The organism is Leisingera caerulea DSM 24564, from assembly GCF_000473325.1.
Lineage (GTDB): Bacteria > Pseudomonadota > Alphaproteobacteria > Rhodobacterales > Rhodobacteraceae > Leisingera > Leisingera caerulea.
In genome coordinates, this window is record NZ_AXBI01000019.1 from 1 (window position 1) to 57671 (window position 57671).

Annotated in this window: 47 protein-coding genes and 1 pseudogene (1 of these 48 running past the window's edge); 28 read left to right on the forward strand and 20 right to left on the reverse strand. The window is 63.4% G+C overall.

Translation table 11 applies throughout. The features are described 5' to 3' along the window. The 3 genes from CAER_RS0102195 to CAER_RS0102205 all read right to left on the reverse strand — a co-directional run. The coding region (locus CAER_RS0102195; RefSeq protein WP_036796801.1) for a Na/Pi cotransporter family protein at nt 1-1385 on the reverse strand (1385 nt) is incomplete at its 3' end. Nucleotides 1386-1388: 3 nt separating this feature from the next. After that, nucleotides 1389-2162: an inositol monophosphatase family protein gene (locus CAER_RS0102200; protein WP_027233870.1), complete on the reverse strand. Its 774-nt coding sequence runs from the start codon at nt 2160-2162 to the stop codon at nt 1389-1391. 309 nt (nt 2163-2471) lie between these two features. Continuing rightward, the gene (locus CAER_RS0102205) at nt 2472-3269 is read right to left on the reverse strand and encodes a helix-turn-helix transcriptional regulator (protein ID WP_027233871.1); all 798 of its coding nucleotides are present in this window, start codon (nt 3267-3269) and stop codon (nt 2472-2474) included. 95 nt (nt 3270-3364) lie between these two features. Between CAER_RS0102205 and speB the strand changes: the two genes are divergently transcribed. Beyond that, the gene (gene speB / locus CAER_RS0102210; protein ID WP_027233872.1) at nt 3365-4336 is read left to right on the forward strand and encodes an agmatinase; all 972 of its coding nucleotides are present in this window, start codon (nt 3365-3367) and stop codon (nt 4334-4336) included. 24 nt (nt 4337-4360) lie between these two features. Beyond that, nucleotides 4361-5446, forward strand: coding sequence for an extracellular solute-binding protein (locus CAER_RS0102215; RefSeq protein WP_027233873.1), 1086 nt, complete (start codon nt 4361-4363; stop codon nt 5444-5446). 42 nt (nt 5447-5488) lie between these two features. On the opposite strand, the gene CAER_RS0102220 is transcribed toward CAER_RS0102215, so the two are convergent. Beyond that, the gene (locus CAER_RS0102220; RefSeq protein WP_027233874.1) at nt 5489-6130 is read right to left on the reverse strand and encodes a TetR family transcriptional regulator C-terminal domain-containing protein; all 642 of its coding nucleotides are present in this window, start codon (nt 6128-6130) and stop codon (nt 5489-5491) included. A gap of 249 nt (nt 6131-6379) precedes the next feature. On the opposite strand from CAER_RS0102220, the gene CAER_RS0102225 reads away from it, so the two are divergent. From CAER_RS0102225 to CAER_RS0102255, 7 genes are all read left to right on the forward strand, one after another. Further along, complete coding sequence (locus CAER_RS0102225; RefSeq protein ID WP_027233875.1) at nt 6380-7243, forward strand: ABC transporter permease; 864 nt, start codon at nt 6380-6382, stop codon at nt 7241-7243. Between the two features lie 44 nt (nt 7244-7287). Next, nucleotides 7288-8091: an ABC transporter permease gene (locus tag CAER_RS0102230; protein ID WP_084299361.1), complete on the forward strand. Its 804-nt coding sequence runs from the start codon at nt 7288-7290 to the stop codon at nt 8089-8091. A gap of 14 nt (nt 8092-8105) precedes the next feature. Beyond that, a complete protein-coding gene (locus CAER_RS27240) occupies nt 8106-9206 on the forward strand; it encodes an ABC transporter ATP-binding protein (RefSeq protein ID WP_051357650.1) in 1101 nt (366 codons plus the stop codon). Nucleotides 9207-9225: 19 nt separating this feature from the next. Then, the gene (locus tag CAER_RS0102240) at nt 9226-10296 is read left to right on the forward strand and encodes an extracellular solute-binding protein (RefSeq protein ID WP_027233877.1); all 1071 of its coding nucleotides are present in this window, start codon (nt 9226-9228) and stop codon (nt 10294-10296) included. A 71-nt stretch (nt 10297-10367) separates the two neighbouring features. After that, complete coding sequence (locus CAER_RS0102245) at nt 10368-12443, forward strand: oxidoreductase (protein ID WP_084299353.1); 2076 nt, start codon at nt 10368-10370, stop codon at nt 12441-12443. Then, complete coding sequence (locus CAER_RS0102250; RefSeq protein ID WP_027233879.1) at nt 12443-13642, forward strand: aromatic ring-hydroxylating oxygenase subunit alpha; 1200 nt, start codon at nt 12443-12445, stop codon at nt 13640-13642. Before CAER_RS0102245 ends, CAER_RS0102250 begins: the two co-directional genes overlap by 1 nt. Before the next feature lie 71 nt (nt 13643-13713). Next, nucleotides 13714-15285: a trimethylamine methyltransferase family protein gene (locus CAER_RS0102255; protein WP_027233880.1), complete on the forward strand. Its 1572-nt coding sequence runs from the start codon at nt 13714-13716 to the stop codon at nt 15283-15285. 15 nt (nt 15286-15300) lie between these two features. Here the strand turns inward: CAER_RS0102255 and CAER_RS0102260 are convergent, their stop codons facing one another. Together CAER_RS0102260 and CAER_RS0102265 are read right to left on the reverse strand one after the other, a co-directional pair. After that, complete coding sequence (locus CAER_RS0102260; RefSeq protein ID WP_027233881.1) at nt 15301-16509, reverse strand: mandelate racemase/muconate lactonizing enzyme family protein; 1209 nt, start codon at nt 16507-16509, stop codon at nt 15301-15303. Between the two features lie 13 nt (nt 16510-16522). After that, the gene (locus CAER_RS0102265; RefSeq protein WP_027233882.1) at nt 16523-18181 is read right to left on the reverse strand and encodes a GMC family oxidoreductase; all 1659 of its coding nucleotides are present in this window, start codon (nt 18179-18181) and stop codon (nt 16523-16525) included. 105 nt (nt 18182-18286) lie between these two features. Between CAER_RS0102265 and CAER_RS0102270 the strand changes: the two genes are divergently transcribed. Further along, complete coding sequence (locus CAER_RS0102270) at nt 18287-19177, forward strand: LysR substrate-binding domain-containing protein (protein ID WP_027233883.1); 891 nt, start codon at nt 18287-18289, stop codon at nt 19175-19177. A gap of 52 nt (nt 19178-19229) precedes the next feature. Here the strand turns inward: CAER_RS0102270 and CAER_RS0102275 are convergent, their stop codons facing one another. The 3 genes from CAER_RS0102275 to CAER_RS0102285 form a co-directional block, all read right to left on the reverse strand. Next, nucleotides 19230-20345, reverse strand: a complete 1116-nt coding sequence (locus CAER_RS0102275; protein ID WP_027233884.1) for a cystathionine gamma-lyase — start codon at nt 20343-20345, stop codon at nt 19230-19232. A gap of 205 nt (nt 20346-20550) precedes the next feature. After that, nucleotides 20551-22242, reverse strand: a complete 1692-nt coding sequence (locus tag CAER_RS0102280) for a thiamine pyrophosphate-binding protein (RefSeq protein WP_027233885.1) — start codon at nt 22240-22242, stop codon at nt 20551-20553. A gap of 276 nt (nt 22243-22518) precedes the next feature. Beyond that, nucleotides 22519-23442 carry a LysR family transcriptional regulator gene (locus tag CAER_RS0102285; protein WP_027233886.1) on the reverse strand — a complete coding sequence of 308 codons (924 nt, stop codon included), beginning with the start codon at nt 23440-23442 and terminating at the stop codon, nt 22519-22521. Nucleotides 23443-23595: 153 nt separating this feature from the next. Here CAER_RS0102285 and CAER_RS0102290 point away from each other — a divergent pair, with 153 nt between their 5' ends. The 5 genes from CAER_RS0102290 (at nt 23596) to CAER_RS0102310 (ending at nt 30391) form a co-directional block, all read left to right on the forward strand. Then, a complete protein-coding gene (locus tag CAER_RS0102290) occupies nt 23596-24606 on the forward strand; it encodes a TAXI family TRAP transporter solute-binding subunit (protein ID WP_027233887.1) in 1011 nt (336 codons plus the stop codon). 121 nt (nt 24607-24727) lie between these two features. Continuing rightward, nucleotides 24728-26953 (forward strand): TRAP transporter permease, encoded by a 2226-nt coding sequence (locus tag CAER_RS0102295; RefSeq protein ID WP_027233888.1) that lies wholly within the window; start codon nt 24728-24730, stop codon nt 26951-26953. Then, complete coding sequence (locus CAER_RS0102300; RefSeq protein WP_027233889.1) at nt 26950-28215, forward strand: NAD(P)/FAD-dependent oxidoreductase; 1266 nt, start codon at nt 26950-26952, stop codon at nt 28213-28215. The genes CAER_RS0102295 and CAER_RS0102300 overlap by 4 nt, the downstream gene beginning before the upstream one ends. Then, nucleotides 28212-28940, forward strand: coding sequence for an aspartate/glutamate racemase family protein (locus CAER_RS0102305; protein ID WP_027233890.1), 729 nt, complete (start codon nt 28212-28214; stop codon nt 28938-28940). The genes CAER_RS0102300 and CAER_RS0102305 overlap by 4 nt, the downstream gene beginning before the upstream one ends. 197 nt (nt 28941-29137) lie before the next feature. Continuing rightward, nucleotides 29138-30391: an aminotransferase class V-fold PLP-dependent enzyme gene (locus tag CAER_RS0102310; protein WP_027233891.1), complete on the forward strand. Its 1254-nt coding sequence runs from the start codon at nt 29138-29140 to the stop codon at nt 30389-30391. 51 nt (nt 30392-30442) lie between these two features. Here the strand turns inward: CAER_RS0102310 and CAER_RS29125 are convergent. Further along, nucleotides 30443-31236 (reverse strand): annotated as a pseudogene (locus CAER_RS29125) (IS5 family transposase). Between the two features lie 276 nt (nt 31237-31512). Between CAER_RS29125 and CAER_RS0102320 the strand changes: the two are divergent. From CAER_RS0102320 to CAER_RS0102345, 6 genes are all read left to right on the forward strand, one after another. Beyond that, nucleotides 31513-32094, forward strand: coding sequence for a TetR/AcrR family transcriptional regulator (locus tag CAER_RS0102320; RefSeq protein ID WP_027233892.1), 582 nt, complete (start codon nt 31513-31515; stop codon nt 32092-32094). Between the two features lie 133 nt (nt 32095-32227). Continuing rightward, the gene (locus CAER_RS0102325; protein ID WP_051357651.1) at nt 32228-33121 is read left to right on the forward strand and encodes an NAD(P)-dependent oxidoreductase; all 894 of its coding nucleotides are present in this window, start codon (nt 32228-32230) and stop codon (nt 33119-33121) included. Nucleotides 33122-33178: 57 nt separating this feature from the next. Beyond that, nucleotides 33179-33928 carry a maleate cis-trans isomerase family protein gene (locus CAER_RS0102330; protein ID WP_027233894.1) on the forward strand — a complete coding sequence of 250 codons (750 nt, stop codon included), beginning with the start codon at nt 33179-33181 and terminating at the stop codon, nt 33926-33928. Nucleotides 33929-34057: 129 nt separating this feature from the next. Beyond that, entirely contained in the window at nt 34058-37999 is a 3942-nt protein-coding gene (locus CAER_RS27250; RefSeq protein ID WP_084299354.1) for a non-ribosomal peptide synthetase family protein, read from the forward strand. Nucleotides 38000-38003: 4 nt separating this feature from the next. Beyond that, nucleotides 38004-38237 carry a tautomerase family protein gene (locus tag CAER_RS0102340; RefSeq protein WP_027233895.1) on the forward strand — a complete coding sequence of 78 codons (234 nt, stop codon included), beginning with the start codon at nt 38004-38006 and terminating at the stop codon, nt 38235-38237. Between the two features lie 32 nt (nt 38238-38269). Continuing rightward, a complete protein-coding gene (locus CAER_RS0102345) occupies nt 38270-39508 on the forward strand; it encodes an MFS transporter (protein WP_027233896.1) in 1239 nt (412 codons plus the stop codon). A gap of 501 nt (nt 39509-40009) precedes the next feature. Here CAER_RS0102345 and CAER_RS0102350 read toward each other — a convergent pair. From CAER_RS0102350 to CAER_RS0102360, 3 genes are read right to left on the reverse strand one after another with little or no spacing between them, the layout of a single operon-like run. Beyond that, nucleotides 40010-41284 (reverse strand): APC family permease, encoded by a 1275-nt coding sequence (locus CAER_RS0102350; RefSeq protein WP_027233897.1) that lies wholly within the window; start codon nt 41282-41284, stop codon nt 40010-40012. Continuing rightward, on the reverse strand, nt 41281-41616 hold the full coding sequence (locus CAER_RS28710; protein ID WP_027233898.1) for a cupin domain-containing protein: 336 nt from the start codon (nt 41614-41616) through the stop codon (nt 41281-41283). The genes CAER_RS0102350 and CAER_RS28710 overlap by 4 nt, the downstream gene beginning before the upstream one ends. Then, a complete protein-coding gene (locus CAER_RS0102360) occupies nt 41613-42359 on the reverse strand; it encodes a YqcI/YcgG family protein (protein WP_027233899.1) in 747 nt (248 codons plus the stop codon). The genes CAER_RS28710 and CAER_RS0102360 overlap by 4 nt, the downstream gene beginning before the upstream one ends. Nucleotides 42360-42530: 171 nt before the next feature. Here CAER_RS0102360 and CAER_RS28715 point away from each other — a divergent pair, with 171 nt between their 5' ends. Beyond that, on the forward strand, nt 42531-43001 hold the full coding sequence (locus CAER_RS28715; protein ID WP_051357652.1) for an Lrp/AsnC family transcriptional regulator: 471 nt from the start codon (nt 42531-42533) through the stop codon (nt 42999-43001). 518 nt (nt 43002-43519) lie between these two features. Beyond that, the gene (locus CAER_RS0102370; RefSeq protein ID WP_027233900.1) at nt 43520-45937 is read left to right on the forward strand and encodes a GcvT family protein; all 2418 of its coding nucleotides are present in this window, start codon (nt 43520-43522) and stop codon (nt 45935-45937) included. Between the two features lie 131 nt (nt 45938-46068). On the opposite strand, the gene CAER_RS0102375 is transcribed toward CAER_RS0102370, so the two are convergent. From CAER_RS0102375 to CAER_RS27265, 3 genes are all read right to left on the reverse strand, one after another. Further along, the gene (locus CAER_RS0102375; RefSeq protein ID WP_027233901.1) at nt 46069-46455 is read right to left on the reverse strand and encodes a type II toxin-antitoxin system death-on-curing family toxin; all 387 of its coding nucleotides are present in this window, start codon (nt 46453-46455) and stop codon (nt 46069-46071) included. Further along, the gene (locus CAER_RS0102380) at nt 46452-46676 is read right to left on the reverse strand and encodes an AbrB/MazE/SpoVT family DNA-binding domain-containing protein (protein ID WP_027233902.1); all 225 of its coding nucleotides are present in this window, start codon (nt 46674-46676) and stop codon (nt 46452-46454) included. Before CAER_RS0102380 ends, CAER_RS0102375 begins: the two co-directional genes overlap by 4 nt. Nucleotides 46677-46757: 81 nt before the next feature. Beyond that, nucleotides 46758-47645 (reverse strand): LysR substrate-binding domain-containing protein, encoded by an 888-nt coding sequence (locus tag CAER_RS27265; protein WP_036796805.1) that lies wholly within the window; start codon nt 47643-47645, stop codon nt 46758-46760. A 210-nt stretch (nt 47646-47855) separates the two neighbouring features. On the opposite strand from CAER_RS27265, the gene CAER_RS0102390 reads away from it, so the two are divergent. After that, a complete protein-coding gene (locus CAER_RS0102390) occupies nt 47856-49208 on the forward strand; it encodes an MmgE/PrpD family protein (protein WP_027233903.1) in 1353 nt (450 codons plus the stop codon). Nucleotides 49209-49225: 17 nt separating this feature from the next. Then, nucleotides 49226-50764, forward strand: a complete 1539-nt coding sequence (locus CAER_RS0102395; RefSeq protein ID WP_027233904.1) for a trimethylamine methyltransferase family protein — start codon at nt 49226-49228, stop codon at nt 50762-50764. Between the two features lie 71 nt (nt 50765-50835). Here the strand turns inward: CAER_RS0102395 and CAER_RS0102400 are convergent, their stop codons facing one another. Further along, the gene (locus tag CAER_RS0102400; RefSeq protein ID WP_036796807.1) at nt 50836-52257 is read right to left on the reverse strand and encodes an aldehyde dehydrogenase family protein; all 1422 of its coding nucleotides are present in this window, start codon (nt 52255-52257) and stop codon (nt 50836-50838) included. 388 nt (nt 52258-52645) lie between these two features. On the opposite strand from CAER_RS0102400, the gene CAER_RS27270 reads away from it, so the two are divergent. Continuing rightward, nucleotides 52646-54073: an efflux transporter outer membrane subunit gene (locus CAER_RS27270; protein ID WP_036796809.1), complete on the forward strand. Its 1428-nt coding sequence runs from the start codon at nt 52646-52648 to the stop codon at nt 54071-54073. A gap of 84 nt (nt 54074-54157) precedes the next feature. On the opposite strand, the gene CAER_RS0102410 is transcribed toward CAER_RS27270, so the two are convergent. From CAER_RS0102410 to CAER_RS0102420, 3 genes are all read right to left on the reverse strand, one after another. Then, nucleotides 54158-54397 carry a (Na+)-NQR maturation NqrM gene (locus CAER_RS0102410; RefSeq protein ID WP_027233906.1) on the reverse strand — a complete coding sequence of 80 codons (240 nt, stop codon included), beginning with the start codon at nt 54395-54397 and terminating at the stop codon, nt 54158-54160. Between the two features lie 33 nt (nt 54398-54430). After that, complete coding sequence (locus tag CAER_RS0102415) at nt 54431-55465, reverse strand: FAD:protein FMN transferase (RefSeq protein WP_027233907.1); 1035 nt, start codon at nt 55463-55465, stop codon at nt 54431-54433. Nucleotides 55466-55532: 67 nt separating this feature from the next. Continuing rightward, nucleotides 55533-55721 carry a hypothetical protein gene (locus tag CAER_RS0102420; protein WP_027233908.1) on the reverse strand — a complete coding sequence of 63 codons (189 nt, stop codon included), beginning with the start codon at nt 55719-55721 and terminating at the stop codon, nt 55533-55535. 110 nt (nt 55722-55831) lie between these two features. Here CAER_RS0102420 and CAER_RS0102425 point away from each other — a divergent pair, with 110 nt between their 5' ends. Both CAER_RS0102425 and CAER_RS28720 read left to right on the forward strand, forming a co-directional pair. Continuing rightward, nucleotides 55832-56356, forward strand: a complete 525-nt coding sequence (locus CAER_RS0102425) for a CBS domain-containing protein (protein ID WP_027233909.1) — start codon at nt 55832-55834, stop codon at nt 56354-56356. Nucleotides 56357-56976: 620 nt separating this feature from the next. After that, a protein-coding gene (locus tag CAER_RS28720; protein WP_051357653.1) for a S8 family peptidase crosses the window boundary here: on the forward strand, nt 56977-57671 show its beginning. It continues 1075 nt past the right edge of the window; only the first 695 of its 1770 coding nucleotides appear in the window; its start codon is at nt 56977-56979; its stop codon lies off the right edge, out of view.

Consider the following 57671-nt stretch of genomic DNA (forward strand, 5'->3'; position numbering starts at 1 on the left):
TGCATATTGGCCAGGATCGCCTCATGCATGCGGGTGATCTCCAGCCAGCCGTCGCGGGAAAACCGCAGCTCCTTCTTGCGCATCTCGCCGGCCAGCACCGTCAGGCGGCGGGCCACCACATCGCCCGCGGTCTCCAGCCGGATGGCGTATTCCATCAGGCTGCGGGCGGTCTTCAGCTGCTCCTCGCTGAACGCCTCCTCCGGAACCGCCGCCACATACTGGCGGATGCCCGACAGGCAGGCGTTGACCTCTTCGTCCATCTGCTGCACCGCGCGGATCTGCTCCTTGCTGCCGCCCTCGTACAGCTCCAGCACCGGGCGGAACATGGCGCCCACCTGGTCGGCCATCCGCAGCAGCTCGCGCTTGAGGTTGGCCACGGCCTGCGCGGGCGAGCCGTAGCTGCCCTGCTCCAGCGCGCTGACCGGCCGCCCCGGCGGCTGCGCCCTGGGCGCCGCCGGGTCCGGGAACAGCCGCGCGAAGACACCGCCAAGCGGGGTGCAGAGCGGCAGCGCCAGCAGCAAAAGCGCGGCGTTGAAGGCGAGATGCGCGCTGACCAGCATCTGGCCGCCCTGCGGATCGCCGAGCCAGCCCACCCGCAGCGCCAGATTGGCGCCGAACAGGCACAGCACCGCCCAGGTGCCGCGCAGGGCCAGGTTGGCATAGGGAATGCGCCGCGCCCGCAGGTCCATGCCGCGGCTGAGCCAGACCGGAATGAAGGCGGAGCCGAAATTCGCCCCCAGAACCAGCGACAGCCCGGCGGCAAAGGGAAGGGCGCCGATCTGCACCAGGGTGACGCACATCAGGATCGCCGCGACGGAGGAATGCATCACAAAGGCCAGCGCGCCGCCCGCCAGAAAGGCGGTGACATAGTCGCGCGCGAGGTAGCCCGCGATGGCGGGCAGGAAGGCGCTGCCGCGGATCGGATCCATCGCCTCGCGCAGAAACCTGAGCGATATCAATATGAAGGCGACTCCCATCAGGATCCGCCCCAGCTGCCGCGCCTTTTTGGCCTCGGTCTTCACAAACAGGTAGCCGCCCGCCGCCAGCAGCACCGGCACCAGCCAGTCGAGCTTGAACGACAGGATCTGGATGATCAGCGCCGAGCCGAGATCGCCGCCCAGCACGATCGCCAGCCCGGTTGGAAAGGCGAGATAGCCGCTGGCGGCGAAGCCGGATGTGAGCAGCGCCACCGCGGCCGAGCTTTGCAGCACGATGGCGAGGATCAGCCCCATCAGGCCCGCCTGCAGATGGCTCTGCCGCCCGGTCAGCAGCCGCTGGAACGAGGCGCCATAGCTGCGCTCAATGCCGGTGCGCACCATCCGCACCGCATAAAGCAGCAGCATCGTCGCGCCCGCGAGGCTGATCAGAAATGTCAGTATCGCCATCCTTTACCCCGTGATCAGTGCCAGCATGCTGCGGTGCAGCTCTGGTGTGGCCGCCGAAATCACCCGGCCGTCAGACTCCAGTCCCAGCGGCGCACCGTCCCAATCGGTGATGACCCCGCCGGCGGCGCTGACCACTGCCGAAACCGGCAGGTAATCATAGGGCTGCAGGCCGAAATCAATCACCGCATCCACATGGCCTGCCGCCAGCAAGGCGTGCGGGTAGCAGTCATAGGCAAAGCGGCGGGTCTGGCCGGACCGCATCAGCCGCGAAAACAGCTGCGGGTGGCCGCTGTGAATCTTGTCGCCTTCGTTGACGTAGAGGACCGCCCGGTCCAGCCGGGTCTGGCCCGACACCCGGATCTGCGCCCCGTTCAGCCAGGCCCCCTGTCCCGGCAGGCCCAGAAAGGTCTCAGCCAGCGCGGGCATCCCGATCACCCCGAGTTGCGGCACGCCCGCTTGCAGATACCCGAGCAGAAAGCCGAACAGCGGATGGCCGGACAGAAAGGAGCGGGTGCCGTCGATCGGGTCGATGATCCACACATCCTCGCGGTCCCCGCCATCGAACCCATGCTCTTCGCCAAGAATTCCGTGATCGGGGAAGTGCTGCTGCAAATAGGCGCGCACCTGCGCCTCGATGGCCCTGTCGGCCTGAGTGACCGGGCTTTCATCCTCCTTGAACTCAACACCCAGCCGGCCGCGGAAAAAACTGCGGGCGGTTTCGGAGGCCATTTCAACGATCCGCAGGGCGTGATCGGCGTGATCCTGTGTCATCGGCATTGGTTCAGGCGCCCTCCCTGTGTGTTCTGCCCCGACAGCCGCGCGGCGGAGGGCTGGCCTGTCTGCTGCGGCACTTGCACCGGGGGCGGCGCCGGTCCCCGGGTTGTTTCTGTGCCGGACCGCGGCAGCCCCGAAACGGGCGCCGCAGATCCACGCTTGCCGGATAGATTTCGCGAAACTGTGGGCTTGGTCAACAAAAAAGTTGGGAAATGACCGAATGAAGGGCAATGGTTTCGCTAACTCGCACAGGTTTTCACCCGGCGGCGTGAACCTCTGACCGGTTCGAGGGGGTAAAAACCGCAAACGGGCCTACCCCGCCGCCAGATGCCGGGTGGCCATGGAAAACAGTTCAGCTTGCGAGGAGATCCCCAGCTTGGAATAGGCATGGTGCCGGTGCACTTTCACCGTGCCCTCGGCAATGCCCAGATATGCCGCGGCTGATGGTGTCGAGTGCCCTTGCAGGATCAGCTGCACCACCTCCCGCTCGCGCGGGCTGAGCACGCCGGCGCCAAAGGTGAGCATCCGGTCCTCCCAGCCTTGCTGCTGGACCCCTTGCGCCGCGGTTTCCGCCTGCCCCCACTGCCGCCGGACCGAGGCGGAGATCACCTCGAACACAGCGTTCAGCCGATCCGTGTCCGCAGCCTCGAACCGCTGCTGGCGGGCAAAGCGGGCCAGCGAGACGATGAACCAGCGCTCTGCCCCGTCTTGCACCAGCACGCCGATTTCGTCGCTGATGTTTATCTTGCGATAGAAGGCGCGGTAGTATTCCGAGCGGTAAAAGGCCTCTGGCGCCAAGTCCATCAGCCGGTAGGCGCCGGGTGCGCAGCCATTGCGGCAGGCTTGATACAGCGGGTCCAGCAGGTAGGGGCCGCTGGCGTAGAACTCCACCGTGATCGCCGCCTGCAGCTCATCCAGATCCTGATACAGCGAGACCGGCGGCAGCGCGCCGTCATACCGCGAGACGATCATCGAATCGAAGCTGCAGCATTGGCCAAGGATCTGCCGCAGCGCACCGGGGAAACGCTCGGTAGCAACCGTACCGGCCAGGGCCGCCATGGCTTCGGCCCAAAGGGCAGGCAGCGGAGAGAATGCGGTTCCTGTGCTCATCTATACCGAAAGTTATATATCCATTGCTCAGTTTACCGGCATAAGCACGGATTTCAAACTGGGGCCAAGCGTTTTCCAACCCTACGGAGCCCCAGATGACCGATACTTCCAGTGTGAATCCCGTGCAGGGCGACCTGGCCTTTACCCGCGAGAGCGACCGCGGGGTCATTGCCGAGGCCAGCTATGCCGGCGCGCTCAGCTTTATGCGCCGCCGCTATACCCGCGACCTGAGCGGTGCGGATGTGGCGGTGATGGGCGTGCCGTTCGACCTGTCGGTCTCCAGCCGCTCCGGCACCCGGCTGGGCCCGCGCGCAGTGCGCTCGGGGTCCAGCCATATCGCCTGGTCGGCGCCATGGCCCTGGCAAGCCGACCCTTATGAAGCGCTCCGGGTGGTCGACTACGGCGATTGCGAGTTCGATTACGGCTACCCGCACAAAGTGCCGGGGCAGATCGCCCAGGCGGCGCGGGATGTGCTGGCGACGGACACCGCGCTGTTGTCCATCGGCGGCGACCACTTCATCACCTATCCGCTGCTGAAGGCGCATGCGGAAAAGCACGGCCCCCTTAGCCTGATCCAGTTCGACGCCCATTCCGACACCTGGGCGGACGAGGAAGGCCGCATCGACCACGGCACCATGCTGTGGCACGCGATCCGCGAGGGGCTGGTGGATCCGGCACGCTCAGTCCAGGTCGGCATCCGCACTCACAACCCCGATCCGATGGGCATGAACATTATTGACGCAATCGAGGTGCAGAAGACAGGGCCGGAGGCGGTGGCAGAGAAGATCCGTTGCATCGTCGGCGATCACAAAACCTATGTCACTTTTGACATCGACGCGCTGGAGCCCGCCTCCGCCCCCGGCACCGGCACCCCGGTGATCGGCGGCCTCAGCCCCTACCAGGCGCAGGAGATCATCCGCGGGCTGACCGGCACCGATGTGATTGGTATGGACGTGGTTGAGGTCGCCCCGGCCTATGACATTTCCGAAATCACCGCCATCGCGGCGGCCACCATCGCCAACGATCTGCTCTGCCTTTACGCCGCCGGGGCCTCCGGCCAGCGCTGAGGCGCACACAACAGGGAGGAACACATGGTCAATTTTCAAACCATTTCCGCAACCGCGCTGGCTACTGTTCTGGCAGTGCCGGCAACCGCCGGGGAGCTCGCCATTTACAACTGGGCGGATTACTTCGGCGAAACCACCGTCTCCGGCTACGAGACTGCGACCGGCACCAGAGTCACGCTGGACTATTTCGACAGCAATGAGGTGCTGGAGACCAAGTTGCTGGCAAGCGGCTCTGGCTATGATGTGGTCTTCCCAGCGGCCTCCAACGCCGAACGCCAGCTGCAGGCCGGGGCGCTGCATCCGATCGACACGTCGCGGCTGGAAAACTATGGCAACCTGCGCCCGGAAATCCTGGCCTCGCTCGACAAGGTGCCGGGCGGGCGGAAGCTGGGCGTTCCCTATACCTGGGGCACCATCGGCATCGCCTACAACCCGGCGCTGGTGTCGCAGCGGCTGGGGGATTTGCCCGTCGACAGCTGGGAATTGCTGTTCAATCCGCAGTATGCCGCCAAGCTGAAGGACTGCGGCATCGGGATGCTGGACTCGCCGGTCGAAATGCTGTCGGTCACCCTGAACTTCCTCGGCGCAGACCCCTATTCGCAGGACCAGGCGGACATCACCCAGGCACAGGACCTGCTGGCGGGGGCAGCTCAGAGCATCCGCTATTTCAGCAATCAGAAGCCGTCCACCGATCTGCCGGCCGGGAACCTCTGCCTGGCGGTGATGTATTCCGGCGACGCGGGCATCGCCCAGGCGCGGGCGGCGGAAGCCGGAAAGGGTGTGGAGATTTTCTATTCCATTCCCAAGGAAGGCACCCTGATGTGGATCGACCTGATGGCGATTCCGGAAGATGCCGCCAACAAGGCAGAGGCCTATGAGTTCATCGACTACATGCTGCGGCCCGAGGTGATTGCCGAGGTCTCCAACACTGTTTTCTTTGCCAATGCAAATGCGGCAGCGGACCCGCATGTTTTGCCAGAGATCCTGTCCGATCCAGGCATCTACCCGGACGCGGCCACCCTTGCCCGCCTGTTCCCGGACAAAAGCCTGGGCGCCAAGGCGCTGCGCCAGCGCACCCGCGCCTGGACCAAGGTGAAGTCGGGGATCTGAAACACAGGGGCCTGCCGCCGGCCCCTGCGCCCCTTGCGGGTGCTATTTCGCGACGATGGCACCTTGCAGCGAAAAGTGTGCGGGGAACATCGCTGCCAGAAAACGGAAGATGATCCGCGCCGCTTCCTCCCTGTCGAACCGGTCGGGATGCAGCAGAAAGTCGGTCCACATCCCTTCCAGCAGCGCCAGCGTGCCATGGGTTGCATCCCGCGCTGCCGCCGGAGCGTCCGGGGTGGCCGCCTCCCGCACGATCCGGGAAAAGGCGTTGTGGACCATGCCCCGCAGCCGCCCGTCGCGGGTGTCCGAATGCTCGGCGATGGCCTTGCGGTTCCTGGACTCGCCGCGGAAGGCGTACCAGATGCTGACATTGCGGCGGTTCAGCACGCGCTCGCTGAGGTCGCCGCGCACGATCATCTCGATCCGTTCCTGCGGGCTGTCGCCTGCGGTTTGAAGCAGCGCCTCCAGCCCGTCGTAATATTCCTCCGACGAGTGGTGCGCCGCCGCCTGAACCAGGTTGTCCTTGCCGCCGAAATGCAGGTGGATCATGCCGCGCGACAGGCCCGCGCGCTGGATGATCTCGCTGACGGAGGTTTCCGAGATCCCCTTTTCCGCCACCGAATCCAGCACTGCCTCAATCAGCGCATGGCGGTTCTGTTCGCGGTTCTGTTCCCTTTTTCCGGTCATCCGGCCCCATTTATCCAAGCACTTGCGCAGAATAACCCTGCTGTTACGCGGGTCTGCCTGCTGCGGCAAGCTGTGGTGATTTGCCCATCTAGCCATATTGCGGGAAATTCTCCAAGCAAAATGGACGCTTGTACATTTTTTAAAGAAACCTGTTGACAGAACGCCCCGCCGGGCCGCAGATTTTGATGGACGATTGTCCATTTAAGGTGACAGCGCCACGCCCGCAGATCAAGCAAGCAACGGAGTCTCATGGCCGGATTTCTCAGAACCGAGGCTGGCAAAGGCCTGGCGCTCAGCGCTCCGGCATCGCTTTATGTGGGGCTGCTGGTGGCGGCGCCGCTTGGAATCCTGGTGGCCTACAGCTTCTGGACCCAGACTTATGTCGAGATCGACAGGACGCTGACCTGGGCCAACTACCTGGAGGCTGCCACTGACCCGCTGGTGCGCCATCTGATGCTGCGGTCCATCCTGATCGCCGGGGCGGTCACCGCGGCCACCGTGGCGCTGGCCTACCCGATTGCCTATTTCATCGCTTTCCGCACCCGCAAGAAAACCCTGTGGCTTTTGCTGATCACCATCCCGTTCTGGTCCAGCTACCTGCTGCGGGTGTTCAGCTGGAAGCTGATCCTGGGGTTTAACGGGGTAATGAATTCGGCACTGATCTCATTGGGGCTGATCAAAGAGCCGCTGACCTTCCTTCTGTATAACGAATTCGCCGTGGTGCTGACCCTGGCACACGCCTGGGCGCCCTTTGCGATCCTGCCGATCTATGTCTCGCTGCAGAAAATCGACCGCTCGCTGCTGGAAGCGGCGACCGATCTCGGCTGCTCCAAGCTGGAGCGGTTCATCCGTGTCACCCTGCCCCTCACGGTGCCGGGCATTATCGCGGCCAGCCTGATCATATTCATCCCAACCGTGGGCGACTATGTAACCCCGTCACTGGTCGGGGGCTCGCAAGGCAAAATGGTGGCGAACCTCATCCAGGTGCAGTTCGGCCCGGCCAACAACTGGCCGCTGGGGGCAACCCTGTCGCTGGTCGCCATGGCTTCGGTCGGCTTTGTTGCGGTTCTGTTCGTCATCCTGGCCACCGCTTTGGGGAGGAGGATCCGTTGAGCACTCCGGTGAGCGATCCGCTGAACAAACCCCTCACCGCGCCGTTGAGCAAACCGCTGCGCAAACCAGTCCGCTTTCCCTGGCTCCTGGCCTATGCCATTGGCTACCTGATCTTCCTGTATCTGCCGGTGCTGCTGCTGCCGCTGTTTTCTTTCAATGACGGCACCATCGTCGCCTTTCCGATGAAGGGCTTTACCCTCAAATGGTACGCCCAGCTGGGCGCGCAGGACACGCTGCTGCAAGCGATGGCCAACTCGCTGATCGTCGGCGCGGTGACCGCGCTGGTGGCCACCTCGCTGGGGCTGTTCGCCGCCCGCGCCTATGTGCGGTACCGGTTCAAGGGGCGCGAAGTGTCGGAGGGGCTGGTGATGCTGCCCTTGGTCATTCCCGGCATCATTGTGGCGTCTTCAATGCTGGTTTTGTTCATCTCTCTGGGGTTGAAGCCGTCGCTCACAACGGTGATCCTGGGTCATGTGTTTGTCGCCCTGCCCTTTGCGGTCTCGATCATGAAATCCGCCTTTGACGACTTCGACCAATCGCTGGAGGAAGCCGCTTTTGACCTTGGTGAAACCGTCATCGGCACCTTCCGCCGGGTGACCCTGCCGATTGTGGCGCCGGGGATCGTTGCCAGCCTGCTGGTCACATTCACCGTGTCCTTCGACGAATTCGTTCTGGCCTTCTTCCTGTCCGGCAACCAGCCCACCCTGCCGGTCTATATCTGGAGCCAGATCCGTTTCCCGGCCAAGCTGCCGAACACACTGGCGCTTGGCTCGCTCCTGTTGCTCGCCTCGGTGCTCCTGCTGCTGACCGCCGAATACTTCCGCCGCCGTTCCACCAAATCCGCCTGAGGAAGGACCCGCAGATGACAAGTCAGAACATCATCGAAATCTCCGGGGTGGAAAAACGCTTTGGCACCTTTGTGGCGGTGCGCGACCTGAACCTGGAGCTGAAAGAAGGCGAGTTCTTCTCCCTTCTCGGCCCGTCCGGCTGCGGCAAGACAACAGCTCTGCGGATGATTGCGGGTTTTCAGGACCATGACGCGGGCACCATCCGCATCGCGGGTCAGGAAATGGCGCATATTCCGGCCAACAAGCGCCCCACCAACATGGTGTTCCAGTCCTATGCGATCTTCCCGCACCTGAACGTCGGCGACAACGTGGCCTTTGGCCTGCGCAAGCTGAACCTGGGCAAGGCTGAGGTAAAGGAGCGTGTTGCCGAAGCGCTGGAGATGGTCGAGCTGGGCGGGCTGCAATCGCGCAAAGCGGATGAGCTGTCGGGCGGCCAGCGCCAGCGGGTGGCCCTGGCCCGCGCGCTGGTGATGCGGCCCAAGGTGCTCTTGCTGGATGAGCCTTTGTCAGCTCTGGACAAAAACCTGCGCGAGGCGATGCAGCTGGAAATGCGCCGGCTGCAGCAGAAGCTGGGCATAACTTTCGTGATGGTCACCCACGACCAGTATGAGGCGATGACCATGTCCGACCGCATCGGCGTGATGTTCGCCGGCAAGCTGGAGCAGGTCGACCGCCCCGAAGTGCTGTACTCCCGCCCCTGCAACCGCCGGGTCGCGTCCTTCATCGGCGGCATGAATTTCCTGGATGCGCGGCTGACCGCGGACAATGGCCAGTCAGTGAATGTCGACCTGCAGGGTTTTGGCCCGCTTACGATCGAGGTGAACCCCAACGCACTGGCCCGCAGCCCCGACCTGCTGGCGGGCATCCGCCCCGAACAGCTGGAAATCAGCGCCACTCAGCCGCCGGGCTATGACGCCTGCCTGCAAGGCAGCGTCAGCGACATCGCCTTCTACGGCGAGAGCGTCCACTACTACGTGCGCGCCGACGGGGTGGAGGAGCCGATCTCCGTGGCCGTTCCCAACTACTTCCACACGGTGGATCACAAGCGCGGCGACCGTGTCTGGCTGGGGGTGCAGAACGCCTCGGTCATCGACCTCGGCGCGCGGGAAGCATGAGAATAAAGGGAGGAAAACAATGAAACATTTTGCTTTGGGACTGACGGGGGCGCTGGCCGCCGCCACAGCCTTGACCGTCCCGACCGGCATCGCCCAGGCTGAGGCCGGCAGCCTGTCGGTCTTCGACTGGTCCGGCTACGAGGACCAGGGGTTTTACGGCGGCTACGTCGAGAAATACGGCGGTGCGCCCAGCTACACTTACTTCGGCAGTGTCGAGGAGGCCTTTACCAAGCTGCAATCGGGCTTTGCCGCCGATCTCGCCCATCCTTGCACCGATGCGTTGCGCAAATGGGTGGCCGCGGATCTGATCAAGCCGATCGACACCTCCAGGATCGACAACTGGGACAAGCTTTTGCCGCAGATCAAGGATGTCGACGGCGTCACCATCGACGGCCAGACCTACATGGTTCCGTTTGAGTGGGGCAACACCGGGCTGATCTACCGCACCGACCAGATCGCCGAAGAGGACGTCTCGCTGCAATTGCTGGCCGACCCCGCCTATCAGGGCAAGATCGCCATCCCCGACGCTGCCTCCTCGGCCTATGCGATGGCAGCGCTGGCCACCGGTGCCTCCAGCTATACCGATATGTCGGACGAAGAATTCCAGAAGGCGTCGGATTTCCTGCGCCGGATTCATCCCAACGTGCGGTTTTACTGGTCCGACGCGGGCCAGCTGGACCAGGCGATTGCCAGCGGTGAGGTGCTGCTGGGCTGGGGCTGGAACCAGTCGGAGCTGAACCTGATCTGGAACGAAACGCCGGCCAAGATGATGCGCGACGTGGACAAGGGCATTGCCACCTGGGTCTGCGGCTATGTGCATCTGAACTCCTCGACCCAGAGTGACGAGCAGGTCTATGACATGCTGAACGCGCTGAGCGCCGAGGACAGCGGCAAATACATCATCGAGAACTGGGGCTATGCCCATTCCAACGCCGAGGCCTTCAAATCCGCAGATCAGGAACTGATCAAGACCTATGGCTTTGCCGATGTGGACAGCTTCTTTGAAAACAGCCTGTTCTTCGACGCGGTCACGCCTGAGCTTGAAGGCCGGATGCTGAAGGAATTCGAACGCATCAAGGCCGGCTTCTGATCCTGACGCGGCGGGCCCCGCGGCCCGCCGCCACCCCTACCGACAATCTTAGAATAAAAGGATGTGCCAATATGCCAGGCGCAAATGGGTATTCCATTCTGTTTGAACCGGTGAAGATCGGTCCTGTCACCGCGCGGAACCGGTTTTACCAGGTGCCCCATTGCAACGGCATGGGGCATGTGCGCCCGCAGGCCGAGGCCGCCATGCGCGGCATGAAGGCCGAAGGCGGCTGGGCCGTGGTTTCCACCCAGGAGACCGAGATCCACCCGACCTCTGACCTGGGGCCGTATGCCGAAAACCGGCTGTGGGATGAGCACGACATTCCCGCCCTGCGGTTGATGACCGAGAAGGTGCACCAGCACGGCGCGCTGGCGGCAATCCAGCTGGCCCACAACGGCCACCACGCCACCAACCACCTGACCCGCGCGCCGGTGCTGGGACCCTGCGACGGGCCGATTGACACGGTCTTTCCCAAACAGGCCCGCGCCATGGACAAGGAGGACATCCGCAACCTGCGCCGCTGGCACCGCGCCGCCGCCCGCCGCGCCAAGGAGGCCGGGTTCGACATCGTCTATATCTATGCCGGCCATCAGATGACCCTGGCGCATCACTTCCTGCTGCCGCAATTCAATGGCCGCAGCGATGAGTACGGCGGCTCTTTGGAAAACCGCGTCCGCTTGACCCGCGAGCTCTTGGAGGAAACCCGCGAGGAACTGGACGGCCAGTGCGCCGTCGCCCTCCGGATTGCAGTCGACCAGATGAAGGGCGCGGACGGAATGCAGGCGCAGGAGGAAGGCCGCGCCGTGGTTGAGATGCTGGCCGAGCTTCCCGATCTCTGGGACGTCAACGTCGCCGATTGGAGCAATGACAGCCAGACCACCCGCTTCCAGCCGCAGGACGGCTTTCAGATTCCTTACGTCGATTTCGTCAAACAGGTGACCAACAAGCCGGTGGTCGGTGTCGGCCGCTTCACCTCGCCGGACCTGATGACCTCGCTGGTCAGCAAGGGCGTGCTGGACCTGATCGGCGCCGCCCGCCCCTCCATCGCCGACCCGTTCCTGCCGAAGAAAATCGAGGAAGGCCGCATCGAAGAGATCCGTGAATGCATCGGCTGCAACATCTGTGTGTCAGCTGACAATTTAGGCGTGCCGATCCGCTGCACACAGAATCCTACCATGGGCGAGGAATGGCGCCGCGGCTGGCACCCCGAGAAAATCGCCCCAAAGCGCAATGAAACCAATGCTTTGGTGATCGGCTCCGGTCCGGCGGGCCTGGAATGCGCGCTGCAGTTGTCAAACCGCGGCTATGACGTGACCCTCGCCGAGGCCGCGCCGGAATTCGGCGGCCGCGCCCTGCGCGAATCCCGCCTGTCCGGGCTGGCCGCCTGGAAACGGGTGGCCGACAACCGGCTGTGGCAGCTGCAGCAGCGCGCCAATGTGCAGATGTTCACCGACAGCCCGATAACCGCGGCCGAGGTCGCCGATTTGGAGATCCCCAATGTCTTTGCTGCCACCGGCAGCCGCTGGCTGCGCGACGGCAGCGGCCGCTCCAGCCACGCGCCGCTGCCGGTTGAGGGCCTGCCGGTCTTCACTCCGGACGACATCATGGCGGGCGAACTGCCCCCAGCCGACGGTCCGGTGCTGATCTATGACGACGACCAAGCCTACATCGCGGGGGTCATAGCGCACCATCTGGCCGCGGCCGGCCGCCAGGTGATCCTGGCCACCCCTGGCGCCGTGGTCTCAGCCTTTACTGAGCTGACGCTGGAACAGGCGCGGGTGCAGACCAGCCTGATCGAGGCCGGGGTGGAGATCATCCCGCTGCATCTGCTGCAATCAGCCGGTGCGGGTGGCGCCACCCTGGGCTGCGCCTACACCGGCCGTCCGCGCGCGGTCCCCTGCGCCAGCCTGCTGATGGTGACCGCCCGCCAGCGCGACGCGGCCCTTTATGAAGAGCTGAAGGCAAACCACGCGCACCGCTTCACCACGCTGGAGCTGATCGGCGATGCCGCATCCCCCGGGCTGATTGCCGATGCGGTCTATGCCGGCCACATGGCGGCGCGCAATTTCGAACGCGACCCGGCGGCGGCCGATGCGGACTGGTTCCGCCGCGAATTGATCTCTCTGAACGGTATGGGAGGCAGCTGATGCCCAAAGACGACCTGCAAGTGATGCGCGAGCTGATGGAGAGCCACCGCGAGGGCTTTGCGCTGGAGCGGCATTTCTATACCTCCCAAGCGGTTTACGACCACGACATCAAGATGTTCTGGAACCGCAACTGGATCTGGGTGGGCCACGTCAGCCAGATCGCGGAACCCGGAGACTATTTCCTGTTCGATTACGGCCCGGAATCGGTGATCGTGGTGCGCGACCGCGACGGAGACGTCCGCGCGCATCTGAACGTCTGCCGCCACCGCGGCTCCCGCGTCTGTCTGGAAAAAAAAGGCACCGCGCGGGTGTTCTCCTGCCCCTACCACGCCTGGACATTCGGCCTCGACGGACGGTTGCGCGGGGGCCGCGCCATGGGGCCGGATTTCGACCCCGCCGACTACGGGCTGTTCCCTGTGCAGGTGCAGATCTTTCAGGGGCTGATCTTCATCTGCGCCGATGAAAACCCGCCGCCGCTGGCCGAAAGCCTGGACCGCCTCGCGCCGCTGTCGGCACCGATGAGCCTGGAGAACCTGAAACTGGCGCATGAGGCCTCCTACCCGGTGCCCGCAAACTGGAAGCTGGCGCTGGAAAACTACTTGGAGTGCTACCACTGTGCGCCGTCGCATCAGGAGTTTTCCCGCAGCCATTCGCTCAAGGACCCGGCGGATGTGGAGAAATACGGCGCGGCCCTGCGCGAGCGCTCCGCTGCCATCGGCCTGCCGGTGGAGGAGCTGGACCTGACCGGTCCCAACGCACAGGCACCCGGCGCCGACGTCTACTGGCGCCGCTACCCGCTGTTTCCCGGCTACCAGACCGGCAGCAGGGACGGCGGGCCGCTGGCACCGCCGTTGGGTCAGCTCACCGGCCATGACGGCGGCGCCACCGATCTGGCCGTTGGCACACTGAATTACTTCCTGATCTATGCCGACCATCTGGTGGGCTACCGCTTTGTCCCGCGCGGTTTGCAGGAGACCGACATCCAGATTGCCTGGTACGTGCGCGGCGATGCCGAAGAAGGGCGCGACTATGATAAGGAAGCCCTCACATGGCTGTGGCATGTCACCTCGCTCGATGATGAACGCATCATCCGCCACAATCAGGAAGGCGTGAATTCGCACCGTTTTGCGCCCGGCCCGCTGTCCGAGATGGAATGGAGCCTGCCGGGCTTCTACCGCAGCTATTTCAGGATGCTCTGACCCGCCGCGGTCCAATTCTTTACTGCAGGCCGCCCCCGTGGCCCGCCCTGCCCTAACCCGGAGACCGCTATATGGTTGACGTCACCAAGACCCGGCCCCGCCGCCGCAGCGGCGGCCGCGATGCCCGCGCCGCGGCCCGCACGCAAGCCTCCGCCAGCCAGGCGATCTGGCCCGGCCTCTCCGGCGGCCGTTACCGGCCGCTGTCGGATGCGGACATGCAAAAGATCCACCACGCCGCGCTGACCATTCTGGAACGCACCGGCATCGGCGACCCGACAGAGGAACTGCTGGACCTGGTGCTGCCCAAGGGCGCCACCCTCAGCGTGCATGGCCGTCTTTGTTTCCCGCGCGCGCTGATGGAGGACCTGCTGGCCGGCGCGGCCAATGAGTTTTACGTTCACGCCCGCGGCAGCCGTGCGGGCAAGGACGACATGCACTGCACCAAGGACAAGGTCTATTACGCCAACTCCGGCACCGCGGTGACGACCTTTGACGCCGCCAGCCGCAGCTACCGCCCCTCCACCATCCGCGACGTCTATGACTTCACCCGGCTGGTGGACCGGCTCGACAACATCCATATGACAGGCGACACCGTGCTGGGCACCGACGTGCCGCAGGATTTCGAGCATGACATGTCGATGCTCTATTCCATCCTGGCAGGCAGCGAGAAGCCATCCTGCCTCACCTTTCGCGACCGGTCTCATATCAAGCCGGCGATTGAGATGTTTGATATTGCGTCGGGCGGTGAGGGCAAGTTCCTGCAAAAACCCTCGGTGATATTCGGCGGCTGTCCGATCGTGTCGCCGCTGCGGCTGGGGCGCGAAAACCTGGAGATCATGATCGACACCGCTAAGCTGGGCCTGACCTGCGACCTGGCGGTGCCGCCGCAGGCCGGTGCGACCTCCCCTGCGCCGCTGGCCGGCACGCTGGCGCAGGCGGTGGCTGAGACGCTTTCCTGCGTGGCCATCGTCAACCTGATCAACCCCGGCACGCCGGTTGTATTTGCCGCCTGGCCCTTCATCACCGATCTGCGCACCGGCTCCTTCACCGGCGGATCGGGCGAGCAGGCGCTGATCGGCGCTGCCGCGATCCAGATGGGCAATTTCTACAACCTGCCCAATTCTGTCGGCTGCGGCATGACCGATTCCAAGATACCCGATGCCCAGTACGGGTTGGAAAAGGCGCTGACATTCAGCCTTGCCGCCCATGCCGGCGCCAACCGTCTGTGCGAGTTCGGCGGCATGGTCGGCTCGCTGATGGGATGCTCGTTCGAGTCGATGGTGATCGACAACGAGGCCGCGGGCATGATCTCCCGCACCCTGCGCGGGATCGAGGTCAGCGACGAGACCCTCTCGGTCGATGTGATCCACGACTGTGCCACCGGCCCCGGCCATTTTCTCGGCAACACCCAGACGCTGCAGTATATGGAGACGGAATATGTCTACCCCGACCTGATGGACCGCGAATTGACGGACACTTGGGAAAAGGCGGGCAAGCAAACCATGTTCGACCGCGCCCGCGAGGTTTCGGACCGGATCCTGGGCGAGCATTTCCCGAACTACTTCGGCAGCAAGCTCGACGCCGAGGTCCGCGCCAAGTTCCCGGTCAAGCTGCCGCCGGAGGCCATGCGCCCCGGCAAGTAAAGCCGGGGCTCCCGCTTACTGAACCACTGGTTCCTGCGCCAGCTCCAGATGCAGCTCGCTGCCGGTATAGGGGCTGGCGGCGATGGCTTCATCATCCAGCTCCACCCCCAGACCCGGTTCCCTGGACGGGATCACATAGCCGTCTTCCCAAGTGATCTTGGATTTCAGGCAGGACATGTAGGGGCCTTGGAAGGTGCCGATGCTTTCGAGGATCAGGAAATTCGGGCTGCAGGCGGAGATCTGGATGTTCGCCGCCGCCACCACCGGCCCGCAATAAAGATGCGGCGCGATCTGCGCCTGCCGTGTCTCGGCCATGGATGCGATCTTCTTGGCCTCCAGCAGGCCGCCGACCCGCCCCAGGTCCATCTGCAGGATCGAGGCCGCCCCGGCCTCCAGCACCCGCGCGAATTCATGCTTGGTGCAAAGCCGCTCACCGGTTGAGATCGGCACCGACGTAAACCGCGCCACTTCAGCCATATCGGCGGGGTTCTCGGGCGTGGTGGGTTCCTCGAACCACAAGGGCTCATAGGGTTCCAACCGCCGCGCCATCCTTTTGGCGCCTGAAACGGTGAACTGCCCATGGGTGCCGAACAACAGGTCTGCGCGGGTTCCGACAGCCTCGCGGATGCGCTTCACGAACATCTCGCTGCGCTCCAGGTCCTCCAGCCGCGGCTGATGGCCGTCATAGATCGTATACGGCCCGGCGGGGTCGAATTTCACCGCGGTAAATCCCTGTTCCACCCGTTGCAGCGCCACCTCTGCCGCCATGTCCGGGTCGTTGTAGACGTTGGGCGTGTCCGGGTCCGGATACACATCGCCTTCCGGCGGATACAGATAGGTGTAGCTGCGCAGCCGCTCATGCACCTGGCCGCCCATCAGCTCGTAAACCGGCTTGCCCGCCGCCTTGCCGATGATGTCCCAGCAGGCCATTTCCAGACCGCTCAGCACCCCCATCACCGTCACATCGGGCCGCAGCGTGTAACCGGCACCGTAGGATTTCCGCCACAGCTTCTCGATATGATGCGGGTCACAGCCCGCAAACTGGCGGGCAAACATCTCTTGAGCCATGGCACAGCACAGATCGGGGCCGAAGGTCGCGTTGTAAATCTCCCCCACTCCGGTGATGCCGCAAGCGGTGGTGAGGCGCACAAAGATGAAATAGCGCCCGCCGTGGCGCGGTGGCGGATTGCCGAACACAAAGGTTTCGATGCTGTCGAGTTTCATCCGGTATTCCCTGTCATTCAGCCGCCAAGGGCCTGTTTTTATTGTCTTCAAGCACCAAATCCGCGGCCCGGGCCGCCAGCATCATGGTCGGCGCATTGGTGTTGCCGGAGGTAATGTTCGGAAATGCTGAGGCGTCAATCACCCGCAGGCCCGCCATGCCGTGCACCCGCAGCCGCGCATCCAGCACGGAGTCGCTGGCTTCACGGCCCATCCGGCAGGTGCAGGAGGCATGGAACACGCTGCCCGCGCGGTTGCGGAAGTTCTCCAGCAGCGCCGCGTCGTCCATCTCCAGAATGTCCGGCGCCCGCCGCTCCCGCGTGACGCGCTTGATGGCGGGGACCGCTGCCAGTGCCTGCAGCAAGCGGCTGGCGCGCACGGCAGTAGCCTTGTCTTCATCTGTCGCCAGCGAGTTCGGCTCGATCCGCGGCGGCTGCGCCGGGTCGGCGGATTGGATGGCGATCTGCCCCCGGCTGGTGGGCCGGCCCGGCTGCACGCACAGCAGGAAACCATTGTCCCGGTCAATCTGCGGCTTGCCCGAGGGACGCGTCGAATAAGAGGCCGGATTGCAATAGACCTGCACGTCCGGCAGCGCTGCACCTTGGGTGCGGACGAAACCGCTGCACTGGTTGACCGGAACGCTCAGCGGCCCCTTGCGGGCCAGCACATATTGCAACCCCGCCTTCATCTGCCCGGCGAAACTGCCCAGCCTGTCGTTCAGTGTCGCGGTATTGGCCCAGAAGAAATGCGACACCGCCAGATGATCCTGCAACCCCAGGCCGACCTGCGGCAAATCGTGTTTCACCGCGATCCCATGCCGCTGCAGCAGCGCCGCCGGCCCGATCCCCGACAGCTGCAGCAGCTGCGGAGAGTTCACCGCGCCCGCGCTCAGGATCACCTCCCGCGCTGCCGTGGCCAGCTGCGTCTGCCCCTTCACCCGGTACGCCACCCCGGTGGCACGCCCGCCCGCGGTCAGCACTTTCTCCACCAGCGCGCCGCTCACCACGGTCAGGTTGCCGCGCCGCATCGCGGGCCGCAGGAACGCATCCGCCGAGGACCAGCGCCGCCCGCCCTTCACCGTGCTGCGGACATACCCCATGCCCTCGCTGGGCAGCGTATTGGCTCCGGTATCAGCAGGGCCATTCATGTCCGGCAGGACCGGCCAGCCCATTTCCTGCCCCGCGGCCAGGAAGTTGCGGGTAAAGGGATGCATGCGCTCGCTCAGGTCGGTGACGCGCACCGGTCCGGTGCCGCGCAACCGGCGGCGGCCCTGCTGCCATTCGTCATTGCTCTCCAGCGCCTCATAGCCGCGGCGCACAGTCTCCCAGCCCCAGCCGGTGGCGCCTGCGGCCTCCCAATCGTCGAAATCACGCGGCAGCCCACGCACATAGGCCATCGCGTTGATCGAACTTGATCCGCCCAGCACCTTGCCCCGCGGCCAATAGCCCTCGCGCCCGTTCAGCCCCGGGTCCGCCGCCGCCGAATAGCGCCAGTTCACAGCCGGGTTGGAGAAAGTGAAGCCATAGCCGACCGGAACCTTGATCCAAAACCTCCGGTCCGTGCCCCCGGCCTCGATCAGCAGTACCTTATAACGGCCGTTTGCCGTCAGCTTGTCCGCCAGCACACAGCCTGCCGATCCGGCCCCAACGATAATGAAATCAAATGTTTGCGCCATGGCCAGCCCGAGTCCTTCGATCTCCCGCGACCTTGCACGGCGCCTTAGGTGCAAATCAAACAATGTGTTTTGCCCCTAAGGCTAAACTGTGCTTATAGCTAAGCCATGACCGATCTGCCCCATGTCACCTGGCTCAAAGCCTTCGAGGCCTCCGCACGGCTCAACAGCTTCTCCGCCGCGGCAGAGGAGCTGGGCCTGACCCCTGCCGCTGTCAGCCAGCAGATCCGGCTGCTGGAGAAACACCTGGACACCCGGCTGTTCCGGCGCCTGCCCCGCGGCGTTGCCCTGACAGACACCGGTCAGGCCTACGCCCAGCCGATCCGCAAATCCTTTGACGATATGCAGCGCGCCACCACCGGCCTGTTCAGCAAGAAACGCAAGCGTGTGGTGCGGCTGCGGGCAACGATCTCCTGCGCTGCCCTTGTGATCGCGCCGCAGCTGGCCCGGTTTCAGGCCGACCACCCCGACATCTTCGTACAGCTGTCCACCACGGTCTGGGCCAGCCGGTTCGACGAGGAGGCGCTGGACATCGACATCCGCTATGGCTCCGGCGACTGGCAGGAGGCGCAGATCCTGCACCTGGGCCACGAAAACGCCATTCCGGTCTGCAGCCCCGTCTATGCCAAGGCCCTTGGCGGGAGCCCCGCCATTGAGGACCTGGCACGCGCCGATGTCGTGCAGATCATCGGCTCCGAAACCGACTGGGGCCGCCTGGCCGACCTGCACGGGCTGACGCTGCAAGTGACCACCGACTGGCTCAAGGCCGATTCCTCTCTGCTCGCCTTGCAAACAGTGGCGGCGGGCCATGGGGTGACGATGGTGCTGGAAAGCTTTGCCCGGCAATACATTGAGCAGGGGCTGGTCATCGCCCCCACCGCGTTCAAACTGCCGAAACGCCGCTCGCACTACATGGTGATCAACGACCGTGCGGGCCAGCGGGAGGAGGTGAAGGCGGTGGCCGGCTGGCTCACCTCACTCTATCAGGCGCTGATCTGATGCGGATTCCCTGCCTGTCCCTGCAGGGACAGCGGCGGGACCTCTGGCGGCCCTAGGTCTGCAGCGCGTCCAGCGAAGCTGCCATCGCGCTCCACAACTCCTCCGCCGGTTCGGTGCCGACGGAAATCCGCACGAAGCCCGGCGCCACGGCATCGCCCCAACGGGCGCGGCGCTCGGCCGAGGTATGCACGCCGCCAAAGGAGGTCGCCGCCCGGATCAGCGGGCAATTGTTGATGAAGGCATCGGCCTGCCCTGCACTGTCCAGAGTAATCGAGATCAGGAAGCCGAACCGTGCCATCTGCTGCTTGGCCAGTTCATGCGAGGGATCGGATTTCAGCCCCGGAAACCGGATCTTTTGCACCAGCGGATGCGCGGCCAGCCGCTCCGCCAGCACCTCCGCGGTGTTGCACATCCGGTCGAAACGCACTTCCAGCGTCTCCAGACCGCGATGCGCCAGCCAGGCCTCCTGCGGGCCGGGGATGCCGCCGCCGATCATCCGCCAGTCCCGCGCCGCCTGCAGCACATCCTCGCTGCGCGTCGCCAAATGCCCCATCAGCACGTCGGAATGGCCGCCCGGTGCCTTGGTGTCGGAGGCGACAACCACATCCGCGCCGAGCTCCAGCGGGCGCTGGCCCAGCGGGGTCATGGTGGTGTTGTCAACGATCAGCAGCCCGCCTGCCGCATGAACCGCGTCCGAGACCGCGCGCAGGTCGCAGAGGTCCAGACCGGGATTCGACGGGGTCTCCGCAAAAACTACATCAAAGCCTTCAAATCCGCCCTCGGCAAAGCTGGCGGTGGGGCGCTGCTCAACCTCCACGCCAAGGTTCTGCAGAAAGCGCTCGCTAAGACGGCGGGTCACATAATAACCGTCGGACGGGATCAGGATCCGTGACCCGGCCTTGACCGTGGCAAACAGCGACGCCGTTATGGCCGCCATGCCAGAGGGGAAGGCCAGCACCGGTGCATCTTCCAGATACCCCAGCACGTGCTCCAGATGCTCCCAGGTTGCGTTGTCGGCGCGGCCATAGCTGGGGCCGCCGTTCCAATCGCCCGGCACGTGGTACATCGAGCTGTGAGTCAGCGGCAGCGCCACAGGGTCGCCCTCGGACAGCGTGTTGCCGCGCAGATGCAGCATGGCTCCGGGTTTGGGGGCGGTGGGTTTGTCCATGGTGCGGGCGCCTTTCCTGAGGGTGGTGTCCCCGGAGTGATAACCGGCCAGCACGGAAAAGAAAATCGGGAGCAGCAGGACTGGGGAAATTCGAAACCTGAAACAGAGGGCAGCGCCCGTCCGCGGGCGGAAGCGAAGCGCCCGCCCATGGGGGTGGACGGGCGCCGTCCGGCGGTGCTGCCGGGCGGCAGGTTGTTGCGAGTGTTTACCCCATCCAGCGGCGCACCGGCGCGGCGGCCTCTTCCAGCGCCTGGCAAACCACGTCGATCAGGGTCGGGCCGTCATGCGCAAAGGCTTCCTTGATCGCCTGGTCCAGGTCCTCCGGCTTCTCCACCCGCCATGCCTTGACGCCAAACGCCTCGGCCACCGCCGCGTGGTCCGTGCGGTTGAAGTCCACGTTGTAGTAGCGCTTTTCGAAATTGTCGCGCTGGCTCGCCTTGATCCAGCCGAAATTGGCATTGGAGAACACCACATAGGTGATCGGCGCGTTGCAGCGCACCACGGTCTCCAGTTCGCCGCAGGTGAAGCTAAAGGAGCCGTCGCCCATCATCCCAACGACCTTGGCCCCGGGCCGGCCGAACCAGGCACCAAGCGAGGCCGACAGCGCATACCCCAGCGCCCCATGCGCGCGGTTGGTGATGTACCGGCGGCCCGGGTGTTTCTGATGCGAATATGCGTTGTAATAGGGGCAGCTGGTGCCGGGATCGGAGACCACGATGGAGTCCTCCGGCAGGTTCCGGTTCAACGCATGGATGATCTGCTCCGGCAGGACCTGACCGGTCTTGCTGGCCGCCAGCGCCTCGAACTTGGCGAACTTGCGCTGCTTGATATCGGCGATTTTGGCGGCAGCGCCGAAGGACGGCAAATCACCCCCACGCCCGTCCAGGTACGCATTCACCGCCTGCAGAGCCAGTTTCAGATCGGCGGCCACACCTACCTCCGCCGGGTAGTTCGCCCCGATCACCATCGGGTCGTTGTCGAAATGCACGATCCGCTGGCCGGGCTTCGGCGCCTCCCAGCGCGACGTCGTGGTGGACCCCGCCCGGCAGCCCATAAAGACCACCAGATCAGCGGCTTCCATCATCTCCCAGGTCTCATCGGTGCCGCCGTTGGAGCCGACCACACCCAGCGACTGCGGGTGGGTGTCGGCCAGTGACCCTTTTCCGGAGATCGAGGTACCGACGGCTATGTCAAGGCGGGAGGCGAGCCTGCCCAGCTCCTCCATCGCACCGGATATCACCACCCCGCCGCCGCAGACGATCAGCGGCGACTTTGCGGACAGGATGGCCTCCGCCGCATCCTCCGCTGCGCCCGGCTCCGGCGCGGCGCGGTAGGCGGGGTAGCTTTGGTGCTTGGGATCGCCCCAGATGTCGTCGGCGGAAACATCATCGTACTGGATGTCATAAGGCAGCCCCAGATGGGCCGCGCCGGAGCGGCCGGTGGTCATCGCCCGGAACGCCTGGCGCACCATCCGCGGAATGTGGCCGGCGCGCTTGATCACCGTATTGAACTTGGTCAGCGGCCCCATCAGGGTTTCCTGATCCACCTCGGTCAGCGGGTACTTCCCGTAGGAGCCGACCGGAATGTCCGTCGTGATCGCCAGCACCGCATAAGAGCTTTCGTTGGCCTCGATCAGCCCCGGCAGAATATAGGTGGCACCACCTCCGGATGGCCCCTCGCAGACCCCCACCCGCCCAGTCACGCGGGAGAAGCCGTCGGCCATATAGGCCGCGCTGCGCTCATCTCGGCTAAGGACGTGGGTGATGCCATGGTCCAGCCGGTTCATCGCATCATAGAAAGGCAGCGTGGTGTCGCCGCAAAGGCCAAAGATATGGGTGACCCCATGCGCCTCCAAGGAGCGCACCATCGCCTCGGCGCCGTTTAGCGTGTTCATCATGGGTGCTCCCTGACTCGTCGTAAAACCCGCCCGGGGCGCGGCCCGGGATTCGTACTCCAAACTGTATACAGTTATGTAGATAGATGTGAAGACCAAAATAGAGGCAACTCAAAAACGGCCGGATTAATGCACCAAGCGCCCGCCCCGCCGGAGCACTGGGGCGCTACAGGGGCTGTGCCGGAGGCACTCCCCGGATGGTAAAGCGGGCGGGCGCGGGCCGGCAGAAAACGCCGCGGGCGCAGCTGGTGCGGGGCTCCGGATTTTCCCAGAATCCGGTTACCCGGCAGCTTCCGCCAGGATTTCCGTCACATACTCCCGCCAGGCTTTGGCGAAACTGGCGGCCAGCTGCGACAGGGGGCGCTCGCTAGGGGTCAGGATCGAATAGCCAAAAGAAATTTGCGGCTCAAACGGCAGGAACCGGATCCGCGCCTCGCCCGCGTTGCTGCGGCGGTAGCTTTCGGCGCTGAGCACATCGACCACAGCACAGGCCTGGCCCGCGGCGATGAAGTGGAACAGCGGCAGGAAATACTGCGCATCGTAGCGCAGGTTGAACTCGGCGCCGGCGGCCAGAAACGCCTGCGAGGTGGCCTGATAGGTGTTGTGATCCGGCTGTAAGGCCCCCATCGGCACACCGTTCAGATCGGCCGCCGTGACCGCCTCGCGTTCTGCCAGGGGGTGGCTGGCCGGCACGGCGCACAGGCAGTTGCTGGGCAACTCCTCCGCCGCGTACAGCTTGCGGTCGCCGCGGAACCGGGTCATGTCGCAGAAGCCGATGTCGAAACTGTTGGCCGCAACCAGGCTGCGCACCTGCGGCGAAGACCGGGTGGCCAGCGTCACCCGCACCTCGGGCTTGCCGGCCACGAACCGGCTGATGAATTCCGGCAGCAGATAGGTCGACGGCCCCGGCATCGCCACGATACGGATCGAACCCTGCACCCGGTCGCGCATATTGGCCAGGTTCTGCTGCGCGGTTTCCAGCCGCGACAGGATTTCGGTCGCCTCCTCCATCAGATACTGCGCTTCGGGCACCGGCACCAGGCGGCGGCCTTCGCGCAGGAACAGGGTCAGGCCCAGCTCCTCCTCCAGTGTCTTGATGGCAGCGCTGACCGCTGGCTGGGTGCGGTGCAGGTTGCGCGCCGCCTGGCTGACCGACCCGGTTTTCATGACCTCATGAAAGACCGCAAGCTGATGTGAGTTCATGTTCCGGATCCCTGGCGCAAAGCTATCATAAATTTGATCTATACATACAGTATAATTTTAAATTTGTACTTATGCTTCTCCTTTATCATGATGCAACAATCGGAGGAGAGAGCTGCCGGGCAAGGCCGCAGCCAATAACCAAGGGAAGAGACAATGGGATTTTTCAAGAAACTGACCGGGGCCGCGCTGGCCTGCACCATGCTGACCGGAGCTGCTGTGGCGCAGGACATGACGTTTTTCCGCATCGGAACCGGCGGCGCAGGCGGCACCTATTTCCCGATCGGCGGCATCATTGCCAATGCGATTTCCAACCCGCCCGGGTCACGCTCCTGTGACGAGGGCGGCAATTGCGGCGTTCCTGGACTGGTGGCGATGGCCCAGTCGACCAACGCCTCGGCCCATAACGTGAACGCAATCCAGGCAGGCCAGATGGAAGCGGGCCTGTCCGGTGCCGCAACCCTGCATTTCGCCTATCACGGCAAGGGCAAGTTCGAGGGCAACGCCAAGCCCGACCTGCGGGTGATTGCCAACCTGTTCCCCGAAGACCTGCACCTGGTGCTGCCCGAGGGCCACAAGCTGGAGAGCCTTGCTGACCTTAAGGGCAAGCGCGTCGGCATTGCCCAGGCCGGTTCCGGCACCCAGATCGCGGTGGAGCTGATCCTGAACGACCACGGCGTCAACCGCGATAACATCGACGAGGCTGAGCTGAACAACGCCCAGTCCGCCGAGCGCATCGCCGACGGCCAATTGGACGCCTATTTCTATGCAGCCGGCACACCGGTTGCCGCAATGATCCAGCTCGACAACACCAAGGGCATGGAACTGCACAACTGGTCCGAGGCAGAGATCAAACAGGCCAACACCACCGTGCCTTACTACATCCCCTCGACCATTCCGGCAGGCACCTATCCGGGTGTGGACTATGACGTGAACACCGTGGCAGTCTCCGGCATGCTGGTCACCAATGCCAACATGGACGAAGAGCTGATCTATGAGATCACTAAGGCGATGTGGTCCGATACCGCCCGCAAGCTCTTGGACAACGGCCACCCCAAGGGCAAGGCGATTACCCTGGAAACCGCACTGGACGGCGTCGAGGGCATCGGTGTGCCGCTGCACCCGGGTGCTGAGCGCTTCTACCGCGAAATCGGCATGCTGAAGTAATTCCTCCCCCCTGAACTGCGGCAGCAGGGTGCGCTCTGCTGCCGCCTTTTGTTTCCCGGCGCCCCTGTCCGCAGTGCGGATCAATGGCGCGCGCCGGCAAGGCCCCGGACTGGAGACCCCGATGTCCCTGGACACCCATCTCGACAACAAGGCGCTTGAGGAGCTGGAGAAGCAGTACGACTCCGCCCTCAACACTCGTAACAACGGCCCCAGGCTGACTGGCGTCATCTATTGGGCCAGCATCGCCTTTGCCCTCTATCATCTTTGGACGGCCGGCTTCGGCACGCCGGTGGACCATGTGCATATGGGCATCCACCTGGCAGGGCTGTTCCTGTTCATCTTTGTGGGTTTCCCCATGATCCGGACCGCGCACAGCCTGGAATGGCGCGGCCCCAGCCTCCTGCGTCCCGGCAATGTGCCGCTCTATGACTGGGCGCTGACCGGCCTCAGCATGGCAGCGGCGCTGTTTCTCTGGGTCAGCTGGCGCGGCTTTGACATGTTCGGCTTTGACATCAGCGAACAGGCACTGCGGCAGGGCAATCCCTCCAGCCTGGATGTATTCTTTGGCTCGGTGCTGATCCTGACGGTGCTGGAGATCGCGCGCCGCACCATCGGCTTTGTGCTGCCGCTGATCATTCTGGTGTTCATGGTCTATGCGCTGTTCGGCCCCTACATGCCCGCGCAGATCCTCAAGCACCCGGGCGTCAACTGGCAGCAGTTCGTCAACAACATGTACTTCCCGTCCGAAGGCATATTCGGCGTGACACTGTGGGTGGTCTCCACCGTGGTGTTCCACTTTGTGCTGTTCGGCGTGGTGGCGCAGCGGATGGGCCTGGGGCAGTTCTTTGTCGACAATGCCATGCTGCTGGCGGGCCGCTACACCGGCGGCCCGGCCAAGGTGTCGGTGGTGTCGTCAGCCTTCTTCGGCACGATCTCCGGCTCGTCCATTGCCAACACGGTCTCCACCGGCTCGCTGACCATCCCGAACATGAAGAAAATGGGCTACCCCGGCCATTTCGCAGGCGGGGTTGAGGCCGCGGCCTCGGCGGGCGGGCAGATCACCCCGCCGATCATGGGGGCGGCTTCCTTCCTGATGGCCGAGTATCTGGAGGTGCCCTACACCACCATCGTGATTGCGGCGATTGTGCCGGCGATGATGCACTATATCGGGGTGATCTCGATCGTGCACTTCACCGCCAAGAAACTTGGCCTGACCGCCTACCCCAAGGATCAGCTGCCCAAGTTCCTGCAGGTCTGGAAGGACGGCTGGTACACAATCATTCCGCTGATCGCGCTTTTGCTGGTGCTGTTTTCCGGCTATTCGCCGAATATGGCGGCCTTTATCGGTCTCAGCCTCTGTGTGGTGGTGGGCTTCTGTGCCTTCAACAAGCCAGCCACCATGGTGATCCCGCTGGCCTTGCTGGGCTTCATCTTCTGGAAGGCATCGCCCTATTCCGGTGAAGGCTATACCCCGGTGATGGCGGGAATGCTGGCCGCGCTGACCCTGATCGGCTGCCTGCACAGGAATGAACGCCAGAACTTCCGCGACCTGTTCGACAGTTTCCACGTCGGCGTGCAATACGCGCTGGCCGTTGGCGCGGCGTCTGCCGCGGTGGGCATCGTGGTGGGTGTGATCAACACCACCGGCGTCGGCTTCCGCCTCGGCTTTATGGTCACCGGCGGCGCGGCGGATATGGCGGCAGCGATTGCGCCGTTCCTCGACTGGACCTCCATCGAGGCGTTCAGCCAGCCGTCGATCCAGCAGTTCCTGTCGCTGGTGCTGATCGCCATGGCCTGCATCCTGATGGGGGCCGGCCTGCCGACCACCGCGCTCTACATCATGCTGGTGGCGGTTGCGACGCCTGCCCTCAGCCAGCTGGGCGTGCCGCCGCTAGCCACCCATATGTTCGTGCTCTACTACGGTGTGATTTCCGAGATCACCCCGCCGGTCTGCGCCTCGGCCTATGCGGCGGCCGGGATTGCGGGCTCCAACCCGTTCCGCACCGGCCTCAATGCCTTTACCCTGGGGCTGGGCAAGCTGATGGTGCCGATGGTGTTTGTCTATGCGCCGACCATGCTGATCGTGCTGCCGGAGCATTTCACGCTGCTGAGCTTCACTCAGGTCACCCTGACCTGCGCGGCGGGCGTCTTTGCCATCGCCACCGCTGTCTCGGCCTACTTCCTGGCCCCGCTCAACGGCATCTGGCGGCTGCTGATGGCCATTGGCGGCCTGCTGCTGGTGGCGCCGTCCGGCGGCTCCGACATCGCCGCGATGGTGGTCATGGCGCCGGTGCTGGTCCAGCAATTGGGCCAGCAGCGCAAGCTCCAGACCGAGGCCGCGCAATGAGCGGCCGCGCCTCCCCTGATGTCACTGTCCTGGGCGCCGGGATCGTTGGCATCTGCTCGGCCCTCTCCCTGGCCGGGCGGGGCCTCAGGGTCCGGCTCATCGACCGGGATGCCCCCGGCCAGGCGACATCTTACGGCAATGCCGGCATCATCTCCCCCTGGTCGGTGGTGCCGCAATCCATGCCCGGCCTGTGGAAGAAGGTGCCGGGCTGGCTGCTGGACCCGCTGGGGCCGGTCTCAGTGAAACCCGGCTACCTGCCAAAGGTCGCGCCCTGGGGACTGCGGTTCCTGTCCGAGGGGCGCGAGGGCCGGATTCAGCAGATCTCCGACGCGATGGACATGCTCAACCGCAACTGCGTGGAGCTGTACCGCCAGCATCTGGCGGGCACCGGGCATGAGGAGCTGGTGCAGGACAGCTATTACGTCCACGCCTTCCGCAACGCGGACGCAGCCGATCTGAATTCGGTGGATTACCGGATGCGCGGCGACCGCGGGGCCGATATGGAGCGTATCGGCACGGCGGAGCTGCGCGATCTGGAACCGGCGCTGACGCCGGAATTCCAGGCTGCGATCCTGATCAAGGGCCAAGCCCGTGCAACCTCCCCGGGCCGGATCGGCACCGTTCTGGCGGAGAAGTTCCAAGCGATGGGCGGGGAAATCCTGCGGCAAACCGTGCGGGCGATCCAACCGTCCGGAACCGGCGGCTGGAGCTATACGACCGAGGCGGGCCAGGAATGGACGCCCAAGCTGGTGCTGGCCATGGGCGTCTGGTCCGGCGAACTGCTGAAACCCTTGGGCATCAGGATCCCGATGGAATCCGAACGCGGCTATCATGTGTCCTTCCGCTCCCCTGGCGTCGCGCTCAACAACTCGATCATGGATATGGACATGAAATTCGTGGCCTCCTCGATGGAGGAAGGACTGCGGGTTGCCGGCACCGCCGAGTTTGCAGGTCTCGACCAGCCCGTGAACCAGAAACGGCTCGACGGGCTGGTCAAGCTGGCCCGCGCGCTGCTGCCTGATCTGCGGGCAGACGATATGGACACCTGGTCAGGCCAGCGCCCCAGCCTGCCCGACAGCCTGCCCTGCATTGGCGAGGTCGAGGGCTTCCCCGATCTGATCGCCGCCTTCGGCCACAGCCACTATGGCCTGATGATGGCCCCGAAAACCGGGCGGCTGGTGGCGGATATCGTCAGCCACACCCCGGTGAACGAAGACCTCTCGCCATTCCGCACACGGCGCTATGAAAGGATCAAGGCATGACCATCCACCCCGGCGGTCAAAACATCTGCGGCGCCTCCATCGGCGTGCTGGCGCTGGAGAGCTATTTCCCCAAGCCCCCTGGCCACATCAAGAACCCCTCCAGCCTGCAGTTCACCACGCTGTATGAAATGCTGGACGGGATCACCGTGCCGAAACTGTTGGCCAATCCCACCGGTGAGATGAAGGACCGGCTGATCGACGCTGCCAAGCGGCTGGAGGCCAAGGGCGTGCGGGCGATCACCGGCTCCTGCGGGTTCCTGGCGATTTTCCAGAAGGAGATCGCGGCAGCGGTGAATGTGCCGGTGTTCGTCTCCTCGCTGATCCAGGTGCCGCTGGCGCATCAGATGACCGGGCGCACGGTGGGGGTGATCACCGCCTCCGCCGGCAGCCTGACGGAGGCGCACTTGCGCGGTGTCGGCGCTGAAAATACGCCCATCGTGGTTCAGGGGCTGGACGATGCGGAGGAGTTCTCCACCGTGGTCCTGCGCAACGAGCGCACCGCGATGGATCTGGCCAAGGTGGAGGCAGAGCTGCTGGCCGCCGCCCAGGACATGATTGCCCGCAACCCGGAAATCGGCCCGATCGTGCTGGAATGCACCGACCTGCCGCCCTATGCCCATGCGCTTCAGGCCGCGCTGAACCGTCCGGTGTTCGACATCATCACCCTGTCGGAGATGGTGCACCGGGCCGCCTTGCGTGTGCCGTTTTCGGGGTTTATCACCTGACCCAGTGAGGGCAGCGCCCGCCCGTTTTGCCGGAGGCAAACCTTTGGTTTGACGGGGCGGACGGGTGCTGACCGGCGTTCCTCCGGACGGTTCCTCACAAATATTTCCGGCGCTTAGCCCCGGATTTTTTTGGATGTACCCGCCCGGCAATCCCCCTAGTGTGACGGCAAATCAAACGCCTTCCGGTTGGACTTGCTATGCCTCAGATCACTGACACCCTGTTGGACCAGATCCGCGCCCGTTTCGCCCAGGTGGACGAATGCCCCCAGCAGGGGCCGCGCGTGTTTTTTGAGAACGCCGGCGGCGCGCTGACGCTGAACGCGGTGGTGGAGACCTCCGCCCGCTATGCTGCCATTCCCGACAACCAGGGCCGCGACAATCCCGGCAGCCATGAACTGGTGCGGGTGATCGCCAAGGCCAAGGACGACATGCGCGTGATGATGAACGCCCCGGGCGGCCAGTTCTTCGTCGGCGAAAGCGGCACAGAGCTCTTGTTCCGCCTGATCATGAACGCCTGCCTCGGCACCGCGGAAGGCGGCACCGTACTGAGCTCGACGCTGGAGCACCCGGCCACCCGCTCCGCCTGCGCCCGCTGGGCCGGGGTGGCACGTCAGAAACACGTGCTGATCCCGCATGACGACGCCACTGGCACTATCTCCGCCGATGCCTATGCCCGTGCGGTCACGCCGGACACGGTGGTGGCAACCATCGTCCATACCTCTCCGGTCACTGGCATGGGTGTTGATCTGACCGCCTGCGCCGCCGCCATCCGCGCGGTGGCCCCAGACTGCCTGATCATCGTTGACGGCATCCAGCACGCGGCCCACGGGCGCATTGACCTGACTGCATACGGCGTCGATGGCTATGTGATCTCGCCCTACAAGATGTTCTCGCGCCACGGTTACGGTCTCGCCTGGATCTCGGACCGGCTGACCAAACTGCCGCACAACGCGCTGATCGGCGGGCCGGAAGACAACTGGGAAATGGGCACCCGCGACACCGGCAGCTATGCGACGCTCTCGGATGTAGCCGGTTATCTGGAATGGCTCGGCGGCGAGGTCAGCGACGCAACGGACCGGCGCGCCAAGGTCGTGGCCGCGGGCGAGGCGATCCACGCCCACGAGAAAGCGCTGACCGACGCGATGATCCATGGCACCGGCAACCTGCCCGGCCTGGCAGAGATGGAGGGGGTTGCCATTCTGGGCGGTGCCGATAATCCCGCCAGGGAGGGGCTGGTCTCGCTGACCGTCGCAGGCGTGCCCTCGGTGGATGTGGTAAAGCGCCTGAACGAGCAGGGTATCCGCACCCACCTGCGCAAGGCGGACCATTACTCCGGCAACATCCTGGCGCCGCTTGGCATGGACAGCTGTGTCCGCGTCTCCATGTGCCATTACAACAGTGTGGGCGAAGTGGCGAAGTTTCTGGGGGTGATGAAAGAGATTACCGGGTGAGAGAACTTTTTGACATCACACCCCCCTCATGCGCTGCTAGATGACCAGGACTCATAGCCAATAGATGACGGTTGCAGCGAGTGCGATAGCCGACAGTAAGGCCTTCGGGCATCTGTCGTATCGGGTCGCTACGCGCCGCCAGTCTTTGAGCCTGCCGAACATGACCTCAATGCGGTTGCGCCGCTTGTAGCGGCGCTTGTCGTATTGCACAGGCGTCTTGCGCTGTTTTCGACCCGGGTAGCAGGCGCGTATCCCTTTGTCTTTCAACGCCTCTCTGAACCAGTCAGCGTTGTAGCCACGGTCCCCGAGAAGCCATTCGACATCCGGAAGGCTGCTGCGCAAAGCCCGCGCGCCTATGTAGTCGCTGACCCGTTGCCTGGCAGGCGATGCTTGCATCGCCGAGAAGGAGCCCGGCAGTGACGAACAAGCTGAGTGGTCGGCCATGGCTGTCGCAGATCGCGTGCAGCTTCGTGTTCATGCCACCCTTGGTCCGGCCAATCAGGCGACCGCGCCTCCGTTTTTCATGCCCATGCTGGTCGCTGTCCGGTGGGCCTTGAGGTAGGTCGCGCGATCATCACGGTCTTCTCTTCGCCATGCCCGGCAGCCAATCCAGCCATCATCTGCGCAAAGATGCCTTTGCCGCTCCACCGCTTCCACCGTTTATACGACGTCTTGTGGGGACCGTATTCAGCAGGAGCGTCGCGCCAGCGCAACCTATTACGATTGATGAAGATAATCCCACTCGACACGCGACGGTCATCGACACGCGGCTTGCCGTGCGACTTCGGAAAACAGGGCTCCAGGCGCGCCATCTGCGCGTCCGTAAGCCAGAAGAGATCCGACATGCTCACCGCTCGTTTCTCGAACCATGAACCACGCTGCCAGAAGGAAATCAATGGGTCTGGAGCCTAACAGGACAGCAGGTTCAGCGCATGCCAGCCCATTGGGATCAAAGGCCGGAACCCTTTTCAGCACTTAGCCAGATCCAGTTGCATCGGGTACCGGTAGGAGTTGCTGATGTGTCCGCCACTGCTGCGCTCGATCACCTGCACAACATAGTTGCATGGATCTCTCTTCTGGCATAGTTCTGAAACATTCGGTACAGAACGGTTGAGAGCACTATGAGGCCTAGAGAATTTGATGAAGGCGCGGTGGTTGACGCAATCATGCGCACATTCTGGCGCAATGGCTATGCTGCGACCTCCATGAATGATCTGGTGGAAGCAACCGGCCTGTCCCGCAGCACGATATATAACTCCTTTGGGGGCAAGAAAACGCTTTTTGCGCTTGCACTTAAAGAATACAGGCGGGTAACCACTGAGAATGTCGCGAAGATCTCCCGCACCGCAGATGTGCGCGGCAGCCTCCGGTCACTGCTGCTATCCATCGTTGACGACGAGTTGAGCGACCACGAGGGCTTTGGCTGTTTCGCCGCCAACAGCAGCCTGGAGATTTCCGGCCGGGACCCTGAACTCAGCGCGCTGGTCGCACAGCATTTCAAGCGGTTGGAAAGTGGGTTGCTGCGCCTCCTGAAGCACGGCCAAAAGAGCGGCGAAATTTCGCCTGATCGGGACTGCAAAATGCTATCCCGTTACTTTGTTGCGATAATACAAGGCCTTAGAGTCATCAGCAAGGGCCTCCCAGCGGCCAGCCGCAAACCCTATCTGCACAGTATCGTCGAAGCCTCCATCGAAACGGTGTAACATCAGCATGAAGATCTCCTTTTGGTTGTTGACTGTTATGGAATGATTGTTCCATAAGCGGCTTCAGATGCCGGCCGCCCAAGTGGGCTTGGCGCCACAGCAGTCTCTTGGACCCGGAAAACAGAGGTTTAACATGACAACTGACACTATTTTGCCGCCATCCTGCCCATCCCTGCGGGTAGCAGTTCTGGGAGCCGGGCTGATGGGGGCGCCGATGGCCCGCAACATCGCTGCCGCCGGCTGCCAAGTCAGCGTATGGAACCGTTCCGCTGACAAGGCTTCAGCCTTGGCCGCACCGGGCATCACCCCGGCGGCGGATCCTGCCGAGGCGGTTCTGAATGCCAGTGTCATTTTGACTATGCTTAAAGACGCCAACGCGATCGCAGAAGTCATGTCGGCGTTGCCGGACGCAGACAGCGCCCCCGCGGCACCCGTCAGCTGGCTCCAAATGAGCACAGTCGGGCCGGCCGACATGTCCGGGCTGGAGACGTTGGCGGCCCGCAAAGGGCTCACCCTGATCGACGCACCTGTGCTTGGCACCCGCCAACCCGCAGAGGCCGGCCAGCTTCTAGTGCTGGCTGCCGGTCCGGACAGCACTAAGGAAGCTGTGCAGCCGGTACTGGATGCTGTTGGCAAAGCCACACGCTGGCTTGACACCGCCCCCGGAATGGCGACCCGGCTGAAGCTGGCGCTGAACAGCTGGGTTTTCGCTCTGACCCATGGAGCGGCAGAGAGCCTGGCCTTGGCTCGCAGCTTGGGACTGGATCCGGAACTGGTGGCGGACACCGTGCGTGGCGGGCCACTGGATACCCCATTCTTTCAATTGAAAGCCCAGGCTATGGCATCGGGGGATTTCACTCCGGCATTCACCATCGATAATGCGGTCAAGGACAGTGCTCTGATTGTTGAGGCCGCACTGGAGACCGGGGTGAAGCTGGATTTGGCCGAGGCAGGCCTGAACCGCTACAGGCGGGTGCAGGACCAAGGCCATGGCGGCGCCGATATGGCCGCAACGTTTCTTGCCTAGCAGCACAGCTGCGCCCCAAGCCATTGATCGAAAATTTCAAAATTACAGGATTTAATCATGAGTAATTTTCTGGGAAAACGGCTGCGCGTCGGTGTCGCCATTCCATCGACCAACACTTCGGCTCAGCCAGAGATGGAGGCCATGCGTCCCCTTGGCGTTACAAACCACATCGGCAGGATGATCATCGACGATGATTCCCTGACCCATGAGGCGGGCTTCAATCGGGTCATTGAAAACATCCGCAGCTCCACCCCGGACGCCATACGCAGCCTGCGCCATTGCGGCACCGGGGCGATTATTGTTGCGGTATCTCCAGATGGATATTGGGAAGGCCACTCTGCGCATGAGGCTTTGAATGGCCGCCTTGCGGAAGCAGCAGGCGGTGCAAAGATCATCATGAGCGCAGACGCAATCCTGGCAGCGCTAAAAGCGCTTGGCGGTATCCGGAGAATTGGCCTGATTTCTCCTTATCTGGAGCTGGGCGATGAACCGGTTTCGCGGTTCTTCACCGATAGCGGGATCGAGGTTGCGGCCATGCATGGTCTTGGCGGACGGACGCCGTCAAACATCTCCGACGTTACCCCGGCAAACCTGCGTGACGCGGTGCTGGACGTTGACGGACCGGATGTGGAAGCCATTGTCCAAGTGGGAACCAATGTTCCCATGGCAGATTTTGCCGCCGCCGCGGAAACCTGGATTGGAAAACCGGTAATGTCTAATAATGCGGTTCTCTACTGGCACGCCTTGCGTAGCTGCGGTGTGACCGACCCGATTTCCGGCCGAGGTTTTCTCTACGAAAACCACTGACTCATCCCGCAGCAGGCGTACCTGCTGCTGGCATTTTTCTGAATAGCAACTTACTCACTGCCGGCCTGCCGCGGCGGTGAGTGGCCGCCAGTTTTGTAATGACCATTCCAATACTTGACAGGACATACCATGAGCACCCCCAACTCGCTCCTTTCCAAACCCGTTACCGACCGGCCTCAGCAAACCGACATCACCCGCGCGCTGCTGCGCACTGCGTCGGAACGCACCTCGCTGGTAGATATGCTGATGCTGCAGGTGCGCTGCCGCGGTGAAGAAATCGCTGTATGCGACGATACCAGCGCGCTGCGCTATAGCGATCTGGCCGAATACGCCGCTCGCCTGGCCGCCCGTCTGAAACGCACAGGTGTCGGCGCGGGAAGCCGGGTGGGGCTGTTCGCGGACTCTTCCGCCGAGATGATGGCCGGCCTCTGGGGAATTCTGTTCTCAGGTGGTGCCTACCTGCCACTGGGCACCGATTACCCAGTGGACCGGCTGAGCTATATGATCCGCGATGCGGGTATTGATGTGATTGTCACCCAGGACAAGCTGCGTGGCCGCCTGGCCGAGATGATCCTGCCGGGAGTTACCGTGATCACCTTGGATGCGCTGGATGCGGTCCCTGGACGGGAAGACAGCGATTGCCTGTGCGGCCCTGCCCTGCTGGAGGACGATCTGGCCTATATGATCTATACTTCCGGCACCACCGGTGCGCCCAAGGGCGTGGGCATTTCTCATGCTGCGATCCTCAACCAGCTGACCTGGCTGCAGACCGAGCAGAAGTTGCGGGTGGGTGAAGTTATCCTGCAGAAAACCCCGGTCAGCTTTGACGCCGCGCAATGGGAACTGCTGGCAGTCTGCTGCGGCGTTCAGGTCGTGATGGGCCGTCCCGGCGTTTACCGTGACCCGGAAGCTCTGATTGAACAGATCAAACAGCATGGGGTTACTATGCTGCAGGGGGTGCCAACCTTGCTGCAGGCACTGGTTGACCTTCCGGATTTCGAAACCTGCACAACTCTCACCAGCCTGTTCAGCGGCGGAGAGGCCTTGACCCGCAAGCTGGCCACCCGGATTTTCGAAGCCCGCCCCGGTTGCCGGCTGGTAAACCTTTATGGCCCGACCGAATGCACGATTAATGCCACCGCCCAGACTGTGGATCCGGCAGGGCTGGAAAACGGCCCGGAAATGATCCCGATCGGCCAGCCCGCCGCGAACACCAGCTGTTGGGTACTGGATGAAAACCTGCAGCCGGTTGCCGATGGCGCTTCGGGCGAGCTGTATATTGGCGGCCGCCAGCTGGCCAATGGCTACCACAACCGCGACGAATTGACGGCCGAGCGCTTCATCACCTGGGTCAGCCCGGCTGACGGTTTGCCGCTGCGGCTTTATAAAACCGGAGACCTGGTGCGCCGCAATCCGGATGGCGGCTTGCAGTTTCAGGGCCGTGCCGACAATCAGGTCAAATTCCGGGGCTACCGGATAGAACTGGATGAAATCCGCTTGGCCATCGAGAACCACGACTGGGTCAAAGCTGCCGGCGTGTTCATCAAACCCCATGCCCGCACCGGCCAGCCGGTGCTTGCTGCGGGTATTGAACTGAACACGCGCGAAGCGCCACTGATGGATCAGGGCAATGCCGGCGCCCACCACCACAGCAAAAAAAGCCGCTTGCAAGTGCGGGCCCAGCTGTCTGGCGCCGGGTTGCGCACGGACGCCGAAATCGAAGGGCGCAAGACCTATGCCCTTGCAGGCAAAGACGCGGACGCGGCTCAGCGGCGGCTTGCTTTTGCCCGTAAGACCTATCGTTTCTACGAGGGCGGAGAGGTCTCGGCCGAGGATGTCCTTTCGGTGCTCTCGCAACAGAAGCAGCCCGCCTCCGGCACCGGTGGGCTTGAAGAGCTCAGTGCGCAGGATCTGGGATATCTGCTCCGCTGGCTTGGCCAGTTCACCAGCGCGGAACGGCTGCTGCCGAAACACGCCTATGCCTCTCCCGGCGCGCTTAATGCAACGCAAGTCTATGTGGAGCTGGCCAATGTGGCAGGGTTTGAACCCGGCTACTACTACTATCACCCGGCCCGGCACGAACTGGTTCTGACCGCGCCGCGCCCGGCTTCAGACACACCTGTGATGCAGCTGCATTTTGTGGGCAAGATTCCGGCGATCGAACCGGTCTACAAGAACAACATCCGTGAAGTGCTGGAGTTCGAGACCGGCCATATCCTGGGCCTGATGGATCACATCCTGCCGGCCCATGGCCTGGGTATCGGCGCAGGCACGGACGTTCCGGATGCGCTGCCCCATCTGCACTGCGGCCCGGGCCACGTCTATATTGCCGGCTATGCGGTCACTGCACATGCAGACCGGCGGACCGAATTGCCGGTGGGTTTCTACGTCCAGGCCCATGGCAGCAAAATCTCCGGGCTGGCGCCGGGACATTATGCCTATCGCGATGGCGGGCTGCACCAGTTCTCGCGCCATATCATGGAACAGCGCCATGTGATCGCGATCAACCAGCGTGTCTATCAGCGCGCCAGCGGCATGATCTCGATGGTCAGCCGGGACGCAGAGCGCTGGCACGCCTATATCGACCTGGGCCGCAGCCTGCAGCGGGTGCAGCAGAACAGCTGCCGGATCGGCACCATGTCCTCCGGCTACAGTTCCAAGTCCGGCAACGACCTCGTCGCGGCCACCCGTCTCAAAGAGATCCTGAACGAGCATGGGCTTGCCTCTGGCGCCTGCTACAGCGCGGTATTCGGCAAGGTCAGCGTCGAGCAGATTGCACATGAAGGCATGCATGAAGACAGCGTGCATATGGAAGGCCCGGCTGAACTGATACGCCGCGACCTGCAGTCACTGCTGCCCGACTACATGGTGCCCAGCAAACTGGCGCTGGTACCGTCGATGCCCTACAGCGCTTCGGGCAAAGTGGATGTGAATGCTCTCAAGGCATTCCCCGAGTTCGACGATGCCGCTGCCGAGCGTGAGGTCATTAAACCCCGCAACGATACGGAAACCACTCTGGCAGAGATCTGGTGCGCGCAAATCGGCCTTGAGGACGTCTCGGTACAGGATGATTTCTTTGAAATCGGCGGCGACTCTCTGAAGGCCGTCAAACTGGTGCAGGGCATCAACCGCGCATTTGATACCAGCCTGCCGGTGCAGGTGCTGTTCGAGGACACGACCATCGAAGCGCTGGCACGCCGCTTGACGGACGGCGGCACTGGCTCCAGCCTGTCGCGCGCAGTGCCGCTGAAGAAAGGTGCCGGCATCCCGGTGTTCTGCTGGCCCGGGCTTGGCGGCTATCCGATGAACCTGCGCCACCTCGCGCGGGAGCTCGACACGCCCCGTCCCGTCATCGGCATTCAGGCCTCCGGCGTGAACCCCGGCGAGCAGGTCTGCGGCTCAATCCAGGAAATGGCAGCGCGCGATGCCGAGCTGATCAGGGAGGCGCAACCGGAAGGCCCCTACACGCTTTGGGGATACTCCTTCGGAGCACGGGTGGCCTATGAGACCGCCTATCAGCTGGAACAGGCTGGCTGCGAGGTGGCGGAGCTGACCCTGATCGCGCCGGGCTCCCCGGAGCTGCCCGGCGGCGATCCGGTGCGCGCGGATGAGGCTTCGCTGTTCTGCGATGCGTCCTTTCTGACCATCCTCTATTCGGTGTTTTCCCAGACCATCGCTCCAGAACGCGTGGCCCCGGTTATTGAAACGGTCTCGGATCTGGAAGGCTTCGTGGCGTACATCGCCGCTGAAAAGCCCGATCTGGACCCGGGCACGATCTTGCGCATCACCCGGCTGGTGGCACAGACCTATGCGCCCGAATACGGGCTGCAAATCGAAGAACGGCAGGTGGCGGCGCCTGTGCGCCTGTTCAAGGCGGCGGGAGACAATCTTTCCTTCCTGGAGGAGGCCACACGCACTCTCGCCGCTCCGGCACCGGTCCACGCGCTGGCTGCCGACCACTACGAACTTCTGCAACCCGGCGGTGTTTCCGAGCTGGCCGCTGCAATCCGCTGCCACGTTCCAGCATGGCAGTCGGCCCAGCCTGAAACCCGTGACCTGCAAGAGGCCTGATCCCATGCCCCATGTCATCATTAAGCATTTTGCCGCCACCCTGACAGTGGAACAGCACGCAACACTCTCCGAAGCCATCACCCAGTCGGTCACTCAGGCCTTTGGCTGCTCCCCGCACGCGGTTTCCATCGCATTGCGTCCCGTGGCGCCCGATGACTGGCACAGCAGCGTCTTTGTTCCAGACATCCAAAACCATCCGCAAGAATTGATCAAATCACCCGATTATTCAGCGGCTTAACCCCCGCATACCACCTCCTGAAAGGGTATCCCATGACCACACGCATAGCCAAAGCGTCACCAGCGTTACTGCTGTTCGCAATATTCCTGATCTCATTGAACCTGCGCCCTGCAGTTGCCGCCATCGGCCCGCTAGTGTCGCAAATCCTGGGCGAAACCGGTGTAAACTCCACTATCATCGGCTTCCTGACCATGATCCCGGTGTTTCTGATGGGCATTGGCGCCATCTACGTGCGCCAGTTGCGCGCGGCATTGGGGGAGCGCGGCGGCATCACGCTGGGCGCGCTGATCATCACCCTGGCCTGCGCAGCCCGCCTGTGGCTGCCAACAGGTGCCGGCCTTCTTGTCACCGCCGCAGGGGCCGGGATCGGCATTGCCATTGTGCAATCGCTGATGCCGGGCTTCGCCAAGCGCAACTTCGGCGCTGCAACCGGCCGGGTGATCGGCCTCTACTCCACCGGGATCGTGGCCGGTGCCTCCATCGCAGCGGGCACGGCTGCAGGGCTTGCGTCTTCGCTGGACTGGGAAGGCACGCTGGCGGCCTGGAGTCTGCCTGCGGTTCTTGCAGCGCTGATTTGGGTCATCGCCGCGCGCAACGCCGATAGTGAGCGCACCGCGCCTGCCCCCGCTGCCGGCACCACGCCGCCGCAGTTCTGGCGCAATGCACGCTGCTGGTCGCTGATGCTGTTTTTCGGGGTCGGCACCGGGGCGTTTATGCTCGTCATGGCCTGGATTCCGCCGTTCTATCTGGAACAGGGGCTTGATCAAGGGGCTGCGGGCCTGCTGTTGTCTGCATTGACGGTGATCGAAGCCGTCACAGCCTTGGGCGTGGCAGCCTTCATCCACCATTTCCCGGACCGCCGCGGTCCGCTGGTCTTCGCGCTGATCATGACAGCCTTGGGGTTTGGCGTGCTCTACACCGCTCCGATTGACATGTCGTTCCTGGCAATGGCGCTGCTGGGTGTCGGCATCGGCATCCTGTTCCCGCTGTCGATCATCGTGGCCATCGACCACGTTGATGATCCCACCACCGCAGGCAATTTCACCTCTTTCGTGCAGGGCGGCGGCTATATCCTGGCAAGCTTCGTGCCCTTGTTTGCCGGCGCCGTCCGGGATGCGATGTCGGACCTCAGCAACGTCTGGCTGGGGATGGCGGCAGGCTCGCTTCTGATGATCTTCTTGGCTGTTCGCTACTCTCCTGAAAGCTACAAACGCTTCTCCACCATGCTGCGTAGCGTTTCCCTAGACCGCGGACTGCGCGCGGCCAGCTGAAACCCGTTCCTCCCCAAGCAGGTTCTGTCCTGCCGCGCTATCCCTGTTGCAAAACGGGGATAGCATCAGTTTTTGCCAATGCTGAGACAAAGCCGCCCCGCGCAAAAAGGCCCGCTGATGGAAACACCAGAGGCGAACTTCCCTCCTTTTTCTGAAGCTGGCCGGCAATGGCACCGGCATCCGGGACCGATCCCGCCAGCCGGTCTGGTTCCGGTGCAACCAGCGTGCCGCCCTTCCTGCCAGCGGAAATGATCTGATCCAGACCCGGGCGGGCGCGATTTGCGCCGATTGCTCCATGAACCGTGCGAACGCGATCCGGGGCCGCAACGGGATTTTCCAGAGCCCGTTTTCGCGGTGAGGTCTTGGCTGCCGGCGGAGCATCCGGCTCAGCCGTCCGACTAGGTATCCAAAAGCCCGGAAAGAAAAAAGACCCGGCATTACCAGCCGGGTCCAGTTAGTGACGGAGAACGTCACTTCAGGAAGACTTCCAGGTGTTTTCCTTCAGCTCGTACTGCGCGGGCTGTTTCGAATGTTCGTCTTATTCATCCTGTTCTGGACTGCCCAAAGGACCCCTGCGGCAACGGACAAAAGCACCGGGTACAACAGTGCTGCGTCCTGCTGTGCCAGCAGCACACCGACAGTACCCACCGCGATAAACGCCACCAGTTTTTCAAACAGGCTTGACGTCAGCGTCATCAAGCTGGCAGCCGCGACCGCGAAGAGGATGATGAAATTCTGACCGGCCAAAGACAGCATATCTTCAATCGCCAGGATGTTGAAAAGATCCAGGCAGAGCACGGCCAGCAGAACCGCCACGACCAGAAACACTGCCTTCAGCGGGCGACCGGTTTCGTCGGCGGAAAGGTCCAGCGGGACGACACTTTCCCTGGAAAGCGACAACAGCATCCGCGAAACGGCCCAGATCGCCCCCATCAAGTTGGCCACGATTATGACAACAGCCAGAACTGACATCAAATTGCCGCCCCAGACGCCAAGGTGGCGCTGCATAATAGAAGAAAATGCAGCCTCGTAATTGCTATCAACCGGCGTGAAATGGACGATCACAGCCATGCTGAAGTAGAGCATCATAGCGGCAAGGAACGACAAGCCCATCGCCAGCGGGAAGTCTCTCTTAGGGTTTCTGAACTCCTCGGACGTCCCTGCGGAGACTTCCCAGCCCGTGAAGGCGAAGAAGATCATCATGAACGGGACGCTCAGCTGTGAAAATCCGATGGTTGGACCGGTCAAGGCGCGGGCTTCACGCATTTCAGGTGAAATACCGGACAGTCCAACCGCAACAATCAGCAGGAGCGAGAACAGAATTGCAGAGGCAACCATGGCCGAAATCCTTGACGCCGCCTCCGGTGAAGCAAGTTGTGTTCCGGTCGCGATCAGCAGCAAGGCTATTGCCAGAATTGCAGGATCCACCGGGACCAGAACTGACAGATAATGGCCGCCGGTGAGTGCGATAGCGGGCAGGCCGAAAGATACCGCGCCAAGGAAGATAAAGGAGCTGGCTAGGTATGCATATTTGCCAAACGCCTTCTGCGCAAAGGCGGACACACCTCCGGCATCCGGAAATCTTGCTCCCATTATGATAAAGACAGACAGAAGCGGCAGAGCCACAAGAGCGCACAAGGCCCAAACCCAGATCGCGTTCTCTGCGGCTTGCTGGTAGGCAAGCCCCGGCAAACTCAGAAGCCCTGCACCAATGACAATATTGAGCATCAGGCCCGCCCCTTTCAGCGGGCCCAGCGTCTTTTTGAGATCTGTCATCTTGCGAAATCCACATTGGCAAAGGAAATCAGATACTGCACGTCCCCGAAACTTGCTTTCGAACCGTGCCTGACCCCTTTCGGAAGCTCGATCACATCCCCCGACTTGCAAACGGCTTCGCCGCCTTCCCAGTAAAACAGGAGCTGCCCGCTCAGCACGACAATGGTCTCGTCGGTATCGTGCTGGTGCCAGGGATGCTCCTTGTCTGACTGGTCATTCTGGACTTCGACGCAACCCTGTTCAGGCATGCAGCGTTCAACAAGCCCTCTGAAGTCCGACAAATCAGCAGCGGCTGAGTGAACGACGACAGATTTTCCAGGTGATGAAATCATGCCACCTTCTCCTCTTCATTTTGGTTTTTCTTGGTAAAGCTGTGAAACGGGCACGTGGCCGCGCGGTTTTCGTCATCTAGAAAATACTGCGCGAACTCCCGGTTGTCGGGGTCGCCGTACAAGCCCAGATCCTCCGACGGATTGATCAGGTCGTATTGCAAGATGCGGGAACGGATTTTGGAGGTGGCTTTCTCGGCGGTCTCTCGTGTGTCCAGAATACCGTTAAAAACCCACCGCGGCTGGAACGTCAGCATGAAGCTCGAAAACCGCCGTGACTGCCGGTTGACATGCGCGGGCGTGTTGCAAACCACAAAGATTTGTTCGCCGCCGAAACACCACTCCCATCCCGCACTGTCGATCTCAGTCGGAATGCTCTCGGGCCACTCTGTGTCATCGGTCTGGTGAATACCATCCAGGGTTGACCAGAAGCGCGCGCGGTAATGCTCCAGGCTCTGGATCGGACCCGGACGCGACAAGACGAGCAGGGAGGTATTCTTCCCGAACGATTTGGCGTCTTTCAGATAGCACTTCAGGGCTGAAGACACTTCGTCAGGGTCCATGTTTTCAGAAAAGGCAAACCGTAGCTGATCTGCTTCGAAACCGGCGACGCCAAAGGTGCAGGGGAAGAGCCGGGAGCGAGACCTGAAATTGGTCGCCAGCTCGTTGAAAATCTTTTTCTGCCAGGTAGTTGCATCGAATTCGCTGTCAATTTCAACCCGACTGTAGATAATCTTGGTGGTCATAAACTGTCTCTCATATCTTTGCTTGGGCCTCGCGCAGGGCGGATAACCTCTGGCAGTTCGAGGCTTGCGTGTGATATGAACGCCCAGACTGTTCCCAGAAAGACGCTTATTGGGAAAAGACGTTTCAGATTGGGCTTAGGCACAGTCAATTGCGCAAAAACTGTATGACTTATGGATGGATTTCAGAGAAAGATCATTCGCCTCCTGAGCGAAAACAGCCGGGCCTCAGTCTCTGACATTGCCTCAGAGCTTGGTGCGTCTCGCAAGAAGGTCAAAGAGACGATCGACCGCCTGGTTGACAAGAAGATCATCAAACGGTTCACGATAGAGCTCGCGCAGGAAGCAGAATTCACCTCGCAACCTTTCAGAGCACTCTTCAATATCCGCCTGGTCGCGCCTAACTGCAGGCAGCTGTTTGCTGACTTGCAGAAGCACGACGAGATCCTAGGCGCGTGGAGCATCTCATCCTCCGATATCGACATGATGGTGCTGGTGGAAGCCAAGGATGTGGAAGTTGTTGAGAACGTGCGGAACAGCGTTGCGAGGCACCCGTTGGTTCAGACAATGTACACAAATTCGATCCTGACAACGTGGCGCGATCCGCGATCCAATTCGCGGCGCGACGGTGAGGCGGACGTCTAACGGACATTTCATTGGCCGCATTCGAGCAAGAAACACCGAAGGTTCTGTTTTTGCTTGATCCAAAGGCTTTGACGTTGTTCACCCCGTCCAGCCTGAAAAGCGGTCAGAAGTATGTGTCTCCTTCAACGCTTTATGACTGGATCAAGACAACTAGGGCCCCTGAGCGGCGCGGCGTGAACCAATCCGCTTCCCAAACACCTGAACGTAGCTGACGCGCCCGCATGTTCTTGCCCCACCCCCGGCGGCCCGTCGAGAAGAACCGGAGGCAGGCGGAAGCCCTCCTCATCATGGCGGACTGAGCGCCGCATCGATTTCCAAAGGTCCGACAAATTCCTGGGCGTCATGAAAAAGATCACCGGGCAGCCGCCGGATGACCCAACAAATCCGGGGCCATTGGGTCTGAATTCTTCACGGGTCATCCAGCCCCGCCGCCGCTAGGGTCGCCCGGAAGGATTTGGCGGCCCGCCCCGGCCTGCAGGGCGCGCTGTTCCAGGCACGCAGGCAAGGGAACAAGACGCATGAAAACCCATGCACAGGCAGTTGTCATCGGCGGCGGGCTGGTCGGCTGCTCGATCCTCTACCACCTGGCGAAACTCGGCTGGAAAGACGTGGTTCTGCTGGAACGCGATGAGCTGACCGCAGGCTCCACCTGGCATGCGGCGGCCAACATCCACGGGCTGCACGACAACAACAACGTGACCCGCATCCAGCACTACACCATGAACCTCTACAAGGAGCTGGAGAAGGAAACCGGCCAAGGCTGCGGCGTGTTCCAGCCGGGGTCCCTCTATCTGGCCAAGACCGAGGAGCGCGAGCACCAGCTGCGCCTGCAGGAGGCGAAAGCGAAATACTACGGCCTGAACTTCCATGAGGTCAGCCGCGAACAGGCCAAGGAGCTGCACCCGCTGGCCCAGTTCGACGACATCCGCTGCATCATGTTCGAACCCGATGGCGGCAACGTCGACCCCTCGGGCGTGACCATGGCCTATGCCGCCGGCGCCCGCGCCATGGGGGCACAGATCGAACGCTTCTGCCCGGTGATCGGCACCGAACAGCAGCCCGACGGTTCCTGGATCGTGAAAACCGAAACGGGCGACATCCACACCCAGTGGGTGGTGAACGCGGGTGGTCTCTGGGGCCGCGAGGTGGCGGCGATGGCGGGCCTCACCCTGCCCTTGCAGCCGACCGAGCACCAGTATTTCGTGACGGAGTCTATTGACGAGGTCGCCAATCTGGGCCGCCGCCTGCCTTCGATCGCCGACCGCGACGGCGAATACTACTTCCGCCAGGAGGGCAACGGCTTCCTGATCGGCGCCTATGAGAAGGACATGCGGTTCTGGGCCGAAAACGGCACCCCGCTGGACTTTGCGCATGAGCTGTTCCCCGACGATCTGGACCGGATCATGGAAAACGTGATCCGCGCGACAGAGCGGGTGCCTTGCGCAGAGACCGCAGGCGTCAAGCGTGTCATCAACGGCCCGATGATCTGGTCGCCGGATTCAAACGCCATCTGGGGCCCGGTGCCGGAGTTGAAAAACTACTTCTGCTGCACCGGCATCATCCCTGGCTTCTCGCAGTCCGGCGGCCTTGGTCTGCTGGCAGCCCAGTGGATGATCGAGGGCGAACCGCAGTACGACATGTTCGCCTGGGATCTGGCGCGGTTCGGCGACTGGGCCGACAAGACATTCACAAAGGCCCGCGTCGAAGACCAGTACGCGCACCGCTTCGCCATCCACTTCCCGAACGAGGAACGCAGCGCCGGCCGCCCGGCCCGTGTGCGCCCCGCATATGAGCTGCAAAAGGAAATGGGCTGCGTCTTTGGCCTCAACTGCGGCTGGGAGCATCCCCTGTGGTTCTCCGGCACCCCTGGCACCCGGGACACCAACAGCTTCACCCGCCAGAACTGGTGGGAACCGGTGGGCCGCGAAGTGAACATGCTGCGCGAGAACGTCGGCGTGATCGACATCTCGAACTTCGCCAACTACGTGATCAAGGGCCCCGGCGCGTTTGATTGGCTGGACAAGCTGGTCGCCAACAAGGTGCCAACCGAGGTGGGCCGCTCCTGCCTCACTCCGCTGATCTCGGTCCGCGGCGGCGTGGCCGGTGATTTCACCATCACCAAGGTGGCGGATGACGAGTACATGATGGTCGGCTCCGGCATGGCGGAACGCTACCACCAGCGGTTCTTCAACATGGTGGAGCTGCCGGAAGGCACCACCTTTGAAGTCGCCACCAACCGCATCGCGGGTTTCAACGTGGCCGGTCCGAAATCGCGCGAGATGCTGCAGCGGATGACCAATGCGGATCTGTCGAACGAGGCCTTCCGCTTCATGCGCTCCCGAACCATCGACGTGGCTGGCGTCGAATGCCTGGCGATCCGCGTCTCCTTCACCGGCGATCTGGGCTGGGAACTGCATTGCGCCGAAGAGGACCAGGTCAAACTGTACTCCGCCCTGCTGGCAGCCGCCGCAGAATTCGACGGCGGCCCGGTGGGCGGCCGTGCGCTCGGCAGCTTGCGGATCGAAAAGGGCTATGGCTCCTGGGGCCGCGAATACAGCCAGGAATACTGGCCGCAGGAGGTGGGCCTCGCTGGTCTCATCAAGCTGGACAAGGATTTCCTCAACAAAGACGCCTATCTCAGGGTCAAGGACAACGCCCCGCGCGAGATGCTGTCTGCCTTTGAGATCGACGCGGTGAATGATGCTGATGCCTCGGGCGGCGAGCCGATCTTCACCCCCGACGGCAAGCCGGTGGGCCGGGTCACCTCCGGCGCCTATGGCTATTCCGTCGGCAAATCGCTGGCGCTGGGATATGCCAACCCGGCAGTTGCCAAGCCGGGCGATGAGGTTGAGGTCTTCATCCTGGGCAAGCCGCACAAGGCGCGCATTCTGGAAGCGGCAGCTTTCGACCCCTCCGGCGCGCGTCTGCGGGCCTGACTAAACGGTATGGCCGGACTGAAACACCAAGGGCAGCGCCCGACCCTGGGTGGGTGCGAAAGCGCCCTCCCGTGGGGAGGGTCGGGCGCTGCCCGGCCTTCGTCCGGGCGGAACTTACCTGTGAGGCAGAGCTAGATCGGTTGCATCCCAGCCGTCAGCCACTCCGCAAATGCCCCCTCGCCCACATCACCAGTGGCGAGGTCCTCCATCATGCGCACGCCCTCCACCGGGTCCGGGCGGAACTGGTACCCGTTCAGACGCAGGAAGGTGACAGCGGTCACAAACGCCGTGCGCTTGTTGCCATCGACAAAGGCATGCGCCTTGGCAATGCCAAACGCATAAGCCGCGGCGACCTCCGCCACACCCGCATCCGAATAGGCCGCAAGGTTGATCGCCCGCGCGCAACCCATTTCCAGCAATGCCCTGTCACGCATCCCCGCCGCGCCGCCGTGGCGGGCAATCTGCCGGTCATGAATGACAGTCACCGCCGCCAGTGGCACCCATTTATAAGTGCTCACGCAAGCGCCTGAAGCAGATCGCGGTTCTCATCCATCACGATCTCAGCCGCCTCCAGCGCCTCCGCCACCGAGGGGTCATGCGCCATCACCCTAAGGCTGCCATCATCGCCGCGCACCACAAACAGCGTATCGCCTTCCTTGGCGTCCAGCATTGTCAGCATCTCCGTCGTCAGCGTGATGACAGCGGAGTTTCCGACTTTCCTGATCTTGGTCTCAATCATTGGCAGGCCTCATGTATATATACCCGTATATACGGCAACAACCGCCGGCTTTCAATGCCCGTGGCAGAGACCGGTCCGGCCTTACAGCTCCATCTCCGCCGCAGCCTTCAGCAGCCAGGTCTTGAAATGCTTGACCGAGGGCGTCGCCGCCTTGTCCTTGAAGGTGGCGAAATAGGTCCAGGGGCAGTCGAGATCGAACGTGAACGGCTCAACCAGCCGCCCGCTGGCCACCTGCTGGCGCACCAGAGACTTCGGCAGCACCACGCACCCCAGCGCGTTGACCGCAAATTCCAGCCCCATGTTGGAGGAGTTGGTCTGCAGCCCGCCCTTATGCTCAATCCCGGTCAGCCCGAAGTGCCTGGCGATCTTCTCCCAATAAACCGGGCGGCCCAGAATGTGGATCAGCCTGGCCTCCGCCAGCTGTTCCGGCCGGGTCAGCGCCTCGCCGCCGACCCGGTACTCCGGCGCGCAGACCAGCGCCAGCTTCTCGTCCCACAGCTTCACCGCCGGTCCCATCACATCATCCACATGGTTGATGGTGATCGAGATGTCGGAGACATTAGTCTCCACATCCACCCAGATGGTGCTGTGAATGGTCAGGTCGATGTCCGGATGCGCCTTGGTGAAATCCTCCACCACATTTATCAGCCATTTCTCCGCCAGGCTGACCGGGCAGGAAATCACCACCTCCCGCTTATGGCTTTGCGAAATCAGCAGCTGCGTTGCTGAATCAATCTCCTGCAGCGCGTGGCGGACCGAGGGCAGATAGGCCTCCCCCACATCCGTCAGCGACAGGGACCGCGGGTGGCGCACGAACAGCGGTCGCCCGATGAACTCCTCCAGGCTGCGCACATGGTTTGAGACAGCAGACTGGGTGCAGTTCAGCTCATCCGCCGCTGAGGTAAAGCTGAGATAACGCGCGGCGGCCTCGAACGAACGCAGGAAAGTCAGGTGGGGGAGATTCTTCATAAGGCGGTCCGCTGGCGGTTTCGGGGCCATGTTCACATGCATTGAAAGGCGCCGCAATTCCCAAGGGTTAGCGGCCCGGACTGGTCTGAAAACGACGTCTAGCACGCATTTCACGAAATATCCCACCCCTATGGCCCCGGTTTATTTGCGGGTCACCGGCCCCCGGACACCCTAGCCTGACGCCGAAACCGCCCCTGCAAGAGTTCCGCCATGACCGCCACCTTCGACCGCGCCGCCGACTTCACCTTCGGCTTCACCGCCGCCGCCCTGCCGGACACCACCCGCGAGGCGGCATCGCTGATGTTTCTCGACACCCTGGGCATCACCATCGGCGCCACCCCGATGGAGGCCGGCCGCATCGCCCGCGAAACCGCCGTGGCGCTTTACGGCTGCGGCGCGCAGGGATTGGCGGCGCGCGTGATGTTCGACGGCCGCAAGGTGAGCGTTGCAGGGGCCGCCTATGCCGCTGCAACCGCCACCGACAACCTGGACGGCCACGACGGCTATGCTCCGACCAAGGGCCATATCGGCGTGGTGGTGATCCCGGCCATCGCGGCGCTGGCGGAAACCGTGCCGGACTTTTCGGGCCCCGAGGCGCTGGCCATCACAACACTGGGGTATGAACTGGCAGGCCGCGCGGCCCTGTCACTGCACGCCACCGTCAGCGATTACCACACCTCCGGCGCCTGGAACGCGCTGGGGGTGGCGGCAATTGCGGCCCGGATGCGCGGCCTGTCCCGCGCCCAGCTGCGCGAGGCGCTGGGGATCGCCGAATTCCACGGCCCCCGCAGCCAGATGATGCGCGAGATCGCCAGCCCCTCGATGCTGCATGACGGCTCCGGCTGGGGCGCGATGGCCGGGATGTCGGCTGCGGTTCTGGCGGAGAAAGGCTTTACCGGCGCCCCGGCGATCACGCTTGAGGAAGACCGGGTGGCGGGACACTGGGAGGATCTCGGCAGCTTCTGGCAGATGGAACACCAATACGTGAAGCCCTACCCGATCTGCCGCTGGGCCCACGCCCCGATCGACGCTCTGCGGCAGGTGATGCTGGAGCACGGCCTGACCCATGAGCAGCTTGCCCGGATCCGCATCAACACCTTCTACGAAAGCGCCTGCCTCTACCCGGGTATCCCTGCGACCACCAGCCAGGCGCAGTATTCGCTGGGCTTTGCGGTGGCGGTGCAGGCGGCCTATGGCCGGATCGGGGTGGAGCATATCTCGGGCGAGGGCCTGGCGGACCCGCTTGTGGCCTCGATCCACGAGCGGATCTCGGTCGCGGAGGCCGCGCGCCATTCGGTCCGCTTCCCCGCCTGCAGGGTGGCCGATGTTGTGGTCACCCTGACCGACGGGCGGGTGATCGAGTCCGGCGATGTCCACGCCCGCGGCGGCCCCGAGGCGCCGTTTTCTCAGGAAGACGTGGTGCGCAAATTCATGGAATTCGCCGCCCCCGTGCTGGGCGAGGCCCGCGCCGGCGCAATCCGCGATGCGGTGCTGGGGTTCACCCGCGCAGACAGCAAATTCTCCGATCTGGGCCGTCTGATCTATGACGCGCCCGCACCCTGAACAGAAAGACAGATGACATGGCACGCGAAAGGCGCAGCGGCGGACGCCGCGGCAAATCCTCCCGCTCCGGCGGCAGTATCGAGCAACTGCCCTGGAGCCAGGTGAAGAACACCTGCCCTCCGTTTGAGCTCTTGAACCCGGAGCAGATGGACCAGCTGCACGCCACCTCGATGCGGATCCTGTCGGAAGCGGGCATCCGGGTGATGGGCGAAAACGTGATGGAGATTTTCGAAGCTGCGGGCGCCATCGTCGACCGTGATAACAAGACCATCCGCATCGACGAAAGCATCGTTGCCGCGGCGCTGGAAACGGTGCCGCGCACGTTCACCCTGACCGCCCGCAACCGCGCAAAGCGGATCACCCTGGGCGGCGACAACGTGACCTTCGGACTGGTGGCCGGGCCGCCCAATGTCCATGACTGCGTCAACGGGCGGCGGCAGGGCAACCTCACCGACTACCAGAACTTCATCAAGCTGGCGCATCATTTCAACGCCATCCACCTGATCGGCAACCAGGTCACCGCGCCGCTGGAACTGCCTGCCAACAACCGCCATCTGGACACCTATCTGGCCAACCTGACCTATTCGGATCTGTCCTTCCACTGCTCTGCCATCGGCCGCGGCCGGGCGCTGGACGGAATAAACATGATGGCCATTTCCCGCGGCCAGGCGCCGGAGCAGCTGAAGGGCGACCCCGGCGTGATCACCATCATCTCAGTGAACTCGCCGCGGCTGTTTGACGATGCGATGGGCGACGGGCTGATCGCCATGGCCGAATACGGCCAGCCGGTGACGGTGACACCCTTCACCCTGATGGGCGCAATGACCCCGGTCACCCTGCCGGCGGCACTGGCCCAGCAGAACGCCGAAGCGCTGTTCGGGGTGGTGCTGACCCAGCTTGTGACCCCTGGCACGCCGGTGATGTATGGCTCCTTCACCTCGAACGTGGATATGCGCAGCGGTGCGCCCGCATTCGGCACGCCGGAAAATGCCAAGGCCAATATCGCCGGCGGCCAGCTGGCGCGGCGCTATGGCATCCCCTACCGGACCTCCAACGCCAATGCCTCCAATGCAGTGGACCTGCAGGCGGCTTATGAAACCATGATGGCGACCTGGGGCGCGGTGCTGGGCGGCGCCAATACCGTCTATCACGCGGCCGGATGGCTGGAGGGCGGCCTGACGGCGTCTTATGAGAAGTTCATCCTGGATGTGGAGATCATCCAGAACATGATCGAATTCCTGAAGCCGATGAAATTCGATGCGGACGAGCTGGGCTTTGACGCCATCCAGTCGGTGCCCAGCGGCGGCCATTTCTTTGGCGCCGAACACACGATGGCGCGCTATGAGAGCGCGTTTTACCGGCCGATGCTGTCGGACTGGCAGAACTATGAGAACTGGGAAGCCGCAGGCGCAAAGGACGCGCTGCAGCGTGCCACCGGGCTCTGGCAGCAGGCGCTGCGCGATTACGAGGAACCGGCGATGGACCCCGCCATCCGCGAGGAGCTGGACGCCTACGCGGCGCGGCGGCGGGAGGAAATCGGCGCCGGCGAGCCTTAAGAGCGAAAGTGCGAGGGGCCAGCCCCTCGCGCTCCCCGGAGTATTTCCGGAAAGATGAGCCCCGGCGCGCCTCAGCCGAAGTGCAGGGTTTTGACTTCCTGGTAGTCCTCCAGCCCCAGCATGCCGCCTTCGCGGCCATTGCCGGACTGCTTGTAGCCGCCGAAGGGAGAGCCGTAGTTGAAGCCGCCGCCGTTGATGTGCACTGCGCCAGCACGCAACCGGGCGGCCACCCGCTCAGCCCGCTCCGGATCGCCGGTCTGCAGATAGGCCGCCAGACCGTAAGGCGTGTCATTAGCGATGCGGATGGCGTCTTCCTCGTCCTCAAACGGGATAATCACCAGCACCGGGCCAAAGATCTCTTGCCTTGCGATGGCCATATCGTTGGTCACATCGGCAAAGACAGTGGGGCGCACATACCAGCCCTTGTCCAGACCCTCGGGCCTGCCAGGGCCGCCCGCCAGCAGGGTGGCGCCTTCGTCTATGCCGGTCTGGATCATGCTCTGCACCCGGTCGAACTGGATCCGATCGAACATCGGGCCGATGTGATCGCCCTCCTCCTCCGGGTCGCCCACCGCCTGGCCCTCTGCCGCCGCCCTGGCGATCTCCAGCACCTGGTCATAGCAGCTTTGCTCCACCAGCATCCGGGTCGGCGCGTCGCAGCTCTGGCCGGTATTGTACATGCACTCCAGCACCGAGGCGGTGACCTTCTCCTCCAGGTCGGCATCGGCAAACACCAGGTTCGGGGACTTGCCGCCCAGCTCCAGCGTTACCCTCTTGACGGTGTCGGCGGCGTCCTTAGAGACTGCGATGCCCGCCCGGGTCGAGCCGGTGAAGGACATCATGTCCACGTCAGGATGCCGCGACAGGCCGGCGCCGACGGTTGGCCCGTCGCCGTGGATCAGGTTGAACACGCCCGCCGGATAGCCCGCATCATGGATCATCTGGGCATAGACGGCGGCCGACATCGGCGTGTGCTCCGACGGTTTCAGCACGCAGGTGCAGCCGGTGGCCAGCGCCGGCAGCACCTTGAGCGCGATCTGGTTCACCGGCCAGTTCCACGGCGTGATCAGGCCGCAGACGCCGATCGGCTCGCGCACCAGGGTGTCGCCGTTCGGCAGCGTCTCGCGCAGCTCCTGGGCTTTCAGCGCCTCCAGGATGGCTTCCAGATGGCCGATCCCCGAATCGGCCTGCGCGTCGCGCGCCATGGAAATCGGCGCGCCCATCTCGGCGCGCATCGCCTGCGCCAGCACTTCGCGCCGCTCTATGCTGATCTCCAGCAGCCGCTCCAGCAGCGCAATCCGCTCCTCCCGCGTGGTCCGGGAGTAACTGCCGAAGGCGCCCTTGGCCGCGGCCACCGCAGCATCCACATCCATATCTCCGCCGAGGATGATCGTGCCGATCTGCTCCTCTGTTGCCGGGTTCAGAACCGGGAATTCCCGGGTCGCATGCGGCGTCACCCAGTCGCCGCCGATATAGAATTTTTGCAGGTCCATCAGGTTGTTCTCACTTTCACGTCGCGGTTGCGGTTCAGCTGTCCGGAAGGGCCGCTGGCGGGGCGCTTTGGCTGGAGGCCGGCCCGCGCCCTGGCAAACAGTGGACGGGCCCTCTGCCTGCGTCAAGCACAGGTGCAAGCTGGCTGGCCGTCTCCTTATGTCCAGCAGAGCGTTGCTCACAGGGCTGGCAGAATGACCCGCCCTTGCCCTGCCGGAGGGGTCAAAACCGGCAGAATGGCCCGGTTTTCCGCAGCTGCCGCCCTGTGGGCCGCGCGCATCAGTACCCTGCAATCTCCCCATTTGCGGCACGAAGGTGTTCCCTGCGCAAGCAGGGGCTGACTAAGATTCCGGTAATGCCCGCATCAGACAGGGCGCCCAGAGGCAAGCCATGAGCAGATCCAATTGGACAGCCCGTTCCGTGCTGCTGGCCGGAACTCTCCTGTGCAGCTGCACCGTCGCGGGCCGGGATTACCAGCGTCCCGCCTTCGCGGTGCCGGCCAGCTACTACCAGACCCGCACCTATGCCACCGCGCAGGGCGCGGCAGAGACATGGTGGCAGGGACTGAACGATGCCACCCTGGACCGGCTGGTGGCGGCAGGGCTGGCGCAGAACCTGAACATAAAGTCTGCCCGCCAGCGCCTGAAGGCCGCCGAGGCCGTGCGCCGCGCCAGCGGCCGCCCGGAACAGGTGCGCGGCGATCTGGAAGGCAGCTCGATCTTCTCGCGCCGGGAATCGCAGGACGGCTCAACCAGCCTCGATTCCGCCGAGATCGGCGCCACGTATGTGTTCGACCTGTTCGGCGGCTTCCAGCGCCGCTCAGAACGGGCCGTTGCTGAACGCGACGCGCAATTCTACCAGATGGCCACCACCCGGCTGGCGATCGTCGACGCGATTACCCGCACCTATATCGAGGCGCGGTTCTTTCAGCGCGGCGCAGCGGTCACCCGCAAGACGATCCAGCTGCGCCAGCAGATCCTGGCCACGGTGGAGGAGCTGAAGGCCGCCCGCGCGGTCCTGGCGCTGGATCTGGAGCGCACCAAACTGCAGGTCGCCAGCGCCAAGGCGGATCTGCCGGGCTTCATCTCCGGCTATGAGGCCGCGGTCTTTGCCCTCGCGACACTGCTGGACCGCGACGCATCCGAGGTCTTTGCGATGATGCAGCGCGGTTCCGGCCAGCCCTATCCATCGACCCAGCCCGAACTGGGGGTGCCTGCCAGCCTGCTGCGCAACCGCCCCGATGTGCTGCTGGCCGAGGCCCAGCTGCGCAGCGCCACCGCCGATATCGGTGTCACCGACGCTGAGCTGTATCCGTCGCTGGAGGTGACCGGCTCCATCGAGGCGTTCCGCGGCTTGCCAGATCTTTACCAGATCGGCCCGTCGCTGCGGTTGCCGCTGTTCAACCGCCCGGTTCTGCGCGCCTTTCACGAACGCGCCATCGCCGAGGCCAAGGCCACCGAATACGATTACCGCGCGGCAGTGCGCGGCGCAGTAGAAGAGGTGCAGGCGCAGCAAAGCGCGCTGAAGTCTGCCCGCCAGCGCACAGCTGCACAGGCGCGGGCAGTCAATCTTGGCACCAAGGTTGCCGATCTTGCACGCGAGACCTTCCGGGCCAATGAAATCACCCTGTTCGATCTCTTGAACACCGAAGAGGCGCTGCGCGACAATGAGCTGAACCTGATCGCAGCCCGGCGCGACCTGGCGCTGGCCTGGTCCCGCCTGCAGATCGCATTGGGCAAGGGCTGGGCGCCGGATCAAAGCCCGGCCAGCGCAGCGGCGGCCTTGGCGGCGGCAGGGTCAAACCCTGAGACTGAGTAAGATAAAACCGTTCTCCGCGCGCCGCAGACCCGCACACCCATTTCGCAGCGCGGAAGTCGTCCGCGCCGTGCCGCAGCGCGGGCCTCAGGCTTGTTCCTGCTGCATCTGCTCGACCATCTGCCGGGCGCGCTTGCACTGCAGCTTGTCGCGCAGCGGGCTGTCGGGGTCGATGTCCTTGGAGCAGACGACGCATTTGTCGGCCCCGGAAATCGCGTTCAAGCCCCCGCAGCTGCCCTTGATCTTCTTGCCCATCAGCATCACCCCCAGCGACATGCCCAGGGTCACGATCAGCAGAAGGATAAAGGCCAAAAGAAAGGTGCTCATAGGGGTCCCTCGCAGTATTGCTCAGTACGCGGCTCAGTTTCCGGTCAGCGCTTCGAAGGCGCTGCTGGCAGACGTCATATAGGCATCTTCGCCGGCTTGCACGTCCCGATCTATGAAAAACACGGCAAGTTTATGCTGCTCGGCAAGCTTCAGCCCCTCCGCGCTGCCCAGAACTAGCATCGCGGTCGCCCAGGCATCCGCCAGCATCGCGTTCTCCGCAATCACCGTGACCGAGGCGGTACGGTGCGTCACCGGCCGCCCCGCCACGGGGTCAAGGATGTGGGAATACCGCTGGCCCTCATGCTCGAAATAGTTCCGGTAATCGCCGGAGGTCGCCAGCCCAAGGTCGCTCACGGGCACGATCAGCTGCACTGTCTGCGCCGCCGCATCCGGTTTCTCGATGCCGATGCGCCAGGCCTCGCCCTTGGCGTTTTGCCCCTTGGTCACCAGATCGCCGCCGATCTCCACCATATAGTTCTCAACCCCAAAGCCCTGCAGCGTCTTCGCCACCGCATCGACGCCATAGCCCTTGGCGATGGCGGACAGGTTGATGCCGGTCTCCGGCGCGGATTTCTTCAGGGTGCCAGCCTCTTGATCCAGCGTCAGCAGCCGCGCCTGCCCGACTCCCTCCAGCGCTTCAGCAATAGCCGCATCCGATGGCACCGGGTCCTCCGGCTTGCGCGGGCCGAACCCCCACAGCTCGATCAGCGGGCCCAGGGTCACGTCGAACTTGCCGCCGGTCTTCTCATGCACGTCGTTGGCCGCGGCCAGCACGTGCGCAAACTCCGGCGACACCCGCACCGGCGCGGTGCTGCGCGCGGCGGAAAAGGTGGAGACCTCCGAGGCTGGATCCCAGTTCGACATCTTGGCATTAACCGCCGCCAGGGTGGCGTCCACCTCCGCCGCCAGCGCCTCCTGGTCCAGATCCACGCCGATGGCGATCACGCTGTAGGTGGTGCCCATTGTCTGGCCCGACAAGCGGACCTCCTCAGGCTCGCTGCCGAACCAGCAGCCGGTCACCAGCAGCACCGCGGGCAGGATCAGGGCAAGCAGAAACCGTCTGGGCATCGGTCAACCTCCGGGCAAAAAACTGGCGCTGCTATGCCCCTGCCCCGCGCCAGAGTCAAATGCAGCCTCAGAACTTCAGCGGCACAAAGGCCAGCGCCAAGAGGCCAATCGCAGCCGGCACGCCGTAAAGCCACGCCCTCAGCCGCGCGTCCGGTGCCTCAGACTTCCAGTTCTGCCGGTACAGATGGCCGCAGACCACCACCAGGAACACAGTCAGCGCGCCGGTCACGGGGGTCAGGTAGAGGGAATCGAACATATTGTTTTCCGGCCTTTGTTAGCGCTCGCGTCATTTCGCCCCTTTCCGGATCGCAATCCGCCGTTAAGATGGGGGGTATGACCTGATGCAGGATAGGAGGAGACCCGCGCATGGCACCGTTCTCATACCAGCCTCCGACCCGGGGCGACAAGGCCGGCCAGGAAAGCCACAGCCAGTCGCCCGAGTCGAATTTGTCGCACGGCCAGTCGACCGTTGCGAAACTACTGGAGGCCAAGGGCGACGCGGTTTTTGCAATCCGCCCGAATGACACCGTCGGCCATGCGGTGGAGGCCCTGCGCGACAAGCGCATCGGCGCGCTGGTGGTGACCGATCAGAACGGTGCGCTGCAGGGCATCCTGTCGGAGCGCGACATCGTGCGGCGGCTGGCGGAAACGCCGGGCCACACCCTGCCGCAGCTGGTCGAGGACATCATGACCCGCGACGTCAAGACCTGCGCTCCGGACGACCTGCTGATCGACGTCGCCAAGGTAATGAACGAGGGCCGCTTCCGCCACCTGCCGGTGGTCAAGGACGACCGCCTTTGCGGTATGATCACCGTAGGCGACGTGGTGAACTTCCGCCTGCAGGAGCTGGAATACGAAGCCCTGCGCATGAAGCAGATGATTGTCGGCTGAGCTGAACGCATCAGCGGCTGCCACCGGCATCTGCACCGGCCCGGGAAGCTGACCAAAGCCCGGGCCTGCGTCGCATCGTGCGGGAGGGCCCGGGCGATGCCTGAAAACCGCCGTTCCGCCGTGCGATGGCCGGGCGGCGGACGATGGACAGAGTATTCCACACTTTACGCACCAGCACGCCCTGGCGCGGCCTTGGAATGCAGTTATTTATCTAATTTCAATGTTTTAACAGACCCCCCCCGGATGCGTGGCCCTTATCATCACATCCATCACCCGCGTTCATCAGGACGCGCCGTGCGGTCCAAAGGCGGCCGGGATCACGCCAAAGGCTCTGCTCCAAGCGGGTTGGCTGCCAAGACCCGCGCGGTTGCGGTCAAGCCGGGCCTCCCGGTCCGGTAGGCGCTCAGCCCCGGCCAGTCCCTCGGCAAGGCCGCCGCGCCCGGCGTGACCGGCAGCCAGCCCAGGCTTGCGAATCCGCCGCCCGGCCCCCCCGTTTCCGCCGCCCATGTCCGGGCTTTCTGTTTCTGGCGACTCACGTGCATGTGCTAAAGTGACGTATGATAAAGGTAGAATATTTCGCCGGAGGTGAACTGCGCGCAGGGCAACGTTTGAGATCCGCCATGGTTGTCCCCGTCGATCCCGAACGCGGCGCAGTGTCGCTGCCAGGCTGGCGCACCGTGCCCCTGAGCAGCAACCGCTTCCAATTGGTCGTCAACGGCGAATTGATCGACGAACGCGCCACAGAGCTGCGGCGGATTGAGGACCTGATCCCCATCCTGCGCGAAGCCGAGGCCAAACTCGAAACAGAGGACGAAAACCGTGCTGAGCGCTCGCTCCGGGCCGCGTTTGGCGGGCGGGCCTTCTCAGCGGTGCTGGACGAGACGGGGGCGCTCTTGCTGCCCACCGGCGAGGTCGCGGTGGGGTTCGAGACGGACATCACCGAAGACGCCGCCCTGGCCACCCTGGCCCGCTACGGCGCCAGGATCCTGCGGCGGCTGCCCCTTTCGGCCCCCGCATGGCTTGTCACAATACCCGAAGAGGACGGAGTTGCGCTTGCTTTGGCTCTGGCCGGCGAACCCGGCGTGCGCTTTGCGTCGCCCAATTTCATAGAAGAGGTCCCCGAGCGCCGCGCCGAGGCACCGCCCAATGCCCTTTTCGCCGAACAATGGCACCTCGAAAATACCGGCCAGGGAGGCGGTTTGCCAGGCGCGGATGTCAACGCGCGCGCCGCTTGGCGTTTCACCCGCGGCGCGCCCGAAATCGTTGTATGCATCATAGACAGCGGCGTTGAGCTTGCTCATCCTTCGTTTTCCGC

What these genes read in the sequence shown, in the direction of transcription:
- CAER_RS0102200 (WP_027233870.1), bottom strand. Translation starts at nt 2,162, where the DNA reads ATGCCGATGACACAGGATCACGCCGATCACGCCCTGCGGATCGTTGAA.
- CAER_RS0102205 (WP_027233871.1), bottom strand. Translation starts at nt 3,269, where the DNA reads ATGAGCACAGGAACCGCATTCTCTCCGCTGCCTGCCCTTTGGGCCGAA.
- speB (WP_027233872.1), top strand. Translation starts at nt 3,365, where the DNA reads ATGACCGATACTTCCAGTGTGAATCCCGTGCAGGGCGACCTGGCCTTT.
- CAER_RS0102215 (WP_027233873.1), top strand. Translation starts at nt 4,361, where the DNA reads ATGGTCAATTTTCAAACCATTTCCGCAACCGCGCTGGCTACTGTTCTG.
- CAER_RS0102220 (WP_027233874.1), bottom strand. Translation starts at nt 6,130, where the DNA reads ATGACCGGAAAAAGGGAACAGAACCGCGAACAGAACCGCCATGCGCTG.
- CAER_RS0102225 (WP_027233875.1), top strand. Translation starts at nt 6,380, where the DNA reads ATGGCCGGATTTCTCAGAACCGAGGCTGGCAAAGGCCTGGCGCTCAGC.
- CAER_RS27240 (WP_051357650.1), top strand. Translation starts at nt 8,106, where the DNA reads ATGACAAGTCAGAACATCATCGAAATCTCCGGGGTGGAAAAACGCTTT.
- CAER_RS0102240 (WP_027233877.1), top strand. Translation starts at nt 9,226, where the DNA reads ATGAAACATTTTGCTTTGGGACTGACGGGGGCGCTGGCCGCCGCCACA.
- CAER_RS0102245 (WP_084299353.1), top strand. Translation starts at nt 10,368, where the DNA reads ATGCCAGGCGCAAATGGGTATTCCATTCTGTTTGAACCGGTGAAGATC.
- CAER_RS0102250 (WP_027233879.1), top strand. Translation starts at nt 12,443, where the DNA reads ATGCCCAAAGACGACCTGCAAGTGATGCGCGAGCTGATGGAGAGCCAC.
- CAER_RS0102255 (WP_027233880.1), top strand. Translation starts at nt 13,714, where the DNA reads ATGGTTGACGTCACCAAGACCCGGCCCCGCCGCCGCAGCGGCGGCCGC.
- CAER_RS0102260 (WP_027233881.1), bottom strand. Translation starts at nt 16,509, where the DNA reads ATGAAACTCGACAGCATCGAAACCTTTGTGTTCGGCAATCCGCCACCG.
- CAER_RS0102265 (WP_027233882.1), bottom strand. Translation starts at nt 18,181, where the DNA reads ATGGCGCAAACATTTGATTTCATTATCGTTGGGGCCGGATCGGCAGGC.
- CAER_RS0102270 (WP_027233883.1), top strand. Translation starts at nt 18,287, where the DNA reads ATGACCGATCTGCCCCATGTCACCTGGCTCAAAGCCTTCGAGGCCTCC.
- CAER_RS0102275 (WP_027233884.1), bottom strand. Translation starts at nt 20,345, where the DNA reads ATGGACAAACCCACCGCCCCCAAACCCGGAGCCATGCTGCATCTGCGC.
- CAER_RS0102280 (WP_027233885.1), bottom strand. Translation starts at nt 22,242, where the DNA reads ATGATGAACACGCTAAACGGCGCCGAGGCGATGGTGCGCTCCTTGGAG.
- CAER_RS0102285 (WP_027233886.1), bottom strand. Translation starts at nt 23,442, where the DNA reads ATGAACTCACATCAGCTTGCGGTCTTTCATGAGGTCATGAAAACCGGG.
- CAER_RS0102290 (WP_027233887.1), top strand. Translation starts at nt 23,596, where the DNA reads ATGGGATTTTTCAAGAAACTGACCGGGGCCGCGCTGGCCTGCACCATG.
- CAER_RS0102295 (WP_027233888.1), top strand. Translation starts at nt 24,728, where the DNA reads ATGTCCCTGGACACCCATCTCGACAACAAGGCGCTTGAGGAGCTGGAG.
- CAER_RS0102300 (WP_027233889.1), top strand. Translation starts at nt 26,950, where the DNA reads ATGAGCGGCCGCGCCTCCCCTGATGTCACTGTCCTGGGCGCCGGGATC.
- CAER_RS0102305 (WP_027233890.1), top strand. Translation starts at nt 28,212, where the DNA reads ATGACCATCCACCCCGGCGGTCAAAACATCTGCGGCGCCTCCATCGGC.
- CAER_RS0102310 (WP_027233891.1), top strand. Translation starts at nt 29,138, where the DNA reads ATGCCTCAGATCACTGACACCCTGTTGGACCAGATCCGCGCCCGTTTC.
- CAER_RS0102320 (WP_027233892.1), top strand. Translation starts at nt 31,513, where the DNA reads ATGAGGCCTAGAGAATTTGATGAAGGCGCGGTGGTTGACGCAATCATG.
- CAER_RS0102325 (WP_051357651.1), top strand. Translation starts at nt 32,228, where the DNA reads ATGACAACTGACACTATTTTGCCGCCATCCTGCCCATCCCTGCGGGTA.
- CAER_RS0102330 (WP_027233894.1), top strand. Translation starts at nt 33,179, where the DNA reads ATGAGTAATTTTCTGGGAAAACGGCTGCGCGTCGGTGTCGCCATTCCA.
- CAER_RS27250 (WP_084299354.1), top strand. Translation starts at nt 34,058, where the DNA reads ATGAGCACCCCCAACTCGCTCCTTTCCAAACCCGTTACCGACCGGCCT.
- CAER_RS0102340 (WP_027233895.1), top strand. Translation starts at nt 38,004, where the DNA reads ATGCCCCATGTCATCATTAAGCATTTTGCCGCCACCCTGACAGTGGAA.
- CAER_RS0102345 (WP_027233896.1), top strand. Translation starts at nt 38,270, where the DNA reads ATGACCACACGCATAGCCAAAGCGTCACCAGCGTTACTGCTGTTCGCA.
- CAER_RS0102350 (WP_027233897.1), bottom strand. Translation starts at nt 41,284, where the DNA reads ATGACAGATCTCAAAAAGACGCTGGGCCCGCTGAAAGGGGCGGGCCTG.
- CAER_RS28710 (WP_027233898.1), bottom strand. Translation starts at nt 41,616, where the DNA reads ATGATTTCATCACCTGGAAAATCTGTCGTCGTTCACTCAGCCGCTGCT.
- CAER_RS0102360 (WP_027233899.1), bottom strand. Translation starts at nt 42,359, where the DNA reads ATGACCACCAAGATTATCTACAGTCGGGTTGAAATTGACAGCGAATTC.
- CAER_RS28715 (WP_051357652.1), top strand. Translation starts at nt 42,531, where the DNA reads ATGGATGGATTTCAGAGAAAGATCATTCGCCTCCTGAGCGAAAACAGC.
- CAER_RS0102370 (WP_027233900.1), top strand. Translation starts at nt 43,520, where the DNA reads ATGAAAACCCATGCACAGGCAGTTGTCATCGGCGGCGGGCTGGTCGGC.
- CAER_RS0102380 (WP_027233902.1), bottom strand. Translation starts at nt 46,676, where the DNA reads ATGATTGAGACCAAGATCAGGAAAGTCGGAAACTCCGCTGTCATCACG.
- CAER_RS27265 (WP_036796805.1), bottom strand. Translation starts at nt 47,645, where the DNA reads ATGAAGAATCTCCCCCACCTGACTTTCCTGCGTTCGTTCGAGGCCGCC.
- CAER_RS0102390 (WP_027233903.1), top strand. Translation starts at nt 47,856, where the DNA reads ATGACCGCCACCTTCGACCGCGCCGCCGACTTCACCTTCGGCTTCACC.
- CAER_RS0102395 (WP_027233904.1), top strand. Translation starts at nt 49,226, where the DNA reads ATGGCACGCGAAAGGCGCAGCGGCGGACGCCGCGGCAAATCCTCCCGC.
- CAER_RS0102400 (WP_036796807.1), bottom strand. Translation starts at nt 52,257, where the DNA reads ATGGACCTGCAAAAATTCTATATCGGCGGCGACTGGGTGACGCCGCAT.
- CAER_RS27270 (WP_036796809.1), top strand. Translation starts at nt 52,646, where the DNA reads ATGAGCAGATCCAATTGGACAGCCCGTTCCGTGCTGCTGGCCGGAACT.
- CAER_RS0102410 (WP_027233906.1), bottom strand. Translation starts at nt 54,397, where the DNA reads ATGAGCACCTTTCTTTTGGCCTTTATCCTTCTGCTGATCGTGACCCTG.
- CAER_RS0102415 (WP_027233907.1), bottom strand. Translation starts at nt 55,465, where the DNA reads ATGCCCAGACGGTTTCTGCTTGCCCTGATCCTGCCCGCGGTGCTGCTG.
- CAER_RS0102420 (WP_027233908.1), bottom strand. Translation starts at nt 55,721, where the DNA reads ATGTTCGATTCCCTCTACCTGACCCCCGTGACCGGCGCGCTGACTGTG.
- CAER_RS0102425 (WP_027233909.1), top strand. Translation starts at nt 55,832, where the DNA reads ATGGCACCGTTCTCATACCAGCCTCCGACCCGGGGCGACAAGGCCGGC.